The organism is Streptococcus sp. AS14, assembly GCF_000286495.1.
GTDB classification, from domain to species: Bacteria; Bacillota; Bacilli; order Lactobacillales; family Streptococcaceae; genus Streptococcus; species Streptococcus sanguinis_P.
The window spans coordinates 114,964-172,634 of the sequence record NZ_ALKI01000017.1; the positions used below are offsets into that span (position 1 = coordinate 114,964).

The window sequence follows — 57,671 nt, forward strand, 5'->3', positions numbered from 1 at the left end:
ACTCCCTCTATGTCAGTGGCTGTATGTTTCACTGTGAGGGCTGCTATAATGCAGCAACCTGGTCTTTTAACGCTGGCATTCCTTATACCCAAGAGTTGGAGGATCAGATTATGAAAGACTTGGCGGAACCCTATGTGCAGGGGTTGACCCTCCTAGGCGGCGAGCCTTTTCTCAATACAGGCATTCTCCTGCCCTTGGTCAAGCGGATTCGGAGAGAGTTGCCGGACAAGGATATCTGGTCTTGGACGGGCTACACCTGGGAGGAGATGATGCTGGAAACGGAGGATAAGCTGGAGCTGCTGAGTTTGATTGACATTCTGGTGGACGGCCGTTTTGACCTTACCAAGAAGAATCTCATGCTACAGTTCCGCGGCTCTTCTAATCAACGCATCATTGATGTGCAGAAGTCCCTTGAGGCAGGCCAGGTAGTCATCTGGGACAAGCTGAATGATGGCCTCCAGGCCTATGAGCAAGTTGACAGAGATAAAATGCTTTAAAAAACAAGCAAAATACTGATATAAAAGAGGGTTCACCTCTTTTTCTGTTGCCAAAAACAGTATAAAATATCGGTTTTTCGAGAAGGGAGAAGGAATTTACTGAAAATTAATACAGACTGTCCTTTTTTGTCAACAAATTTTGGAAAAAACTAAAATATTTTTAAATATTTTAGTGTATCATAATGCATTTATGATATAATAAAATGTATTTATATCTCAGGGGAGAAAAAGGGAGAATTATGAATCAACATAGGAGAAATGTGCCTGCTTCTAAAAAGGGGAAGAAGCTTAGGCTCTTTAATGCAGCTTTACTGACATTGGTAAGCTTGGTTTCAGGTTTGCTTATTTTTTCTATATTTAAAAATAATGTTCTGGCGTTTCATCACCTGAACCTTATTTTGTCTGCTCTTTTGGCGGCTGTTATTTTACTGGCAGCCTTCTTTGTATGGAAAAATAAGTTCAAAGTTCTGACAACCTTACTTTTGCTTGTGACTTTGTTGGTATCCTCAGGAGTCATGTATGGGGTCAAGGAGCTGATGGACTTGTCTAGAGGTGTGAACTCCACTTCAAATTACTCTGAAATTGAAATGGCGGTTTATGTCCGGGCAGACAGCGATAAATCAGATGTGACGCAACTGAAGAAGCTGACAGCTCCGACTGAAAATGGGGATAAGGACAATGTGACAGCTCTTCTGGAGCACATCAAGAAGACTAAAAAGACAGAACTCACTGTAGAAAACAGCTCGTCTTATATCGCAGCCTACAAGGCCCTCATCAATCAAGAGACCGAAGCCATTGCCCTCAACAGCTCATTTGGAGATATGCTGGCCTCTCACGATGCTGACTATGCTTCAAAGATAAAGAAAATCTATACTTATAAAATCACCCGTCAAGTAGAGACAGGCAAGCGCAGGGATGATGCCAATGCAGATGTCTTCAATATCTATGTCAGCGGTATTGACACTTATGGCTCTATTTCATCTGTCTCTCGCTCAGATGTCAATATCATCATGACGGTCAATCGCAAGACCAAGAAAGTCCTCTTGACGACAACTCCTCGTGATTCTTATGTGGCGATTGCAGATGGAGGGGCTGGGCAGATGGACAAGCTGACTCATACAGGGATTTATGGCGTGGATGCTTCTGTCCACACGCTGGAAAATCTTTACGGTATTCGCATTGACTACTATGTTCGTCTGAACTTCTCTTCTTTCCTCAAGCTGGTAGACCTGTTGGGAGGGATTGATGTTGAAAATGACCAAGAATTTACCAGCCGACATGGTAATCATCATTTCCCATTAGGGAAAGTTCATATGAACTCAGATCAGGCACTAGGCTTTGTTCGCGAGCGTTACTCCCTTCAGGGTGGCGACAATGACCGCGGAAAAAATCAAGAAAAAGTTATCGAAGCAGTCATTAAAAAGCTGACTTCAACTAGTGCTTTGAAGAACTACAACGAGATTATTTCCGGCTTGCAGGACTCTATCCAGACCAATATGGAGCTGCCTGTTCTTATGAATCTGGTCAATACCCAGCTGGAGTCAGGTGGAAGCTATCAAGTTCAGTCACAAGCCATCAGCGGAAACGGTCGTATGGATCTACCATCCTATGCTATGCCAGATTCCAATCTCTACATGATGGAAATCCAACCGGAAAGCCTTGATAATGCTAAGGCAGCGATTCAGCAGGTAATGGAAGGGAAAACACCATGATTGATATCCATTCTCATATTATCTTTGATGTGGACGATGGCCCTAAGAATTTTGAGGATTCCAAAAAACTGCTGGAAGAAAGCTATCGACAGGGAGTTCGGACTATTATCTCTACCTCTCATCGCAGAAAGGGCATGTTTGAAACGCCTGAAGAGACCATAAGCGCTAACTTTAAAATGGTAAAAGAACTAGCAGAGCTTGTAGCGCCTGACTTAACGGTTCTCTATGGGGCAGAGGTTTACTACACCAGTGATGTAGCGGATAAGTTGGAAAAAGGGATTTTCCCCAGTCTAGCTGGCACACGCTATGTGCTGATTGAGTTTAGCATGGCAACGCCTTATAAAGACATCCATAAAGGTTTGGCTCAGATTCTGCGCTTAGGTCTAACACCGGTCCTTGCTCATATTGAGCGCTATCACTGCTTGGAAAATGATGAAAAGAAGGTGCAGGAACTCATTAATATGGGCTGCTATACTCAAATTAACAGCTCCAGTGTTCTGAAGCCTAAGTTGCTTAGAGACTCGCATAAATTTATGAAAAAACGGGCTCAGTTCTTTTTGGAGAAGGACTTGGTCCACTTTGTTGCCAGCGACATGCACAATCTAAGTCAGAGACCGCCCTTTATGAAGGAGGCCTTTGACATCGTCGCTAAGAAATACGGTTCCCGCCGGGCAGAGGCCCTCTTTGGCGGCAACCAAGCATTATTATTGAAAAATGAATTGATTTAGGGGAAAAATGGAAAAACAAGAAAAGCAAATCGTAGAAATCGATATTCTGTCCTTGCTGAGAGCCTTATGGCTGAAGAAATTTACCATCGTATTGGGAGCGGTGCTCTTTTCTTTGCTGGCTTTTGGCTACAGCGTCTTTATTGCTAAGAAAATGTATCAGAGTACCACACGCATCTATGTGGTCAGTCGTCAGAACGAAACGCAGGCAGCTTTGACCAATCAGGACCTGCAGGCAGGGTCTTACCTCGTTAAGGACTTTAAGGAAATCATTCTGTCACAGGCGGTTCTGTCACAGGCAATTAGTGAGTTGAAACTGCAAACGTCACCAAGAGAGCTGACGCGTCACATCACCGTTTCCGTTCCGGCGGATACTCGTATCGTTTCGATTACAGTTAAGGATGACAATCCAGAGGAAGCGGCTCGCATTGCCAATGCCTTCCGTAATATCGCTGCTGAGAAAATCATCGAAGTGACAAAAGTTTCTGATGTGACAACTTTGGAAGAAGCAACAGTCCCAGCAGAGCCTTCTTCACCAAATATTCGGCGTAATGTTATCTTAGGATTTTTAGGGGGCAGTGTCCTGATGTCGATCTTTATCATCGCGGTAGAAATCTTGGATGATCGGGTGAAGAAGCCAGAGGACATTGAAGAAGTCATGGGCTTGACGCTATTGGGCGTTATCCCAGATATGAACAGAATGTAAGGGAGAGAAAATGGCAACCTTAGAATTAGTTAGGAAAAAAAGGAACCTTGTCAAACTAACCGAGGAATACTACAATGCTCTAAGTACTAATGTACAGCTGAGCGGCGCCAATATCAAGATGGTCGAAATAAGCTCGGTGACGGCAAATGAAGGAAAGTCTACAACCTCAGTGAATCTCGCGGCCGCCTTTGCCAGAGCTGGTCATAAGACCTTGATGATCGATGCGGATATCCGCAACTCAGTCATGTCCGGTGTGTTTAGTAGTCAGAGAAAAGTATCAGGACTGACGGACTATCTGTCAGGACAGGCTGCCCTGCATGAAGTCATCAACGATACAGATATGGACAACCTGGATGTGATCTTATCTGGTCCAGTATCACCTAATCCGACGGGGCTTTTGCAAAGCAAGCAGTTTGAAGCGCTTTTGACTGACCTGCGTGTCCGCTATGACTACATCATTGTGGATACTTCACCGATCGGTCTGGTCATTGATGCGGCTATCATCGCTCAGAAATGCGATGCCAGCTTCTTGGTGACACAAGCAGGCCATATCAAACGAAAAGCAGTGATGAAAGCTAAAGAGCAGTTGGAACAAACGGGAACTCCTTTTTTGGGTGTTGTCCTCAATAAATATAACATTGATTTGGAACGCTATGGTGCCTACGGAACTTATGGGGGATACGGCAGCTATGGCAATTATGGGAAATAATAGGGATTAAAGAGTTTTAGGATAATTGGGAGATTAGGAACATGACAAGAGCGAGAAAAAGAGTCATCTTAATTATTGTTGATATTATTTTGCTCAGTATAAGTCAGGGGATTTCAAAATTCTTCTTAGCAAAATATGTCGGGATAACGGATTTATCTTTTGTCTCTATTTTAATGGGGATTATTGTACTGTATTTGACATTTGCAACACTGTCGAATGTCTTTTCTACCATTACAAGGTATACAGATTACAAAACAATGTTTCGAGTGGGAGGCTCAATTTTGGGAGCTTATTCGATTGTATACATTGCAGAGAAAATTTTTTATGAATCCACAAACAGTAGATATATTGTCCTTTCTATGCTGCTATCTTTTTTATTGGTTATTGCTTCAAGGCTGACTTGGCGGGAGATTCATGAATTCGTGCAGCACCCTTCAGCCTTACTGGGTAAGAAAGTAGATGGGACAAAGACCCTTGTTGTTGGTTCAGGGGATGGTGCTAGTCTTTTTATCAAGACAGCCCAGCAAAAATCAAAAGATTTAAAGATAGTCGCGATTGTAGATGACGATAAGAATAAGCAAAATACCTATCTTCATGGAGTAAAAGTTGTAGGAACAACCGAGCAGATACCTGAAATTGTGGGAAATTATGAAGTCGAACAAATTGTCATTGCCATTCCTTCGTTGGCTCCGGATGATTACGAGCGAATCGTAGAGTACTGCCAACAGACGGAGGTCAAGGTCAATGCCATGCCTAAGTATGAACAGGTGATCACGGGGAAACTATCTGTCAGCAAACTTCAGGAAATTGATATTGCAGATCTGTTGGGACGTAAAGAAGTTAAGCTGGATCAGCAAAGTTTGAAATCCAATATTAAATGCAAGACAGTGCTAGTTACGGGGGCCGGTGGGTCTATCGGCTCGGAACTTTGCCGTCAGATTGCTCAATTCTGCCCAGCAAGGCTCCTGCTTCTAGGTCATGGAGAAAATTCAATTTATTTGATTCACAAGGAGCTGTCAAGCCGATATAAAGATGATATTGAGTTGATTCCAATCATTGCAGATATTCAAGATAGAGAGAGAATTTTCCATATTATGGAAACCTATCGCCCTGATCGAGTGTATCATGCAGCAGCTCACAAGCATGTTCCTTTGATGGAGTACAATCCGACAGAAGCAGTCAAAAACAATATCTACGGGACACGAAATGTAGCAGAAGCAGCAAAGGCAGCTGGTGTCGCGAAATTTGTCATGATTTCTACAGATAAGGCGGTTAACCCGCCTAATGTTATGGGGGCAACAAAGCGTGTGGCAGAAATGGTCGTGACCAGTTTAAATGAAGAAGGAAAGACTCTTTTCTCAGCTGTCCGCTTTGGGAATGTTTTGGGCAGCCGAGGTAGTGTTGTTCCTTTGTTCAAGGAGCAGATTGCCAAGGGAGGTCCTATCACCGTGACGGACTTTCGAATGACACGCTATTTCATGACGATACCAGAAGCCAGTCGCTTGGTAATTCAGGCTGGGGCCTTGATGCAAGGGGGAGAGGTTTTTGTCTTGGATATGGGCGAGCCTGTGAAAATTTTGGACTTGGCTAAAAAGATGATCACACTCAGTGGCCATACTGAAGAGGAGATTCAGATTCAGGAAGCAGGCATTCGACCGGGAGAAAAGCTTTATGAAGAGCTCTTGTCCGCCAAGGAAAAGGTCAATGATCAAGTCTATGAAAAGATTTTTGTAGGGAATGTTCAGTCGCTGCCCAAGATAGAGGTGGATTCCTATGTGGACTCTCTTCTGTCTCTTGGTGCAAATGACCTCAAGGACAGCTTGGTAAAGTTTGCACAGCAATAAGTTTTTAGGATAATCATGTATAAATTTTTTAAACGAACATTAGATATAGTCTTGTCATTCATAGGAATGATTGCCTTATCACCGTTTTTTCTGCTTCTAGTACTCGCTATTAAATTGGATTCAAAAGGACCAGTTTTGTTCAAACAGAAGCGGATTGGTCTGCATAAGAAACACTTCTATATTTTGAAATTCAGAACGATGCGAATTGACACACCTAAGGATACCCCAACTCATTTACTGGAAAATCCTGAGCAATGGATTACAAAGGTTGGGAAGTTTCTTAGGAAGACGTCTCTGGATGAGTTGCCTCAGATTTGGAATATTTTTGTCGGCGATATGAGTATCATAGGTCCAAGACCAGCTCTTTGGAATCAGTATGATTTGATTGAAGAGCGAGACCGCTATGGGGCAAATGATGTTTTGCCAGGTCTGACAGGATGGGCTCAGATTCACGGGCGAGATGAGTTGCCGATTGCTAAGAAAGCTGAATTGGACGGCTACTACGTCCAGCATTTGTCTTTTGGATTGGATGTCCGCTGTTTTTTTGGCACCATTAAGAGTGTTGCTAAGAGCGAAGGCGTTGTCGAAGGCGGCACGGGAAATATGGAAAAGAAAGATTAAAGGCTGATGAAAAGAATATTAATTACAGGAGAGGGTAGCTATATCGGCCAGAGCTTTAAGAAGTATGTTTCTTCACGGGAGGATGTTCAGGTTGATGAGTTGGACGTCCGCGAAGAAACCTGGAAGGAGAAAGATTTTTCGTCTTTTGATGTAATTTTGCATTTGGCGGCGATTGTCCATATCTCTAACCCATCAAAAGAGATGGAGTCGGAATATAATCAAGTCAATACTCAGCTACCGTATGAATTGGCTCAAAAGGCTAAAGGCGAAGGTGTCAAACAGTTTATCTTTATGAGCAGTATGAGTGTCTATGGCGAAGTTTTGGGAGATCGGGTTATCACAAAAGACACGCAAGAGCGTCCTGATTCTTTTTATGGCAAAAGCAAACTAGCTGCTGAGCAACTTCTGGCGGAATTGGAAAGCGAAGATTTTAAATTGGCAATTTTACGGCCGCCCATGGTTTATGGTCATCAAGCTAAGGGAAATTATAAGCGATTGTCAAAGTTGGCTCAGAAACTACCAGTTTTCCCTTTGGTCCAGAACGAACGTAGTATGATTTATATCGACAACCTTTGTGAGTTTATCAGACTGATTGTTCAGAATCAAGACAGTGGTGTCTTCTATCCTCAAAATCAGGACTATGTCAATACCTCTCAGCTAGTCAAAGAAATAAAAAGGACTCATGGCCAGAGAGTAGCATTGCTGCCTGCATTTAACTGGATTTTAAAAGGACTGTCTCACCATGTTTCGACTCTGAATAAGCTGTTTTCGGATTTAACTTATGAAAAAGAGATGTCTAGCTATCCTCAGTCTTATGAGGTAGCAAATTTTAGGAGGTCTATTGAGAAGACGGAGAAGGGAAACTAGTTTAGGATGATTGGGGGGGATTGTAAGTGAAGTTTTCGGTATTGATGTCTGTCTATCAGAAGGAGAGTCCAGATTTCTTAAGAAAGAGCCTAAATAGCGTTCTTATAGAGCAGAGCCGCAAGCCAGATGAGCTTGTCCTTGTAGAGGATGGGCCGCTGACAGAAGAGCTTTATCAGACGATTCAAGATTTCAAGGAAACATTTCCAGAGATGAAAGTTCTACCCTTAAAGGAAAATGTCGGATTGGGAGAAGCTTTGCATCGAGGAGTTGAGGCTTGTTCTTATGATTGGATTGCTAGAATGGATACAGATGACATTGCGACACCGGACCGTTTCCAGCAACAAGTGGACTATATTGAGCAGCATCCGCAGTTAGATGTTCTTGGTGGCAATATCATAGAATTTGATTCGGAACCAGATCAAATAGTGGCAGAGAAACAAATGCCGCTTTCCCATGAAGAGATTATCAAAAGGTTGCAGCGGAGAAATCCTTTCTGTCACATGACGGTATTTTTCAAGAAATCATCTGTTTTAAAAGCAGGCAATTACAAGCCCCTGCCTTTAGTGGAAGACTATTATCTTTGGTCGAGAATGGCTGCTCAGGGATGTCGTTTCGCTAATCTTAATCGGGTCTTAGTTTATGCTCGTGTCGGAAACGGCATGCATACGAGAAGAAGCCAGACAGAGCAGATTGCCAGTTGGAAAGTAGTCAATACTTTTTTGCTGTCACAAGGTATGTTGAACCTAGGGCAATATTATCAAAATATGTTGATGATTCGTGCTTTTGTGGGAACGCCTATTTGGATAAAAGCGTTCATTTATAAGTATCTGCTTAGAAGAAAGTAATGACTTTACAGACAGAGCAGTCTAACTTAGACAGGGAGAAAGCTAGAAGTTAGGGGGATATAGAATGAAAAGTTTAGGAAGGAGGGAGAAATGATTTCTGTCGTGATGGCGACCTATAATGGGGCGGATTTTATTTTGGAGCAACTAGACTCTATCCGCACTCAAAAGCTGAAGCCTGATCAGGTCATTATCTGTGATGACTGTTCGACAGATCAGACAGCGGTGTTAATCAGGGATTACATCATCAAGCATCAACTGACGGATTGGCAGCTGATTGAAAATCAGGAAAATTTGGGTCATTATCGAACTTTTATAAAATTAGCGAGTCTGGCTGAGCATGATATTGTTTTTTTCGCTGATCAGGATGATAAATGGCTGCCTGATAAAACAGCTGCCTTGCAGAAAGTACTGTTAGAAACAGACGTTGCTATGGTGTATGGCCAGTCTTACTTGATTGATCAAAATGGTCAGGTCATCAAGGAGCCCAAGGTTTCAGGAGAAAGTCAAGAAAGAGATCTAGCTTGGCTTCTAAAAAAATGGCCGTCAGGTTATCAGACAGCTTTTAGAAAGTCGGTACTGACGGATATTTTAGAGCAACAGTATACGGATTATCCTGGATTTGATTATCATGATGTTTTATTTGGTATGCTGGCTCCATTGTATGGAAAAGTTGTTTGCTTGGACCAGCTACTAGATCAGCATCGCATTCATCAGGCAAATGTAACCCAGTCTGCGTCGTCGCTCAGTTTTAATAAAACAAGGTTATCTAGGATTAACTATTTACAGAAGGTCATCAGTCGCTATGAGTCCGTGCAAAAAATCGCAGAAGAGCGTCAGATTTCTGAGGCGGCTCATCGCCAGCTTGCTAGGGCTTTGGCCTTGACCAATCTTAGACTGAAATTATTACAGTCTAGAAATCCATTTTGGGCTTTGGGCCTAATGTTTCAAATAAGGGAGTATCGAACAATAAAAGATTTCATCAGTGATTTGGTATACACCTATTCACTGAATGGACTTGCTAGGAGATTATTGAAAAAGTTTGGGAGGTAAGAAAAATGAGAGGAACCAGTAAGATTGAATGGGAGTTGGCTTTGGGAGAACGCTTCAGCCCCATGTATCAGAAAATTACGGATGATAAATTAAAGGTTTTACAAAAAGCCTATTTACAAATGTATAAAAAATTTGATGCAGAATGTCGTCGGCATCATATTCATTCCTACATGGTTGCAGGGACCTTGATTGGTTCTTTGCGACATGGGGGCTACATCCCTTGGGACGATGATATCGACTTGGTGATGTTCCGAGAGGACTACAATCGTCTGCAGGAAATCTTTGCGGACAGCGAGGACTTCGAGCTGATCTCTCCTGCGGATGCGACAGACAGTGTCTTTAAGGTTCTAAAGCTGCAGAGCAAGTCACTGACTTACTATGATGTTTTAGGAGAGGGTTTCAGTAAAAAGAAACATCTTTATCTTGATATGCTGCCAATTGACTTTGTCCCAGAGAATAACATGCTTCGCAAGCTCAAGGGTCTTCTATTCAGAGCCTTGGATTTGTCACACAATAGCTCACGCTGCTATACGAAGTTTACTCCGCATCTGACCTATATGGCTAAAGAATCCAAAGAACTCAGACAAAATCTTTGGATTAGAAGACTGATAGGCTTCCCTTCTTTTATCATGGGGCCGGCTAATATGTATAAGTTGATGGAAAAACTCATCCAGTCTAATAAGAAGACTTCAAAAATAACAATTGCTTATGGTGTAAAAGGCTATCTGGGAGAGACAATCGACTATGAAAGTTTCTATCCAGCTAAGAAGTATTCCTTTGAAGGCTATGAGTTCGATGGACCTAATGATGCGGACAAGTATCTGACCAATCGCTACGGTGATTACATGACACCGCCTGAAAGAAAAGAACAGACAGAACGTCATGTCAGACTGAGAGATAATTGGGTTGAATTAATAGAAGGAAGATAATGGTTTTTTTACTAATTTTGGGTGGCCTTTTCCTATTGTTTTTGACAATCAAAACAGTAGGAAGAGACTATGCTAACCCGGCTTTTATATATCTGGCAATATGGATGATAGCAAGCATTTTTACTGCATTTTATTCATCCAAATGGGGAGAGGGACTTTCTCTGATAACGGTCACTGTTATCTTTGTTGGAAATACCATTTTTTTAATGGGAGTCCTCTTGTCATCGAATTTGTTTGCTGAGAAAAAGTTGGACGCCAAACCTAGTCAAATAAAGGTGAGTACTTTTTTCATTATTTTAGTTCTCTTATTTTTGGCTTATGCGGTCAGGTTTATTTATTCCGATTTGCTTTACTTGGCGGCACAGAGCAAGCAGGTACCTGGGGGATTGTTTAAAACCATTGAATTGGCTCGGCATATGACCACAAATTATGATTTCTCTCTTAGTCGTCTTAGCCTCAATTTGTTGCGGGTTAACTTTTCCTTAGGAATTGTTTTCTTCTACTTTTTCTGTGAATCTCTTTTTTCAGGAAAAGATGGCATTTTTTACAAGGGCAAGTTACTGCTGGTTAGTCTGATTTCTTTAGGTATTTCTCTCTTGTCTACTGGACGTACGGAGTTGCTGGGCTTGGTTGCAGGCTATGCTATTGTGTATATGCTGTTTTTCTCGAAGTATTATTCGTGGAGAGACAGTAGGTATGGTGTCAAGCTTTTTCGCTCTTTGCTGATAATTGGATTTGTATTCCTTGTCTTATTTATGGCGGTTGGAACCTTTGTTCTCAATCGAGTGGATAGTCGGGCAGAGTTCGGAATTTTGGATAATTTGGTTAAATATATGGGTTCACCCATTCAGGCTTTAGACTATTATCTAAAAAATCCTACTCTTTATAGCGATAATCAAGTCTTTGGAGAAAATACTCTTATTGCTATCTATGGAACATTGAAATCCCTTGGTCTGTCTAGTCATGAGCTGACACCTTTCCTGCCTGTTGTTCATTTTAACGACGATAAAACCAATGTTTACACAATTTATTACTACTTTATCAAGGATTTTGGCTATTTCTCAGTCCCTATCTTTCAGCTTTTATATGGCTTCTTTTACGGAAGTTTCTACTATTCTATCAAAAAACGCTATTTCACCCCGCTAAAGGTTATTGTTTTCGCTTTATTTGCGTATCCTTTGGTCATTTCATTCTTTCAGGAAACGTTGCTGTCATTGCTGACAACCCATATTAATCGGATTATCTATGCTTTTGTGATTTATATGGCAGCTGATTTACTGAGTAGAGTACGATTTACAACGAGAGGAAGGAAAGTATCGGTATGACGACATCAGCTCTGATATTCGCAGGCGGCACAGGCAGCCGCATGAATACCAAGACCTTGCCCAAGCAGTTTTTAGAGTTGCACGGTAAGCCTATTATTATTCATACGATTGAGCATTTTGAAGACCATCCGGCAGTATCGGACATTGTGGTTGTCTGTGTAGACGGCTGGCTGGATTATTGCAGAGATTTATTAGCTCGATTCAATATTAAAAAAGTCAGTCAAGTGGTTCCTGGTGGAGAGACTGGCCAAATGTCTATTTTTAATGGTCTATCTGTCTTACGGGAAAAGTACAAGAACGATGACGACTATGTGTTGATTCATGATGGTGTTCGCCCCTTGATTGACGGGGGAATCATTTCTAAAAATATTGAGGCGGCCAAAAAGTATGGGGCAGCTATTACGGTTAAGCCGGTTATCGAAACGGTTATTCAGGTCGATGAGGCGGATGTTATTAATCAGGTTATCGAGCGTTCCACTTGTCAGACAGCTGTCGCCCCTCAAACCTTTGCACTTTCAAAGATTCACTCCCTGCATTTAAAAGCTCAGGCAGAGAATCAGTTTGATATGACGGATTCTGCGACACTGGCTCGTTATTTTGGACTCCCTCTGCATACAGTCATGGGGGGCAGCGAAAATATCAAAATTACGACTCCCTCTGATTTTTATATTTTTAGAGCGATTTACGAAGCGCGCGAGAATGCACAAATTTTTGGTTGATATGGGAAAAAATACAATTTTACAAAAGGATATGGAAGACCTAGCTACTGTCAGTCCTATTCTTAGAGAACTGAGAAATGTTACAGTCTTGGTAACCGGAGCAACAGGACTTATAGGCAGACACTGTATTTCCGCTTTGATGGCTTTAAACGATTTGTACGATGCCAATATCAGAGTAGTGGCCTTGGCCCGAAATCAGGAAAAAGCGGAAGATCTATTTCAAGATTTTTTACATAGTGAGAATCTGCAGCTAGTGTATGCTGACTTGCTGTCAGATTGGCAGATAGAGGAGGATTTGGATTATATTATCCATGGAGCCAGTGCGACGGACTCCTCTTTTTTCGTTGAGCATCCTGTGGAGACAATTGATCTAGCCGTAAATGGAACGAAAAAACTGCTGGAGATGGCTAAAAATAAGCAGGTTCGCAGTATGGTCTATCTCTCTTCTCTGGAAGTCTATGGGACGACAAATCCAGATGCTTCCAGCATTAGCGAGAAAGATTACGGTTATTTGGATCCAACCAGTGTCCGCAGCAGTTATTCGGAAAGCAAGCGCATGGCAGAGTCCTTGTGTGTAGGCTATCGTCATCAGTATCAGGTGCCAGTGAAAATGGCTCGTTTATCACAAACTTTTGGCCCAGGTGTGAGCTATGAAGACAACAGAGTTTTTGCACAGTTTGCGCGTGCTGTCCTTGAAAAGAGTGATATTATCCTCCGAACTAAAGGGGAGACTTTTCGGAACTACTGCTATACCAAAGATGCTATTGAAGCCATATTTTACATTCTGCTGAAAGGCCAAGCAGGGCAAGCTTATAATGTTGCCAATAAAGAAACGGCTATTTCCATTTGTGAGATGGCGGAAATGGTTATTGAGCTAAGTGGTAGCAATGAAACGAAGTTAGTTTTTGATTTGGCAGAAGATGTGGAAAAGCTAGGCTATAATCCGACAGTTAAGATTCGTCTTAATACGGACAAGCTTGAGAATTTAGGCTGGCAAGCTCATACTGATTTAGAAACCATGTTTTTACGGTTAATTGAGAGCATGGCAGCAGATAGGAAGGAATAGGAGGGCAAATTTGTCTGGTGGATTTAAAAAAATAATAGCTAATTTTTCCTATGTTGTCTTGTCCAATTTGCTGACAGTGATAGTTTCTTCTCTGGTTGTCTTGATTTTGCCTAAGATTATGGGTGTAGAGGAGTATGGCTACTGGCAACTCTATATTTTTTACTTATCTTATGCCGGTTTTGTTCATCTGGGCTGGGTGGACGGAATCTACCTTCGCTACGGTGGTTTGGAGTATGATGATCTGGATAAAGAAAAGTTTTTCTCTCAGTTTATCATGCTTTTGATCTATCTGACAGGGATTGGAATTTTATTTTTCTTAGGAACTTCTGCCTTTATTAGAGATGAGAGCAGTCGGTTTGTTTTTATACTTTTGGTTTATACTATGTTGGTCACCAATCTGCGCTTTCTCTTTGTGTACGTTTTGCAGATGACTAATCGACTAAAGGAAAGTTCTTATGTTGTCAGTGGAGACCGACTCCTCTATTTACTGCTCTTACTGGTCTTTATTTTCATGGGTTTCCGAGACTTCAAAATTATGGTCTATGCAGATTTGATTGGTAGAGTTGTTTCTCTTTTTTATGCCATGTATCTATGCCGAGATATGGCCCTGCGACCTCTCAATCAGTTTAAGCTTGATATACGGGAAACAGTTCGCAATATTGCTGTCGGTATCAATCTGATGCTATCAAATGTAGCCAGTATGCTCATTATCGGAACGGTTCGAATGGGGATTCAAAAGGTATGGAACATTGCTACATTTGGGAAAGTATCCTTGACCTTGAGCATTTCCAATCTGCTGATGACCTTTATCAACGCTATCGGTTTGGTCATCTTTCCGATTTTGAAACGGACGGACGAAAGCAAGTTGCCTAAGATTTACAATCAGTTGCGGAATATCCTTATGGTTCTTATGTTTGGAGTGCTTTTGCTGTATTATCCCCTGAAAATAGCTTTGGACAGCTGGCTACCGGCTTACAGAGAGTCCTTGATATTTATGGCTCTGGTCTTTCCTATGTCTGTCTACGAGGGCAAGATGGCTCTGCTTATCAATACCTACTTAAAAGCCTTACGAATGGAGAGGCAGATTTTTAAAGTAAATGTAATTGCCATGCTCTTAAGCTTTGCTACTACCTTGATTTTTGCAGTTTTTCTGCGCAATCTGAATGCTACGGTTCTGTCTATCGTGCTGTTGCTGGCGACTAGGAGTATACTGGCAGAGCTAATCTTAGCCAAGAGGATGCAGATCGAGGTTGTCAAAGATATCTGGGTTGAGTTGCTAATGACACTTGTATTTATTGCTTCGAATTGGTTTTTATCAGTTTATCTAGCTGCAGCAGCCTACGGATTTGTCTATCTGACCTATAGCATTTACAAATACAAAAGTTTGAAAGGTCTGCTCCAACAATTGCGGGCTCGTTGATGCTCGAGAAATTATAAATAGTTTAACAATCTAAACGCTAAGCCCTGTCTGGGCTTTTTAGGTTTGTAATGTAGCATTAGTATACAAAGCTACTTATAAAGTTACTCTGGCTACAATCAGTTTGCTGAACTATACATTGTATATAGTGGAAATGAAAGACAATTTTTCCAGTAACTTATTGCGGATTATGGTATTTTTGAGGATAACTAGAAATTAGCTAAAATAATTCCGTTCTTTATGCCTGGGAATATAAATGGTTTTGCAAGTGATTCTACCATGAAGAGATTTCAAAAGACATCTGGAGAGCAGAGCTGCTAGGATAGCAAATTGGGCTAGTTTTTGGTATTTTAAGTAAGTGCAGAATTCGGCGGTCAACTATAGAAAGAGAAATACCTGTTAGTTGCAATAGTAAAATTAAAGAGAACTTTAGGATTGGCAAGAAGAGGTGTCCTATGAAAAAAATTTTAGTTACAGGTGGAGCGGGATATATAGGCAGTCACACAGTGGTTGAACTAGCCGCAGCGGGCTATGAAGCTATTATCGTGGATAACTTTTCGAATAGCTCACCAGAAGTGCTAGAGCGCTTAGAAACTATCACTGGTGTGAACATCCCGTTTTACAAGGGTTCGATTTCTGATAAAGATCTGATGAACCAGATTTTCGAAGACAATCACATTGACGCAGTCATTCATTTAGCGGCCTATAAATCAGTAGAAGAATCGGTGCGGGAACCACTTAAATATTACGAAAATAATGTCAGTGCTGGTATTGCTCTTCTTGAAGTTATGAAAGAGCACAAGGTAGAACATATCATCTTTAGCTCCAGTGCCACGGTCTATAGAATGAATCATGGTCTATCCTTGACAGGAGATTTATCTACTTCAGCAATCAATCCCTACGGCTATACTAAGCTGATGATGGAGCAGATTTTGACGGATCTTGCTCTTGCACATTCAGATTGGTCTGTGACTAATCTTCGTTACTTCAATCCAATTGGTGCTCATGAGTCTGGTCTGATTGGTGAGGCACCAAATGGAATTCCTCATAACCTCATGCCTTATATTACTCAGGTTGCGGTCGGTAAATTGCAAGAGCTTAGCATTTTCGGAAATGATTATGATACGCATGATGGTACAGGAGTGCGAGATTATATCCATGTAGTCGACTTAGCCAAGGGCCATGTTTTGTCTTTGAAACATAATTTAGAAAACAAGGGCGTCGCTGTTTTCAATCTTGGTACAGGAACTAGTTATAGTGTACTGGATATGGTTAAGGCCTTTGAAAATGTCAATGGTGTGAAAATTCCTTATGTTATCAAGAATAGACGACCTGGAGATGTGGCGACTTGCTATGCTGATGCAAGCAAAGCGCATGACATTTTGGGCTGGAAAGCTGAGAAAACTCTCCAAGATATGATGCGAGATTCTTGGAGATGGCAAAGCTCAAATCCTAATGGCTATGAAAGCTAACATAGAATATCAGTCAGGTGAATAAAACTCTCATGTAATAGTGCAGAAGAGTTTTTCTATATAAGAGCTGTCTTCTCCTGCAGATGCAAAACTTTTTAAAGAATGTCATCAATTGATATGTTTTTTAATGGGCGTGTAATCTGGTCTTGATGAGCTGTAATAATAAACATGCTATAATGTCTGCATGAAGACTGAAAACACAACTTTGCACGCTTTTAAGGCCCTAGCTTGCTTTAGTATTGTTTCCTTACACTTTCTGCTGCCGGGGCAATTTGGCGTTTTTTATCAAATTGTGGCCCGCTTTGCAGTTCCCTTTTTCATGATGCTGTCGGGCTATTTTTCCTTTAATATTTCCAGGGATAAGGTCAAGTATCGTCTCAAGCAGATGCTCCTTTTGACAGCTGCCAGTCTCCTATTTTACACAATCGTGCATTTTGTCAACCTAGTGCTGACCAGAGAACTAACAGAAAAGATGGCATCTATAGACCTGTCTGATTTTGCAGACTTTTTCCTCTTTAACAGTCCCAGAGACTTGATTGGTTCAGCTGCTACACCGACTTGGTATTTGCTGGCTATCTCCTATATCTACACGCTTTATCTGGTTTTTTATAATCATTTCCACCGTTTAACTAGCTTTGGTGTGTCCTTATTCTTGTTAGTTTTGGCCTTTTGTATCGAGTTCAATACAGACAGTGAATTTTACTATCGCAACTTCCTGTTTATGGGGCTTCCCTTTTTCATTTTAGGCATGCAGTTTGCCAAGCATCGGGACCGGATTTTAGCCTACGACTTGTCTTCTGTCAGGAAATGGGCGATTGGCTTGGGAATAGCGGCTTTGATTTTGCTTGAGTACTGTTTCATGGGTACGGAGTACGACCTCTATCCCAGTACCCTTTTGTCTTCCAGTGCAATTTTCCTCTATGCGGTCAGAAACGGGACCAATATTGATATTCCGATTTTGAATAATATTGCCAAAAAGTACGCCACCATGATTTATATCATCCATCCTTTTATTATCTTCATTTTCAGGTCGATAATGCCTCGGAATACCATTTATAGTTTTGGCTTTTTTATCATTTTCTTACTGTCTTACTTGCTGAGCATAGTTTTTCAGAAAGCCATCCGGCCCAGACTTATCAGTGCACTTCCGGCTCAGTGATGTAAGCTGTCATAGCTTATCCTCGCTTTGACTCCAAACTAAAAGCAACAGACCATACTGTTGCTTTTCTTAGTCTATCTTGCGTTCAGACTGCTCAATACTTTTTCAAAACTGTCAGAGTGGGCTTCGACGGTGATTTTTTCCAGCGTAAAAGGGTGGGTGAAGGTCAGCCGATGGGCGTGAAGCATAAGCCGCCCTTGGGGCTGCGGATGATAAAGGGGGTCACCGATAAGTGGGTGTCCGTGGTGAGCTAGATGAACACGGATCTGATGGGTGCGTCCAGTCTTGAGTTGGCATTTGACCAAGGCAGCCTGCCCAAATTGCTTGACCCTAGTCACATGGGTCTCTGCATAGAGTCCTTTTCGGGGGTCAACCAGCCGTTTCCTGCGGTCATGGCGGTCGCGGCCAATCTTGTCTTTATAGATAAGCTTTTTGCTTGGGAACTTGCCTTGGACCAGAGCCCAATATTCGCGGCTGATTTCTCGCTTTTCCAGCAGCCGATTGAGGATGGGCAGGACAAAGGGATTCTTGGCAAAGAGGACAGCACCGCTGGTTTCTTTATCCAGCCGGTGAATGACATAGCAAGTCTCACCGACATAGGCAGAAACATGATTAAGCAGGGCTAGCTCTGTTGGTTCATTAGCATGGGTTTTCATACCCTCAGGTTTATTGACGATAATGAGGTTCTGGTCCTGATAGAGCTCTTCTACGAGTTCGCCATTTCCAAACAAGATTGTCTTTTGAGGATAATCCTCTTCATCAAATATCAGGCGGATATCATCTCCAGGTTTGACTACAGTCTGCCAATTGATACTTAGACCGTTGACAGACACATGCTTCTTGGTCCGCAGAAAGTGCCGAATTTTTCGTGGAATGAGAAATTGTTCTTCCAGCAGCTCTTTGACTGTCATGGCAGGCAGTCCATCTGGGATAGTCAGTGTAAATTTCATACATTTATTGTAGCAGAAAGCTAGAACTTTGGAAATAGGCAGTGTCGGATAAGACTTGCTGCAGAGGCTTTTAAAAGGCTATTTAATATACTCTTTTTCTTAAAAATAACTAAAAATCATACAGGAAATAGGGTACTTTCTTGTCTGCACCTAAATAAGGTGATAAAATAAGGTTTATGAAGAATTTAAAAGATTTGTTTGAAAAGTTAGTAGATTATTTTACTATACAGAAACCTCAAAAAGAAGCAGCAGAGGAGGTAGAGCTGACAGAAGAGCAGGCTGAGTCTGGTCTCAGCCGTTCGGGCAAGACCAAGAAGAAACCTCTCTCTCAGCATCCTATCCGTCGTTTTTGGCGCAGGTTTCATCTGACCAAGATATTCCTGATTCTCGGCTTGACCTTTGGTCTGGTGGTCGGCGGCTATCTCTTTTATGTGGCTAAGACGACCAATGTCAAGGATTTGCAGAATGCCCTCAAAGCTACCACGCTCATCTTTGACAAGGATGGTAATGAAGCGGGAAGTCTGTCTGGTCAGAAAGGAACTTATGTTGAGCTGACCGAGATTAGTCAAGACCTGCAGAATGCTGTCATCGCGACAGAGGACCGGACTTTCTATGAGAATGGCGGGATTAACTACAGTCGTTTTATCTTGGCCATTTTGACAGCTGGTCGCTCTGGTGGGGGTTCTACCATTACCCAGCAGTTGGCCAAAAATGCTTATCTGTCTCAGGACCAGACCATCGAACGGAAAGCCAAGGAATTTTTCCTGGCTCTGGAAATTAATAAGAAATACAGCAAGCAGGAAATCCTGACCATGTACCTCAATAATTCCTATTTTGGAAATGGGGTCTGGGGTGTGGAGGATGCCTCTAAGAAATATTTCGGAGTTTCGGCTAGTCAGCTCAGTCTGGACCAGTCGGCTGTTCTGGCTGGTATGCTCAAGGGACCAGAGATTTATAATCCCCTGTACTCGGTTGAAAATGCGACCAATCGCCGCGATACGGTGCTGCAAAATATGGTTGCTGCAGGCTTTATTGATCAGGGGACGGCCGATCAGGCTGCCGCTGTAGGAATCGGTGGCCAGCTGGTTGATGCTTATGCCGGTAAGTCAGAAGACTATCGCTATCCATCCTATTTCGATGCGGTTATCAATGAAGCAGTCAATGACTACGGCTTGACAGAAGAAGAGATTGTTAATAATGGCTATCGCATTTATACTGAATTGGATCAGAACTACCAAGCCAGCATGCAGGTTATTTACAGCAATGTCTCTCTCTTTCCTGTAGCAGAAGATGGCACTATGGCTGAATCGGGCAGTGTTGCCTTGGATCCAAAAACTGGCGGTGTGCGGGCATTAGTTGGACGAGTCAATAGTGCAGAAGGCTCGACCTTCAGAAGCTTTAACTATGCAACCCAGTCCTCTCGTAGCCCGGGTTCTACAATCAAGCCTTTGGTTGCTTACAGTCCGGCCGTAGCTGCTGGTTGGCCGACAGATAAGGAGCTGGATAATACCAGAACCACCTTTGGCGACTATACCATTAACAACTACGGCAATATCCAAAGCTCACCTAAAGTTCCAATGTATCAAGCCTTGGCAGAATCTCTGAACATTCCAGCTGTTTCAACTGTAGATGAGTTAGGCATTAACAAGGCTTTTGAGTACGGGAAAAAGTTTGGTCTGAATATGGACAAGGTTGATAAGACTTTGGGAGTAGCGCTAGGAAGCGGAGTTACAACCAATCCAATGCAGATGGCGCAGGCATATTCAGTCTTTGCCAACGGCGGTGTGATGAATGATGCCCATCTCATTACAAAAATTGAAAATGCCAGCGGTCAGGTTGTCAAGACCCATCGCCAAACCTCTACCCGAGTTCTCAATAGCTCAACGACTGACAAGATGAACAGCATGATGCTGGGGACTTTCTCGAACGGTACAGGTATCTATGCGGCTCCGTATGGCTATACTATGGCTGGTAAGACCGGTACGACTGAAACGGACTTTAACCCAGATCTATCTGGTGATCAATGGGTTATTGGTTATACGCCGGATGTGGTTATCAGCCAGTGGCTAGGCTTTCCAAAAACTGATGAAACCCACTATCTAACTGGGACCAGTGCGAATGAAGCCTCGGCGGTTTTCCGAAATGTTGCCAATAGCATCCTGCCATATACAGACGGAACTTCCTTTGAAGGGCAGAAGAATGCCTATGCTGCCAACGGCATTGCCCCTGTGGACACCTATGGTACCGAAGAAACGGGAACTACAACTGAAAACAAAGACTTCCTGCAGGACGTTCAGGACCGAGCTCAAAATCTGGTGGATGAAGCCAAGAAAGCCATTGATGACACTGGTATTCCTGAGAAAGCGAAAAACCTTTGGGATACTGTTACCAGCTGGTTTCAATAGGATTTAAAAGAGCTGAACGGCTTGTCAAAAGTATAGAATCCTGCTATAATAAGAAAGATGGAGGCGTTATGGCATTAAAAAAAGCGAGTCTAGCGTGTACAGTCTGTGGTTCTAGGAACTACTCGGTTAAGCTCAGTAGCACTCCAAAACCAACGCGTTTAGAAGTTAATAAATTTTGTAAGCATTGCAGTAAATACACCCTGCATAAAGAAACTAGATAGGAGATTGTTGTGAAATTCTTTAAAGATGTTTTTAAACTATTGAAAGATACAACTTGGCCTACCCGAAAAGAAAGATGGACAGATTTTATCTCTGTCATGGAATACACTGCATTCTTTGTAGTGATCATCTATATCTTTGACAAAGTAGTGGCAAGCGGTCTATTCCAGATTCTGAATATTTTCTCTTAACAACTGAAGTAGAAATAGAGAAGAATCTTGCGGCAGCCATATCATTCAAAGTCCCACCTATTGTGAGTAGGTGGGATTTTTGGCGTATGTCCTTATTTACGCGCCGACAATTTCAAAAAAATCAAATCTATCTATAATTCATCGTTTGAAATAAAAATTTCTCATACTAGACAACGCTGATTCAAGAATTTTTGGGCAGAATTGCAAGACTTTGATTTGTCAGGAAAATAGTTATTAAATTCCTTTGCATTTGAGGAAATTATGGTATAATAGGGCTAGAAAGAAGCAGAAGCCCGCAGGCTTTTTTATTTAGGAAAGGATGAACTCATGGATAGTTTTGACAAAGGTTGGTTTGTACTGCAGACCTATTCAGGCTATGAAAACAAGGTAAAAGAAAATCTTTTGCAGCGCGCTCAGACTTATAATATGCTGGAAAATATCTTGCGCGTGGAAATCCCTACTCAGACCGTGCAAGTAGAGAAAAATGGCAAGACCAAGGAAATCGAAGAAAATCGCTTCCCTGGTTATGTTTTGGTGGAAATGGTCATGACAGATGAAGCTTGGTTTGTCGTGCGGAACACTCCGAATGTAACAGGATTTGTCGGGTCACACGGAAACCGCTCTAAACCAACGCCGCTCTTGGAAGAAGAGATTCGCAACATTCTCATCTCCATGGGTCAAACAGTGCAGGAATTTGACTTGGATGTCAAGGTTGGGGATACCGTTCGAATCATCGATGGTGCCTTTACTGACTATACAGGTAAGATTACGGAGATTGATAATAACAAAGTCAAGATGATTATTTCCATGTTTGGTAATGACACCGTGGCCGAAGTTAATCTTAGCCAAATTGCAGAGCTTTAATTGACGAAGCCGCTATCCTCGTCAAAAATAAAATCCAAGACTTTTTCAGTCTTGGATTTTTGTGTTTTTGGAACGAAGTGTGAGATTACTTATCCTTAATGACGGAGTCAATAATGTCTTTAGTTTGTTTCATTTGATAGGTAGACATTACCCCAACGATTTGATTGTTCTGGGTAGAGAAATTAATAGAGTTCTATAAAATCTAAAGTTTAAAATAGCAAATTTACATTTTACGGTTCAACAATCTGATAGACTTTATCTTGATCGAACATGACGCTGTAATCTTTGCCATCTTGACCTTTCCATCCAAAAACAGTTGAGTGGCCAAAGACTGCGATTGTTTCTGGGCGTCCATGTTTAGCAACGACCTCCTGCGCGGACATCCCAGGTTGCACATCCTTGAGATTGTTGATTTTCTTAGGATTAGGTAGGCTGGCTGTCTTGGTAGTTACTGCTCCCTGGTCACTAAAACTTATCAAGATGCTGTAATCAGTTCCTCGCCAAAAGCCGCCACTTCCCATATCTGAGTCAGCGGGTCCCATTTTGCTGACAACCTCATCTTTGGTGCTGGGAGTAGGACCAGCAGATCCTATAAGGGACTCAACTTTTATGGTTTTAAATTCAGCCCATTTTGGAATTTCAGGGATATCCCCAAGAGCTTCCAGAGCCTCTCCCTGATCAATTAGGCTGATTTGAGCATTAGGGTCCTTGCGAGTATTAGAGCTAGAAGAAGTAGAGTAGTCTTCATCATCTTCACTAGAAGAGGAACTTTTTTTGCTAGATTCCTTTGTTGAGGTTGAACTTTTCGAAGCTTTGAGGGAGCTAGGCGTCTTTTTTCTTTGCTGCGTCTGCTTGGCAGGCATGCAGGCTGAGAGAGCTAGCAGAGAGAGAAGGCTGAGGGCATAGAAGCTAACTTTTTTCATAATCAATCTTTTTTCCTTTCGCTGATGATGAATGATATTTTTATAATATTATATCAGCAAAGTTTGCTAGAAACAATAGGAAATGCAATAAAAAAGCCCTTTGGTGGGCTTCTGGAAATATATCTATGAAGGCGGTAGACGGATTTGAACCGACGATCAAGCTTTTGCAGAGCCGTGCCTTACCACTTGGCTATACCGCCGCAACTCTTATTATTCTATCGTAAATACTTGTTTTCGTCAAGAGTCTTTCATAGTCAAAGCAGAAAATATTAGATGTTCCTATTCTGAACAATTTGGAGAATAAATGTTCTGCTGAGAAGTGGGAATAGTGGCTAGCGGAAGAAAATCTGGTAAATGCCTTGTCAAAGAGCTGCGCTTTTGTTATAATAGAGGTCGCCGTGTAAATGGCAAAATACTCATTTTAGATGAATTGTGGGACTGTTGCCCTCGGGTGGTCCTGCGAGCTGAAATCTAAAAGAGGAAAAAAACAAAAAGGAGAATTTACTCATGGCAGTAATTTCAATGAAACAACTTCTTGAGGCTGGTGTTCACTTTGGTCACCAAACTCGTCGCTGGAACCCTAAGATGGCTAAGTACATCTTCACTGAGCGTAACGGTATCCACGTAATCGACTTGCAGCAAACTGTAAAGTATGCTGACCAAGCTTACGACTTTATGCGTGATGCTGCTGCTAACGATGCAGTTATCCTCTTCGTTGGTACTAAAAAGCAAGCTGCTGACGCTGTGAAAGAAGAAGCAGAACGTTCAGGTCAATATTTCATCAACCACCGTTGGTTGGGTGGAACTCTTACAAACTGGTCTACTATCCAAAAACGTGTAGCTCGTTTGAAAGAAATCAAACGCATGGAAGAAGACGGAACTTTCGAAGTTCTTCCTAAGAAAGAAGTCGCTCTTCTCAACAAACAACGTGCTCGTCTTGAAAAATTCTTGGGCGGTATCGAAGATATGCCTCGCATCCCAGACGTCATGTACGTAGTTGACCCTCATAAAGAGCAAATCGCTGTTAAGGAAGCTAAGAAATTAGGTATCCCAGTGGTTGCCATGGTTGATACTAACACTGATCCTGATGATATCGATGTGATTATCCCAGCGAACGACGATGCAATCCGTGCGGTTAAATTGATCACTGCGAAAATGGCTGATGCTGTTATCGAAGGCCGTCAAGGTGAAGATAGCGTTGAATCAGTAGAAGCAGAATTGGCTGAAACTGAAACTCAAGCAGATTCTATCGAAGAAATCGTTGAAGTTGTTGAAGGTTCAAACGAATAATCAGTAAACTAACCTAAAGGGGCAGGGCTCAGCCCAGCTCCTTTATTTACATTAAAAAATAGGAGAAGAAAAATGGCAGAAATTACAGCTAAGCTTGTCAAAGAATTGCGTGAAAAATCTGGTGCTGGTGTCATGGACGCTAAGAAAGCACTTGTTGAAACAGATGGTGACATCGAAAAAGCGATTGAATTGCTTCGTGAAAAAGGTATGGCAAAAGCAGCTAAGAAAGCTGACCGTGTTGCCGCTGAAGGTCTGACAGGTGTTTACGTAAACGGTAATGTTGCAGCTGTTGTTGAAGTGAATGCTGAAACTGACTTCGTTGCGAAAAACGCTCAATTTGTTGACTTGGTAAACGCAACAGCTAAAGTAATCGCTGAAGGCAAACCAGCTAACAACGAAGAAGCTCTTGCTTTGACAATGCCTTCAGGTGAAACTCTTGAAGCTGCATATGTATCCGCAACTGCAACTATTGGAGAAAAAATCTCCTTCCGTCGCTTTGCTTTGATTGAAAAGACAGATGCTCAACACTTTGGTGCTTACCAACACAACGGTGGCCGTATCGGAGTTATCTCAGTTGTTGACGGTGGAGACGATGCTCTTGCTAAGCAAATCTCTATGCACATCGCTGCGATGAAACCAACTGTTCTTTCATACAAAGAATTGGATGAGCAATTTGTTAAAGATGAATTGGCTCAATTGAACCATGTCATCGATCAAGACAACGAAAGCCGTGCAATGGTTGGTAAACCAGCTCTTCCACACTTGAAATACGGTTCTAAAGCTCAATTGACTGATGCAGTTGTTGCTCAAGCTGAAGAAGACATCAAGGCTGAATTGGCTGCAGAAGGCAAACCAGAAAAGATCTGGGACAAGATCATCCCAGGTAAAATGGATCGCTTCATGCTTGACAACACTAAAGTTGACCAAGCTTACACACTTCTTGCACAAGTCTATATCATGGACGACAGCAAGACAGTTGAAGCTTACCTTGAATCAGTAAATGCTTCAGTAGTTGAGTTCGCTCGCTTTGAAGTTGGTGAAGGTATCGAGAAAGCTGCTAACGACTTTGAAAACGAAGTAGCTGCAACAATGGCTGCTGCTCTTGGTCAAAACTAATCGTTTTTAGCTTAGAAATAGAATGATAAAAAGGTCTGAGAATTTGCCTCAGGCCTTTTGTTTGTAGCATTTTGAAACATCAAGTTTAGAATGGTGAGCAGCATCACTTAGCTGCTTTTTCTCTTTCTTCCTTATGAGCAATCAAGCCATTGGTAAAAATCAAGACTACCAATATGAAGAGAAGAGCTGTTGTTTGGGGGTAAGTTAGGCTAAACTGATAGACTTTGGTAATAAACAGAAGGGGAAGAGTAACCATCATCATGATTAGAAAGCTATACCATTTGACTCGGTTGCTGATCAGCTCCTGTTCGAAGAGCAGGGGAGCATAAAGACAGGCGATGAGAGCTCCGATAGGAATATCAACATAGTCAGCAGAAAAGATGGTGAAAATACTCAGAGCTGCAAAGAGCCATTTGAGTACATGACGAGAATAGTTGAGCCAATCCATTTTCATTGGATTATCCTCCTTGTTTAGATGATAGTTGGCAGGCAGGAGTTTCTGCCTGTCTTTTCCTTGTGGATTTCCACCTATATTATAACGCTTTAAAAGCAAAAAGCAAGCGGTTACACAAGCCTGACAAAGCTTTTTCACTAGTTTGAATTGTCAGACCTTTCAGTCATCCCTTTTTCTTTTAAAATAGAGATTTTTCCGGTATAATATTAGTCAAAGATAGTCAATGTTAGAGAAACAAGGAAAAAAGAAATTTATTCTGAAATTCTCAACTGGAAAGGGAAGTCATGGGTGCAAAAAACACATCGGACAGTATTGAAGCATATATCAAGTCTATTCTGGCTCAGGCTGGGATGGTTGAATTGAAACGCAGTGAACTGGCTGATGTTTTTCAGGTGGTTCCCAGTCAGATTAACTATGTGATTAAGACGCGTTTTACGGAAAGTCGGGGCTATATCGTTGAGAGTAAGCGTGGCGGTGGCGGCTATATTCGAATTGGAAAGATTGAATTTTCCGACCGGCATCAGATGCTTTGCGGCCTGTACGACAGTGTGGGAGAGCGTGTCAGCCAGCAGGTTTTCACAGATGTTATTCAGCTTCTTTTTGATGAGAAGATTATGACTGAACGTGAGGGCAATCTAATCTTGTCAACAGCATCGGACTCGATTTTGGGCGATGGAGCTGCGGTGATTCGTGCCCGGATATTAAAAAAGATTTTACAACAACTAGACAGAAAAGGAATGGAATCATAAATGAAATACTCAAAAGCCTTAATAGAAAGCTTGGAAGCAGCCCAGCTCTTGGCCGGCCATTTTACAACAGATTATCTGGAATCATGGCATCTGCTGATTGCTCTGGCTAATAATCCCTACAGCGTTGCTGGCTCAGTCCTCAATGAGTTTCCTGTGGAAGTGGATGGATTTGAAGAAGCGGCTTTTCAGATTACTGGTCAGGCTTATCAGAAAGACGGTCACTTTGAGCTGCTGCCTTTTTCTTATCGCTTAGAGGAGTTGTTTGAGGAGGCGGGGCAGATTGCAGAAGCTGTTCGGGCTAAGCATGTAGGTACTGAGCATGTGCTGCTGGCCATGCTATTTGACCGGGGGACCTTGGCCTCTCGTATTCTGGAATTTACCGGCTTTAGCTACGATGATAAGGAGCAGGGACCGAAAATCAGTGATTTGCGAAAGGTCTTGGAGCAGCGAGCTGGCTGGGGCAAGGAAGATATCAAGGCTATTCGCAGTCTGAATAAGGGAGTAATGGCAGCCAAGCAGACCATGGCTAATATGATGGGGATGCCAGCTTCTACCAGCGGGGGGCTAGAAGACTACACTCGTGATTTGACGGAGCTGGCTAGAGATGGCCGATTGGAGCCCGTCATTGGCCGCGATCAAGAAATTTCACGGATAGTTCAGATTCTTAGTCGCAAGACTAAAAACAATCCAGTGCTAGTTGGAGATGCTGGGGTTGGTAAGACAGCTCTGGCTTTAGGTCTGGCCCAGCGTGTAGCAGCTGGTCAGGTTCCTGCTGAACTTTCCAAGATGCGGGTTTTGGAGCTGGACTTGATGAATGTAGTCGCTGGCACTCGCTTTCGCGGAGATTTCGAGGAGCGAATGAATAACATCATCAATGACATTGAAGAAGATGGTCATGTTATTCTTTTCATCGATGAGTTGCATACTATCATGGGCTCTGGCAGCGGTATTGACTCGACCTTGGATGCGGCCAATATCCTGAAACCGGCTCTGGCTCGCGGAACTCTGCGGACAGTTGGTGCTACGACGCAGGAAGAGTATCAGAAACATATTGAAAAAGATGCTGCTCTTTCTAGGCGTTTTGCCAAGGTCAGCATAGAAGAGCCTAATGTAGCTGATAGCATTGCTATTTTACAAGGTCTGAGAAAGAGCTATGAGGACCATCACAAGGTGCAGATTAGTGATCAGGCTATTGAGACGGCGGTGAAATATGCCCATCGCTATCTGACTAGCAAGCATCTGCCAGACTCTGCCATTGATCTTTTGGACGAGGCTAGTGCGACAGTCCAGAACAGAGGACCGCAGAATTACGAGCAGTCGGATTTGACTCCAGTGGATCAAGCCTTGATGGCAGCGGATTTCAAAAAAGTCTCGAAGTTGCTTGAGCAAGAGCAGCAACCCAAGCTTTATAAGCTGAAAGTGGAAGAAGACGATGTCTTGGCGACCCTTAGCGGTTTGTCTGGTATTCCAGTGCAGAAGCTGACTCAGACAGATGCGAAGAAATACCTCAATTTGGAAACAGAACTGCATAAACGCGTGATTGGGCAGGACGAGGCGATTTCAGCTATCAGCCGAGCTATCCGACGCAATCAGTCTGGTATCCGCAGCAGCAAGCGGCCAATTGGGTCCTTTATGTTCCTAGGTCCGACAGGAGTCGGGAAGACAGAGCTAGCCAAGGCCTTGGCCGAAAGTCTCTTTGATGACGAATCTGCCCTCATCCGCTTTGATATGAGTGAGTACATGGAGAAATTCGCGGCTAGCCGCCTCAACGGAGCTCCTCCAGGTTATGTAGGCTATGAAGAGGGAGGAGAGCTGACGGAGAAGGTGCGCAACAGACCTTATTCTGTCCTACTCTTTGACGAGGTGGAAAAGGCGCATCCGGATATTTTCAATGTTCTCCTGCAGGTTTTGGATGATGGTCAGTTGACTGACAGTAAGGGCCGCAAGGTGGACTTCTCCAACACGATTATTATCATGACCAGCAATCTGGGGGCGACCAGTTTGCGGGATGATAAGATGGTGGGCTTTGGGGCGCGGGATATTCGCTTGGACCATGCCAATATGGAAAAACGGATGCTGGAAGAACTCAAGAAAGCATATAGACCAGAGTTTATCAACCGTATCGATGAGAAGGTAGTCTTCCACAGCTTATCTGCAGAAGATATGCAGGAGGTGGTCAAGGTTATGGTCAAACCGCTCATTGCCAGTCTTGCTGAGAAGGGAATTGAGCTGAAGTTTCAGGCTAGTGCTCTTAAGCTGCTGGCTCAGGAAGGCTACGATGTGGAAATGGGTGCACGGCCATTGCGCCGAACTCTGCAGACCCAGGTAGAGGACAAGCTGTCTGAGCTCCTCTTGACAGGAGATTTGACGAATGGTCAGACTCTTAAGGTCGGGGTCAAAGCTGGCCAACTCAAGTTCGAAGTCGCATAAAAAGCGAAACCTTGCAATGGGAAATTGTATGCTCGAGATTAATCACGTATGGCAAGCATACCTATAGATACCGAACAGTTATTTCATCATTCAATAAAACTGGAAATTGAAGGATTGGAGGCTGAGATGTCGTTTTTTAAAGATTTGTTTGCTGGCAAGAAAGCCAAATTGAAAACACCAGAAGAGCGCAAGGCGGCTAGTATCCAGCGGTTGAAAAAGGAAGGTATTCCTTACATTGAGCATTTGCCGGTCATCGAAAGTGCTGAGCAGGTGCGGCCGCGCTCGCTAGAAGAAATTGCGCGTCGAGCTATTACCAGCCTCTTGATTATTCAGGCGGCCTTGGATATCGAAAATAATAATTATAATGAGGAGAGCCGCCAGTGGCTGCAGGATAAACTGCAGCAATACGGGGTGCAGGAAGAGTTGACGCCCAAAGAAAGGGCAGTCTTGGAAGATCGTGCCGACCCGGCAGCTATCATCAATATGGTTTGGAAATACGAGGCCTATTGGTCCTTGATTTGGTACTTGGGTCTAGTAGATGCTTTGCCGTTTCCAGATAAGATTTGTGATTGTGATGCTGCTATTGACGCAGTCGCTAGTGCGGTTGACTTTCAGGAATTTCTGGGAAAATGCCAACCGCGCAGCTTAGAAGAGTTACTGAATGAGGATGATTTGATTTATCGTTATCACTGGGCCTGTGTCGATGCTCGGATTCATGACCAGCCAGCACCGGCAGGCCTTGATGAAAGTGTTGTTCTGGAGAGACGGTCTGGCCTTGACTGGCTGTTGGGGCTGGATACGGCCCAAGACTGGGATGCTGTTGAGCTGCATACCTAGTCCAACTTCTCTTATTCACTCAATTAGAAAGGAGGTACCTTTGTCCGCTCGTAAAATGGCTAAAATTGCCATCCTATCGGCTCTATGTGTGGCCTTTCGCTATGCATTTTCCTTTTTACCCAATGTGCAGCCTATCTCAGCTATCTTTTTCCTGATAGTTATCTTTGAGGATTTGCAGACTTCACTTCTAGTGATGGCTGTGACGATGTTTACATCAGCCTTTCTTTTGGGAATGAGTCCGATCGTCCTCTTTCAGTTGCTGTCCTTTGGACTGATTCTTTGCCTTTGGCGGCTGCTCTATCCTCGGTTAAATCTAGTGGGACAGGGAATAGCAGCAGCTCTCCTATCCTTTGGCTATGGCATTACCATCGATACACTGACAGCCTTGCTGTACAACTATCACTGGTGGTCTTATGCGATTATCAACGCTTTGACCTTCAATATAGCGCATGGGCTGTCCACTTTGTTTTTTTACCCACTCTTGTACCCTATTTTAAGGAGGCTCTATAATGAAAAAAATCTTTAGTTTGCTCACACTTGCTTTGGCCCTTCTCCTTGTTGGTTGCGGCAGCAGCCAGACCAATACTGACAAAAGCTCTAGCTCAGCTGATTCTTCTGTCAAAAAGGAACTGAAAATCAGCATCAGTATTGCACCAGAAGGTCAGGAGAAGAGCGAGAAAACGGTGGCTGTTGCAGAAGGAAAGACAGCTATGGATGCTTTGAAGAAGGCCTATAAGGTCGAAGAAAAAGATGGTTTTATCACTTCTATTGACGGTCATGCTCAGGATGAAGCAAAGGGCCTCTACTGGATGTTTAAGGTCAACGGAGAAATGGCTCCTAAGGCAGCCAATCAAATCACTGTCAAGGATGGAGACAAGCTGGAATTCTACCAAGAAGTCTATCAGCAATAAATCTTTTATAAAAAGAATCTGATGCTCAAGGCATTAGGTTCTTTTTTGTGCCCTTGATACAGTTTTAAAGTGCCTGAAAATATTTTTATAAAATTTTATAAAAAAGTATTGACAAAATAAAAATATAGTTTATAATAAAAACATAGAAAGAGCAAAAATATAAAAAACAATAAAAAGGATAGACCTATGAAAGAAAAAATTGCAATCGTATTTGGAACCTTTGCTCCCTTGCATCAAGGGCATATTGATTTGATTCAGAAGGCTAAGCGTTCTTATGATAAGGTGCGCGTGGTGGTTTCTGGTTATCAGGGAGACCGTGGGCAGGAAGTGGGTCTGTCTCTGCAGAAGCGTTTTCGATATACGCGGGAGACTTTCGCAGATGATGAATTGACCCAGGTTTACAAACTGGACGAAACTTCTTTTCCTCGCTATCCTCTGGGTTGGGACAAGTGGCTGCCGGCTTTATTGGAGTTGGTGGGCTATGATTCAGAACGCGAGGAACTGATTTTCTTTGTCGGAGAGGCTGACTATCAGGAGGAGTTAGAAAAGCGTGACTTCAAAACTTCTTTGCAGGAGCGCCAGTTTGGTATCTCAGCTACCATGATTCGGGAAAATTCTAGTCGTTATTGGAAATATATCGCCCAACCTTTCCGCCGTCACTTTACCAAGAAAGTGCTGATTATGGGTAGCGCCAGCAATGGTAAAACGACCTTGGCTAAGGATTTGGCTCGCTACTATGATGCTCCGGTTAGTCTAGAATATGCTCGGGAATACCAGATTCAAAACAATGTGCGAGACGATGAGCTGACTCCCAAAGACTACTATTATCTGCTCTTAGGACAATATGCTCAGACCTCCCGCTTGATTGACAGCAGCGCCAATCGAGGTCTGGTCGTGGCTGATACAAATTCGCTGGTAACCAAGGCTTACTATGATTACTATCTGAAAGAAAGTCCGGTTCAAGACGGGGAAACAGATACTTTTGACAATCTCTTTGCCAGCATTTTGTCCAAGGAAAAATGGGATTTGATTCTCTTTGCTGAGCCGGTTGGGGCCTATGTCAACGATGGCTTTCGCGATATGAGTATGGCAGACGAGGCTATACGCAGTGATTTTTCAAGCTATCTGAAAAAGCTGAAAGAGCAGTGCTTGGCTCATATTCCGACGGTCTATCTGGCTGGCAGTTATTTGGACAATTATCAGGCGGCCAAAGAAGCGATCAACATGATTTATCAAGCAGATTAAAAAAGAAAGTGGTAAAATAGAATGGTAGTAAAAAATCAAAAACTCTCTCCTGCGACTCTCTACGCAGGACTGAAACAAAAATCTCAAACCTTTGTTCAGAATTTCCGCAATGTCTGTGTCGCAGCTAAAAAACAAGGTTTTAGCGGCATAGCGAAATTGTTCTGGCAGGATTTATTTGGCGGGCGTAGCTTGACTCAATGGCTCTACTTGCTTGCTCTTTCCAGTCTGCCTTTCATTCTGGAGTTTACCAGTGGTCAGAAGCAGCATGACTGGCTGGGACTCTTTGCTTCCTGGACAGGCATCGTTTGCGTTATTCTAGTAGCCGAGGGACGGGCCAGCAATTACCTCTTTGGAGCGGTTAATTCGGCAATTTACCTTATATTGTCCTTCAATGCTAGTTTTTATGGAGAAGTGCTGACTACAGTCTACTTCTTTATCATGCAGCCGATTGGCCTTTATACTTGGCTGTCCAACCGGGTCAATGAACAAGATAAGGAAGAGCCATCTCATTTTGAAGCTAAGAAGTTAGACTGGCGTGGCTGGCTTAAATATTTGGCCTTGACTGCCTTGATTTGGATTGGTATGGGCTTCGCCTATAAGAGCATTCACAGTCACCGGCCTTTCCGTGATAGTGTGACAGATGCGACCAATGGTATCGGTCAGCTTCTTATGACTGGTCTCTATCGCGAGCAATGGCTTTTCTGGATTGCGACCAATCTCTTCAGTATTTATCTCTGGTGGGGTAGCAACCTTCATATCCAGGCTATGTACTGGGTTTATACCCTCAATAGTATCGTCGGATGGTATCAGTGGACCAAGGCGGTGAAGAAAGCTTAGACCAAGGCTTGAGATTTTTGATAGAAAAAGATAGCTTAGGAAAGGAAGAAACTCATGACCAAACAGGATATCCCAGCGGGAATGTCGGAAAAAGAGTACTATGAAACCATGGCGGATGAGTCCGCCTTTTTGGCATGGTACAAGACACAGGATTTGCCAAAGTACGAGACGCCCAGCGTAACAGCAGATATGGTGGCATACTGCTTCGTAGAAGGTCAGATAAAACTCTTGGTCATCAAGCGCAAGGCCCACCCTTATCAAAATAAATATGCTTTGGTCGGAGGTTTTGTAGACAAGCATGAGGATGCCTATCAGGCCTGCATTCGGGAAGTCAAGGAAGAGGTGGGGCTGGAGATACCGCTGGAAAAGGTGGAGCAGCTGATGACGGTATCTACTCCTGGGCGTGATCCGCGAGGTTGGGTCATCACTATTGCCCATCTGGTCTATCTGCCGGCCATAGCAGTAGACCAAGTACAAGCTGGCGATGATGCCAAGGAAGTCACCTTTCTTGATGTAGATTTTAAGACAAGGAGTTTTAGAGACGGTGAGCGGCTCCTGACAGCAGAGGATTTTGCCTTTGACCACTACCAAATCCTGCTGGAATCTATCAAGCGGATTCAGGGACGACTGGACTGGAATCCAACTTTTCTCCATCTGCTGGAATCACCGTTTACTGTTTATGAAGGGACTGAGTTGGTCAATCTCATCACGCCTAAACGACCTATTGTCAGCAATAATTTTCTAGTGAAATTTGGAGAATACCTAGAGGAGGCAGGCGTTAAGCGCGTGCCAAAGAAGAAGCCGAGAAAAGTGTATCGGCTGAAGGTAGAAAAATCAGATTAAAGAAAGTTGATTATATATTTCTCTTGCAGGACAGATTTGTCCTGTTTTTTCGTTTTTAATTACGAATAGATATGTAGGAGCGAGTTTCTCATGACAAAAGAAACAGATTGAGAAACAGAACTTCGCTTGAGTAAAAAAATTTTTTAAGAATTTTGCATAAATGATTGACATAGAAAAATTACAGTGTTACAATAATGTTACAAAAAGATTTCTTAATGTTACAAGGAGACAAAAGATGAAAACACGTACTTATACAAAAATGATGGCGGCTGCAGTTCTGGCTTCTAGTTTGCTTTTAGGGGCATGTGGTAAGAAAGAAGAAAGTGCAACAAGTGCTAGTTCTAGCAAGACTGTTCAAGCTTCTTCTAGCTCAAAAGCTGCGTCATCCAGTAAGGTCAGCGCTTCTCCTAAGGTTAGCAATAGCGCTTCTTCAGAAGGAGCAGTTAGCCAGCCTGGACAAGCCCAAGCTCCTGCCAGTCAGCAACAGTCTACTGTCGAAGCTCCTCAAGTCCAACAAACGCAGCCACAGCAAGCCTCAGGTCGACAAAACACTCAGAATCAAGCAACTCAACCAGCCCAAGCACCCGAAAGCAATCGCCAGCTTCAGAATAAACAGGCAGCCAGCAATGCTCGCTATAAAGGTGTCTTGACTATGGTGGATGGGGATTTCTCAGCGGCTGCTGGTACTTGGAAGGATGCCAATGGAAATACTGTGACTGTATCAGGTAATGGTCAATTCACAGTCCAGTCTGCAGATGGAAAGACAGATAATTATTCCATTGCTTCCTACTCTTATACACTGGATGATGGCAAATACAATGCGCAGTTAAGCGGGCAAGGCAATGCCAATCTGCAGATTACAACAGGAGCAGACGGCTCAGTAACAAGCGTTGTAGTGACTCAACCCTAAACAGAACAAAAAAGGAAGTCCAATTGGCTTCCTTTTGTTTTTATTTTTGAATTTGTAAGAGTTCTTCAATTTCAGCCAGACTTTCAGCTTGTGAAATAGCACCGCGGAGCTTGGCTGCTCCGGCAGTACCGCGCAGATAGTGCGGAGCTAGGCCCCGGAATTCGCGGATAGCTACATATTCTCCTTTGAGATTTACCAAGCGGGAGAGGTGGTCATGGGCGACTTTCATCTTATCTTCAAAGCTGAGGTCTGGTAGGACTTCGCCGGTTTCAAAATAATGGTTGATTTGATTAAAGAGGTAGGGATTTCCCATAGCAGCTCGGCCTACCATGACAGCATCGGCGCCGACTTCCTCGATACGCTGTTTAGCATCTTGGACACTGCGGATATCACCGTTAGCGATAAAAGGAATCTTAGTCAGAGCATGGGCTACATCGTGCAGGGTCTCAAGGTCGGCATGACCAGTATACATTTGCTCACGGGTGCGACCGTGCATAGCCAGGGCAGAGACTCCAGCGGCTTCAGCTGCCAGAGCATTTTCTACAGCTAGTGAGCTGTCGGACCAACCCGTCCGCATCTTGACTGTCAGAGGAATATCCAGAACGGACTGGACCTTGTTGATGATTTTATAGATTTTCTCAGGATCCTTGAGCCATTTAGCCCCAGCTTCGTTTTTGACAATTTTATTGACCGGGCAGCCCATATTGATATCGACAATATCCGTCTTGGTGTTTTCTTGGATAAATTCCGCTGCGCGTGCTAAACTATCTTCGTCGCTACCAAAAAGCTGGATAGAAACGGGATTTTCTCCCTCATCAATGTGGAGCATGTGGAGGGTTTTTTCGTTGTTATACTGTATGCCCTTGTCAGAGACCATTTCCATGACGACCAGGCCTGCTCCTAGCTCTTTGGCAATGGTACGGAAAGCAGAGTTGGTTACGCCGGCCATAGGCGCCAGAACTGTGCGGTTGGGGATTTCAACATTCCCAATCATAAAAGGGGTATTAAGATTTGTCACGAATCAGTTCCTCCAGGTCATTTTGGTCAAAGTGATAGGCTGTCTGGCAGAATTGACAGATAATTTCAGCTCCTTGGTCTTGGTCACGCATCTCTTCTAAGTCAGCCTTTGGCAGGGTAGCCAAGGCATTCATGAAGCGCTCTTTGCTACAGTCGCACTGGAAGCGGATTTCCTCTTCAGACAGGCGTTTGTATGGCTCATCACCATAGATGGCAGCCAGCAGAGCTTCGATATGGTCATCGGATTCCAGCAGTTTTGAGATAGCGGGCATTTCTTGGATTCGTTTCTCAAAGCGGGCGATTTCAGCTTCCTTGGCACCAGGCAGAACTTGTACCAAGAAACCGCCAGCAACCTTGACTTTATCATTCTCATCCAAGAGGACATTGAGGCCAACTGCGGAAGGTGTTTGCTGGCTTTCGGTCAGGTAGAAGGCTAGATCTTCGCCGATTTCTCCAGAGATGAGAGGGGTCATGGAGTTGTAAGGATTGCCTGTACCGTAGTCCGTGATGACGAGGAATTCTCCTTGGCCGACAAAAGGACCAACTAGAACCTCACCGGTGGCAGTCTTTTTGATATCTACACCGGGATTTTGCACATAGCCTTTGACATTGCCCTCGGTATCTGCCACTGTGATAATCGCGCCTAGTGAGCTGGTCCCGAGAATCTTGACGGTAATCTTAGTCTGGCCTTTTTCATTTGCAGCTAAAATCTGACTGGCAATCAGTGTGCGGCCAAGTGCAACGGTAGAGCTTGCTTGAGTTTGATGTTTTTCTTGAGCGGTCCGAACCGTCTCTGTGCTATCCAGCACATAAGCTCGGAAAGAACCATTTTCTGAGATAGTTTTGATAATTTTGTCCATACCTTTTATTTTAACACAAAATAGAAAAACAAGCGCATGACTGTGCTTGTCTTTTGGGGTTAGGAAGAATTTTAAGATCAAAAATAGTATAATAAAACAAAGGAGGCTGACATGAACCAATCTTTGAAATCGGCAGTCTATGGTCTGGCAGTAGCTGATGCATTAGGCGTTCCGTATGAATTTTTAACCCGAGGCAGTTTTAAAGCGATTGAGATGGTGGGCTATGGCAGCCATCAGCAGCCGGCTGGTACTTGGTCAGATGATACTAGCCTTGTTTTGGCGACCTGTGATTCTATCAGGGAAAAAGGTAAGATTGACCCTGCCGATATGCAGCAGAGGTTTAAAAATTGGCTCTTCGAGGGAGCATACACACCAGATGGTTTGACCTTCGATGTAGGAAATGCGACTCGCGAAGCATTGACAAGGGGACACGGTCTATCTGATGAATATTCCAATGGAAATGGTTCTTTGATGCGGATTCTGCCCCTAGCCTTTACGGCAGCTAGTCGGTCTGATATTGAAGCTGTTTCCAGTATTACACATGCCCATGCGACTTCCGTAGAGGCCTGCCAGCTTTATGTGGATATTGCTCGTAGGCTCTTAAAAGGCCAGCAACTAGAGGAAATACTATCAGGCTTAGAGACTAGTACGACCTATGCTCGTTTGCAAACTTTAGCAGAGTTAGCAGAAGACGACATTCGCTCTAGTGGCTATGTGGTGGATACCTTGGAAGCAGCACTGTGGTGTCTGCTGACTAGCACTTCTTATCCGGAAACCGTCCTGAAAGCTGTTAATCTAGGCGATGACACTGATACAGTAGCAGCAGTTGCTGGCGGTCTGGCTGGTATCATCTATGGTTTGGAAGGGATTCCTGACAACTGGTTAGCCCAGCTGCGCAATAAAGAACTACTGGAAAGCTGCTTGTTTTAAAGGGATAATCGGAAGACAGGACTGTATTGATCATTTAAAAAGTAAAACAGTAAAAGAGCCACCTAGGCTCTTCTACTTATTCTGTAGTTAATTCTTTCTGGGCTTCCTTGCCTTGGTCCAACAGGGCTTGGATAATCTTTTGATCACGTAGTTTGACAGAGTTGTTGATGGTCTCTGCAGACTGGATAACAGTGGCTTCTAGCAGAGCGCGTTTTTCCCGCCCTTTATCAATAGCTTCGATAATGCCTTGGTTTTGTGCGACAAGGCTTTCTGCCAGCTTAGTGACAGACTCAACAGCGATAGTAGGACTTTGAGAAATCCGCTCCAGCTGAGGAATGACTTCCTTGCTCGTTTCGGCGAGCATTTGCAGGGCAGCGTTATTCGCATTAGAAATGGCGTCAGCTACCTGACCAGACTTCATGGATTGCTGGAGAATGCCTAACTGGGCGATAGACAGTTTCATAGTTGGAATGGTATTGCGACGGAGCATTCCAAGTTTTTGGCGCATATCAGAGGAAACCTTGACCAGATTACGCATCTGAGGCGTTGTCGCCCAAGCTACATAGAGACGGCTGACATATTCAGTATGTTGCTGCTCTAAGGTATTGACCACCTCTGTCATTCGGGCTAATTCTTGCGATTTGACTTGGTAGTCAACGGTTGTCATATCTAACTGAGCAACTTCAGCCTGCAGTTTGAGCGCTCGATTGCCAGATTCTTGCTGAGCAGCTTCGATAAAGGAAATAACTCCGACTAGGTTTTCAATCGATTTGGTATTATCCTCAATCAGCATTTCAGCAGAAACAATATTGCGAGCCAGAACATCTTCTTGTTTGACGACTGTTGCAGCCATGCCGTCCATTTTCTGCTCAATATTTTGTGAGTCAAAATAGAATTCTTGAAGAGTATTTTTGCTCTGTTTGAAGAGTTTTTCCAAGAAATTAGGCTTTTTGTCCAGTTCTGCTACTTGAGCATCCTTATATTTTGCGACAAAGCCATTGAGTTCCTTATTGGTATTTTTTAAAAGCTCATCTACCTGGGGAATCTGTAATTTTTTCTGCTCGGCTAAGATACGATTGACAGTACCGTTGACCTCTTCTACAGCAGATTGGCCAAAGTCTAGCAAGGCATTTTGGTCCGATACGAAATTATCCACAAGCTGAGGGGCTTTAGCCGTAATCGCACTCTGTTGCTCAGGAGTCAGCTTTTCCAGAAAAGTTAGCTGGCCATTTTCTTGAGTCGTATTGGCCTCGATGATTTCTGTTGTTTTATCACTTTTGCTGATGGCATTGTTGGCAATTTTATCAATGTCAAAATTAAATTCTTGGCTCATAGTTTCTCCTTTGGTTTATATAGATTAAAGGCCAGTTTCTGTTTGCTTTTCCTTGTCTAAGATGCGCAGGCTAATGTCAAAGTCCCTCAAATCAGCTTCATTTAACTGGCGCAGCGCTTCGTCTAGGTCTAAGTCAAACTGCTCGATAGCAGCTTTGGCCTTGGCTAGCCGCTCCTCTGCATTGTAAAAATCTTTGGGAGAAGCTTTGATTTTGAGGTAGCCTTCTAAAATATCTTCGTAGTGCTCCATCTGGGACTGATGAATGGCAGTCAGCTCTTCCTTGTTGTTGCTTTCGGATTGAGAGATTTTTTGAAGAATGGCTTCATGGTCAATCTGAATATTGTGAACTGTAGCGACCAATTCTGGGGCTAGCTCTTCTAGACTAGTTTTCTTAGGCTGAGCCTCTTTTCGTTTTTTCTCTCGTTCAATCTTTTTCAGTTGTTCATCGATTTCATCGGTGACAGTACGAATTTTGGTCTGGATTCGCTGGTAGACCGAAGTAGGAATTTCTCCCCGTAGGTCGTTAGCAGCATTTTTGATATAGGTTAGCTGGGGAAGAATTTCTAGTGCTAAATTCTGATAGCTTTCTTGGTCCCCATCTTCTTGGTAGCCTTCCAATTCTTTAATGCGGCGGTCAGCATGACCAATCTCTGATTTTAAATCTTCAATACGGCCAATGCTGGCTTGCTTTGCTTCAATCCGAACTTTTTTCTGGCTTTGGTGGCGATAGAGTCCGTATCCAATAGCCCCCAGAATAGCTATGGGAATTAGATAGCTGGCTACAGCTCCAGAACCAAATACAAATACAAGTATCCAAATCCAGCTAAACCATTCTGGTTGCTGGTTGGAATCATCATTTCTCCTAGACATGGACGTTTCTCTTTCTTCTCAATGTGATATCTCTATTTTAACATAAAAGCTGGTTTTTGAAGGATAAAGATTGAAATGATTTTATATATTGAGACCATTTTTTATATTTGCTTAATTCAGGAAGGCATTTGCTTCCTCTCAATAAAGCAAGCGTTGTTTCTAGAACGAAAGCTTCTTCGTTTCTCTCAAGTATTCATATTCAAACAAAAATCGCAAGGAATACCCTGCGATTCGTGTTTTATCAGTCCATTTCTGGGAAAAGTTTGGCTAGTATTTTAGGGGTGATGCTTTGTCCCGGTCCCTCAGCACAATAGGTGTGCATATACATAGAGGGATTGAAGTTGAGCTCGATGCAGGTACAGTTGGGATTTTCCTCTGTGGAAATAGCAGAGCTGTCAGGGATGATTAGGTCAACGCCACAAGCCCAAGCTCCCATAGCCTTTGCCATGTCCGCAGCAAGTTCCTTATAAGACTGGTGCATGCTGTCTGTGACATCGATCGAGTCTCCGCCGGTAGAGATGTTAGAATTGCGCCGCAAGTCAACCTTGACTCCAGCAGGCAGGATATCGTCGGGTCCATAGCCTTGCTGGTCCAGCATAAGGAGTTCAATGTCGCCCAGTTCAATGATTTCAAGTGGTGAACGATGATCTCGGCCCCGCAGCGGATTGTCATTTTTGATGGCAACCAATTCTCTCACAGTATGCTGACCGTCTCCGACGACATTGGCTGCTACTCGCAAGAGGACTGCCTCACACTGACCGTCTAAGACAAAAAAGCGGTACTCTGTTCCAGCGATAAATTCTTCGACTAAGACAGCAGTGTCTTCTGAAAAAGCAATCTCCAAAGCCTTGCGATAAGATTCCAGACTAGCTGGTTCTTGGAAGATAGAGATGCCCAGTCCGAAGTTGGTTGACTTGGGTTTGACGACAATTTGTCGGTCCTTAATCAAAGGGTAGTAGGCCAGTCCATCCTCTAGGGAAGAAAACTCTGCTCCAGCCGGAACAGGAAAGTCAGCTGCAGCCAAAATCTTTTTGGTGACTGTTTTATTGGCCATGGCCAGAGGGATGACATAGTTATCCTTGGAGGTCATATTGCTGTTCTTGACATATTCCACATGGTGACCATGCCAAAGCTTGAGAAATTGGTCGTTTTCATCTAAGATGTCGACATTCAGCCCCTTCTGAATAGCATCAAAGAGCAGCATCTGGGTGGACAGTTCCATATTTTCGTAGCCTTTGAGGGCATAAGGAGCAGTCCAAGCATAGCGGTGATACTCCTCTGCTTTGTCTAGTCCAAAGGCCATTAAGGAATCTTGCTGGATATGAGGCAGGAGCTGGCCAGATAGGGTTAGCTGAGGATTTAGTAGTACTTCCTTAAGCTGCTGAAGCAAGCTTTGGTAGTAAGTTGGCAGTTCAAAATGCTGGATGAGCTCTTCCATGGCTTGGAGCAGGGCTGAGCTGTCTGCCTCATCTGGCAGGGCAGTCAGTGGGTGGCTACAAGCAATTTTTTGGTTCAAGTCGTGGGCAGCTTTTAATGCCGTATCTACATTTTCTACATCATCTAACCAGAGCAGGCTTAGTAAAAAAAGATGCACAGTATCTAAGGTTTCCTGGCTGATGCCTAGATGGTCAAAAGGATTGAGATCGAAGCAGCGGAATTCCAGATAGGTGATACCCTGCTCCAGATAGGCGTGATTGTGCTTCTGTCCTCGGAAGCGAACGGCTGAGTAAAATTCTTTTTCAGCGCTGAGCTCGCCTGACTGAACGTAGTTTTCAATATCAGTTATATATTGTTCCAAAGAAGCGTAGGATACCTGAATATTCTCGTCATTGACATAGCCATAGTCGCTGTTACGAAAAGAGCGGATAGGCTGGGAAATTTCCTGACTGTAGAAACCGGCTTCTGCCCAAGGGGCAGCCCCGTAGAGATAGGTTAAAATCCAGCGGAAACGCAGAAAGTTTCGAGCCAGCTTGAGATAGAGGTCATTTTTAAAGTCCTTGAGTGAATGGTAGGAGCTGACTTGAAAGAGAGAAGTGACCAGATCTTTTCCTAGCTCCATGTTGTAGTGGATGCCAGAGATGGCCTGTAGTTTTTTGCCATATTTTTTCGCTAAACCCTCTCGGTAGTGGCGTTCGTAGTCGTTTTCCAGATGAGCGATGGCAATCTCTTCTTCCGTCAGCTGTGGTGGCATGGACATGGGCCAGAGGCGTTCATTCTGGTCAATCGAGCGGCCAGCCACATCGCTGATAGCTCCCAGCAAGCGTCGTGCTTCCTTAGTCGAGTGAGCGATAGGTGTAATTAGTTCCAGTTGTTGCTCGCTGAAGTCTGTTTGGATGGTCGGGTGGAAATTGCGGGAACCCAGCTGACTCGGATGGGCAGTTTGAGCTAAGTGTCCGTCAGTTGTTACCCGCAGATTTTCTCTCTCCAGACCAAAGGTCGCTTGGAGAATGGGGCTTGCTGTATCCAGTTTCTGCAATAATTGATTAATCGTCATCATTTCACCGTCCTATGGTAGTAATTTTAGTCTATTACAAACGGAAAAAGAAAACAAATTTCCGCTACGATTTTACAAAAATTCCGAACTTTTATTTTTAATAAACTAACAAATTTCAGAAAATACAGATTTTTTGAAAATTTAATTCGTTTTCAAAAGGGAAAAAGCAAATCAAGAATGGATCCCATCTTGAAAAATTGTTAAATTTTTCATATAATGAGGTATAAAACATAATCGCAGGTGAGATTCCTGCCTGCTTTTCAAGAAAGGACGAGCTGCTTCAGCTCAGACAAAATTATGACATCAGTAGTTGTTGTAGGAACCCAGTGGGGAGATGAAGGAAAAGGGAAGATTACAGACTTCCTTTCAGCCAATGCCGAAGTGATTGCCCGCTATCAGGGTGGTGACAATGCCGGCCATACTATCGTGATTGACGGCAAGAAGTACAAGCTGCACCTGATTCCGTCAGGGATTTTCTTCCCAGAAAAAATCTCTGTCATTGGAAATGGAATGGTGGTCAATCCTAAATCTCTGGTCAAAGAATTGAACTACCTGCATGAGGAAGGTGTGACGACAGATAACCTTCGTATCTCTGATCGAGCGCATGTCATCCTGCCTTACCATATCGAGCTGGATCGCCTGCAGGAAGAAGCAAAAGGTGACAATAAAATCGGGACGACAATCAAGGGAATCGGTCCTGCCTATATGGACAAGGCTGCTCGTGTCGGTATCCGCATCGCTGACCTTTTGGATAAAGATATTTTCAGAGAGCGCTTGGAGCGGAATTTAACTGAGAAAAACCGCCTCTTTGAGAAATTGTACGATAGTACAGCAATCAGCTTTGATGATATTTTTGAAGAATACTATGAATATGGTCAGCAAATTAAGCAGTATGTGACGGACACTTCTGTTATCCTCAACGATGCGCTGGATCAAGGCAAGAGAGTTCTCTTTGAAGGGGCTCAAGGGGTTATGCTGGATATTGACCAAGGTACTTATCCATTTGTAACTTCATCTAACCCAGTTGCGGGGGGAGTGACTATTGGTTCCGGTGTTGGTCCGAGCAAGATTGACAAGGTAGTTGGTGTCTGCAAGGCCTACACCAGTCGGGTCGGAGATGGACCATTCCCAACAGAGCTTTTCGATGAAGTAGGCAATCGGATTCGTGATATCGGCCACGAATATGGCACTACCACTGGCCGTCCGCGTCGGGTAGGCTGGTTTGACTCTGTTGTCATGCGTCATAGCCGCCGTGTCTCAGGGATTACCAATCTTTCGCTTAACTCCATCGATGTTTTGAGCGGTCTGGATACAGTCAAGATTTGTGTAGCCTATGATTTGGATGGTCAGCGCATTGACCATTACCCAGCTAGTCTGGAACAGCTCAAGCGTTGCAAGCCGATTTACGAAGAGCTGCCAGGCTGGTCAGAGGACATCACAGGTGTTCGCAGTCTGGAAGACTTGCCAGAAAATGCCCGCAACTATGTTCGTAGAGTGAGTGAGTTGGTTGGCGTTCGCATTTCTACCTTCTCAGTCGGTCCTGGCCGCGAGCAGACCAATATCTTGGAAAGCGTCTGGTCTAATTTGTAAAAAAAGTCAGCACAAGGAAATTGCTTCTTGTGCTTTTTTGTAGGAAAATTCCATCTTAAGATTCATTTAAGATATATATTTTATACTAACAGCATAAACAAAGACCTCCTAACTTTGTTTAAAAATCCTAAACTTTTTTCATAATAATCTCCTGAAAGTCACCCAAGTGGTGGCTTTTACTTTTTCTGAGAAGTGCAGCAGGCTTGTGGTATAATGAGATAGACGACTATAGATTTAGAAAGGCAATGATGAATTACACGATTGAAGAAAAAGAAGCATTTATGAGGGAAGCTTTGAAGGAGGCGGAGACTGCCCTAGCTCATGATGAAATTCCCATCGGCTGTGTCTTGGTTAAAGAAGGTAAGATTATTGGCCGCGGTCACAATGCACGTGAGGAGCTGCAGCGGGCTGTTATGCATGCGGAGATTATGGCTATCGAAGAGGCAAATCAGCATGAAAATAGCTGGCGTTTGCTGGACACAACGCTTTTTGTGACTATTGAGCCATGTGTCATGTGCAGCGGAGCAATCGGTCTGGCACGCATTCCTCATGTGATTTACGGAGCAGCAAATCAAAAGTTTGGAGCAGCTGGCAGCCTTTATGATATTTTGACAGATGAGCGCCTTAACCACCGAGTAGAGGTGGAGACAGGTGTTCTCCAAGAAGAATGCGCTCAAATCATGCAGGAATTTTTCAGACAGAGAAGGAAAAAATAAAATTAGCCAAAATCAAAAGTTTGTGTTATACTAATTAGTGGAGCAACAGTTTTGCGTGAAGCGGGTCAGGGGAGGAATCCAGCAGCCCTAAGCGAAGTAAGCTGTGTGCTCTTTTTCTATGCCTCTTAACGAATCAACTCCGAAGGAGGAAGATGAGTTTAGAGACATTGACGCAGTTTGAGCGAAGCGAAAACTAGGTTCCAATATTTAATCAATCAAGCCTGAAAGGCGCAGATGAATATTGGAGCAGTGAATCTAGTTCGAACGGACCTGAAATAAATTCAGCCGCCATCCAATTTTAACTAGAATATTGAGCTCTTTGTCAATCAAAATTATTCTTCTCAATAGGCCTAAAATTTGTTGACTTACGCAAACGATTGCTTTCAGTTATATCCTAGGATTAGCTTATTTAGAAAAATAGTATAGAATAAAAAATGTAAACGTTTTAAAATAGTAAAAGCACTTGCTTATTTTTTCTTAAAGCGTTATCATAAAAGAAAAGAACAATTGGAGGATAAACATGACACATATTAAATTTGACTATTCAAAGGTACTGGATAAGTTTGTAGCACCACATGAATTAGATTATATGCAGCCTCAAGTGACTGCAGCAGATAATGCTCTACGAAACGGAACAGGTCCTGGAGCAGAAATGACAGGCTGGTTGAATTTGCCTGAAGAATATGATAAAGATGAATTTGCTCGTATTCAAAAGGCGGCTGCTAAAATCCAATCTGATAGTGAAGTGTTAATCGTCATCGGTATTGGAGGATCTTATTTAGGGGCACGTGCAGCTATTGATTTCTTGAATAATTCATTTGTAAACTTGCAAAGCAAAGAAGAACGCAAGGCACCTCAGATCCTCTATGCTGGAAACTCTATCTCTTCAAGCTATTTGGCTGATTTGGTAGACTATGTATCAGACAAGGATTTCTCTGTCAACGTTATTTCTAAGTCAGGAACAACTACAGAGCCTGCTATTGCTTTCCGTGTCTTCAAAGAACTCTTGGTTAAGAAGTATGGTCAGGAAGAAGCAAATAAACGGATTTATGCAACTACAGACCGCGCTAAAGGTGCAGTTAAGGTTGAAGCAGATGCTAATGGCTGGGATACTTTTGTAGTGCCTGATAGTGTTGGTGGTCGTTTTACAGTATTGACAGCAGTGGGACTCTTGCCAATCGCAGCTGCAGGGGCTGATATCAGCAAGTTGATGGAAGGAGCAAATGCTGCTCGCAAGGCTTATGCTTCTGATAAGTTGGCTGAAAATGAAGCATATCAATATGCAGTTGTACGCAATATCTTGTACCGTAAAGGTTATTTGACAGAAGTTCTAGCTAACTACGAACCATCTTTGCAATACTTCTCAGAATGGTGGAAGCAACTGGCTGGTGAGTCAGAAGGTAAAGACCAAAAAGGTATCTACCCAACTTCAGCCAACTTCTCAACAGACCTGCACTCTTTGGGGCAATTTATTCAAGAAGGAACTCGTATCCTCTTTGAAACAGTTATTCGTGTAGATAAGCCTCGCAAAAATGTGTTGATTCCTGAATTAGCAGAAGACTTGGATGGCCTTGGCTATCTGCAAGGAAAAGATGTTGACTTTGTCAATAAGAAAGCAACAGATGGAGTGCTGTTAGCTCACACAGACGGCGGAGTGCCAAATATGTTTGTGACCCTGCCTGAGCAAGATGAGTTCACTTTGGGCTATACTATTTACTTCTTTGAGTTAGCTATTGCTCTTTCTGGCTACCTGAATGGTATCAATCCATTTGACCAGCCAGGAGTTGAGGCTTATAAGAAAAACATGTTTGCTCTTCTTGGGAAACCAGGCTTTGAAGAGCTGGGGGCTGAGTTGAATGCACGTCTTTGATTCTCATATGCTTTGAGTTCATTTAGAATATAAAAAGATCCACAAGTTCATTTCTTGTGGATTTTTTAGTACAAGCCTCTTAATTAGTTTATTATTTTTTTGAACAGTGTAAAAAAGAGTGTCTTAATTCTTTAATGGAAGCGCTGTATAATTGCCTTGTAAATAAAATTTGAGAGGTATCAAAATGAATGATTGGTTAGACATTAAAGGCAAAACAGTTCTTGTGACGGGTGCGTCATCTGGGATCGGTAAGGCAATCGTCGAAGAATTGTTGGAATTAGGAGTCAATGTAGCGAATTTTGATCTTAGCGACAACGATTTGCGTCACCCGAACCTATTATTTGTAAAAGTTGATGTAACTTCTCGCTCTGAAGTAGAAGAGGGTGTTGCCAAAATAGTGGAAAGATTTGGCAATATTGATGCGGTAGTCAATAATGCGGGGATTAATGTCCCTAGATTATTAATCGATGCAGAAAATCCTAAAGGTCCTTACGAGTTGGACGATGAGACGTTCGAAAAAGTAACAATGATTAATCAAAAAGGTTTGTATCTGGTTAGTCAGGCAGTAGGACGTATTTTAGTGAAAAATGGAAAAGGTGTAATTGTGAACATGGCTTCAGAAGCAGGCTTGGAAGGTTCTGAAGGACAAAGTGCCTATGCTGCAACGAAAGCGGCAGTCTATAGTTACACTCGTTCATGGGCGAAAGAGCTTGGTAAACATGGTGTACGTGTGGTTGGAATTGCTCCAGGAATTATGGAAGCTACGGGTCTTCGAACTCTTTCTTACGAGGAAGCTCTTGCTTATACCCGTGGAAAGACGGTAGAAGATATTCGAGCTGGTTATGCTTCAACTTCAACGACTCCATTGGGACGGAGTGGGAAACTACGGGAAGTAGCTGATCTTGTAGCGTTCTATATTTCAGACCGTTCTAGCTATATAACAGGTGTCACTACAAATATTGCCGGAGGTAAAACTCGCGGTTAAAACAATGAAGGTAGGGAAGAGAGTTGACCTTAGTAAATCGGTGGTATAATATTTTAGATAAAATGGTCTCGCAGCCAACTTATTCCTTGTTAGATATGCGCTCAGAACTGGATATTAGCTTGCAAACCTTGCAAAAGAGTATCCAACAATTAAATGATGTTTTGGCTCCTAATATCCAGATTATCGCACAAGATGATCAGTTAATGTTAGAAGTGTATGACTATACAGAGTTGGAAAGGATTTTATCTGGTAGTTTAAAACAGGAGAGTGACTTCAATTCTTCCAGTAAAAGAATTGCCTATTTGCTAAAACGTTTAATTGAGTCAACCTCCCCTCTTCTTATTGACGACTTGGCTGAGGAAGTAGGTGTTAGTAGAAGTACCCTTAATAAGGATTTAAAACAAGTAAAATCTTTGGCAGAGAGTTACTCTATCACTATTTCAGGAAAGCCCAACCGTGGGCTGGAGGTCTTGGGGAGCGAGCTGAATTTGCGCTTGCTATATATTCACCAAGTGGCTCCTTACTTTGAAGGAGGGACACTCACTGAGGCAACATCTTCTTTTCTGGAGACGCTAGTTCAGGACTATAAAATCCCTAAAGAAACACAGGAACTCCTTCGAAAGACCATTTCAATTATGGTGGAGCGTATTCATACATCTAGAGTGTTGAATTGTCCTATTCCTTACTATAGGAATGATTTAACAGAGACACCTTTAGCTGAGAAATTAATCTATCATATTGAAATGACTTATAAGATTTCCCTCAGTCAGTTTGAGATAGACTTTTTGTGTTTTCCGTTTAATGTCCGTTTTATTGACACTTTAAGCAAGACATCTTATCAATCTGAACAGCTTGCAAAGATTTTTCAAGGGATTGTCAAGAAAGTCAAAGAAACAATGTTGGTTCACTTTGATGATGAAGAATTATTTGAAGAAATCAAATCTCATCTAGGCCCCTTAATCAATCGACTGATTTTCCATGTGCAAGCTAATGATATATTTCATGGCGAGGTTCAAACTCAATATCCTTTTGCTTTTGAAATGGCAAAAATAGCTGGAGAAGAACTATCTGCAATTTTTGGTTCTGAATTGGAATTATCTGAAATTGGATATCTGGCTTTGTATTTTGAAATGATTTTAAGAAAGCAAAATTCTGCTGTTAAGGGTTCTCGCAAGCAGATAGCTGTAGTTTGCACAACAGGAAGAGGAACTGCTGCGATGATTATTCAGCAACTCAGACGAGTCCTTGGAAATGATGTAGACATTACTCAGTATTCCGAAGAGGATTTTAATGTGGATTTAAATCAGGACTATTTCGCGATTTTTACGACAGTTCCTCTAAAATATAAAGATTCTAAATCTCCAGTCATTCAAGTTAATCATCTTTTTGATGATCAATGGCTGCAGGAAGAATGGCAGAGGGCCAATGCTTTTCATCAAAAAAATCTAGAAACAGTCAGCTTACGTTTTCTTCGGTTGAGCCCCCAAAAAACCTATCAGCAATACTTGCTAAATATGGTTGCAGAGTTAGAGAAACTTCAGATGATTGATGAAGGTTTTAGAAATCGGATAATTGATAGGGAGAAAAAGCAATCAACCATTTTTGGTGGAGGAATTGCCTTCCCCCATACAATTAACCAGGGTTATGCAAAGACTATTTTAATGTTTGGAAAACTAGAAGAGCCTTATCAAAAAGGAGATGAATGGATTGAATTTATCTTTCTAGTCGCCATACCCTCAGAAATCGAAAGAAAAATGGAAAGTGAATTGCTGGAATTGTATGACGACATTTTTCGAATTGCAGGAGAGCCTTCTCTAAAAGAAGCATTGAGGGCTGTAGAAACAGAGATAGAGTTTCTATCATTTTCTAAGAGCAAAGGAGTATTTTAATGAATTCGCTAATAATTTTCGCTGTATTTGTCATGGCAGCTTATATATTTCAAATGTTCCTCGGCTGGCAGCAACTCAAAGACTTCAATAAGACCTATACGATGCTCCGAAAACTGGGGCGCGTAGCGATTGGCAGGAAGTCCGGAAGAATAAAATCCGGTACGATTGTCATGTTCGCGGTTGATGAAAACGGTCGGGTTCTTAAAGCTAGCAAAATGCAAGGAGTCACAATCTTAGCGCGTTTTCAAAATATGGACGATTATGTTGGAGAAGACATCCATTATTTTGACAAGTATAATCCTCTTGTGAGAAAAGAAAATAAGTTGATGCAATCAGCCATAGAAGATGCTAGAAAAGTCTATCTTTGGCATGAGGCAGGTATTGAGAAAGAGACAAGTTCATCTGATTCTTTTCTGGGATTCGGCTTTTATGCGAATTACTTACAATTATCTATTAAACAGTTATTTAAAAAAAATAAGAAAAGGAGTTCCTTATGAATCACATTACAAAATTTGCAGAGAGTTTTATGAAACTCTTCCAATTAGGTGGAGAAACCTTTATTAGCTGGATGACAAATATTGTACCGCTTGTCTTAATGCTATTGATTGCAATGAATACCCTTATCGCTTTCTTGGGAGAAGAAAAGGTCAATTCCTTGGCTAAGATTTCTGCCAAAAATCCTGTTAGCCGTTATATGATTTTACCTTTCATTTCAGCCTTTATGCTGGGGAATCCGATGGCGATCAGTATGGGACGCTTCTTGCCAGAATATTATAAACCTAGTTTTGTAGCAGCTCAGATGCAGTTCTGCCATACTTCAAATGGTGTATTCCCACATATCAATCCTGGGGAATTGTTTGTATGGATGGGAATTGCGACAGGAATTCAAACTTTAGGTTTAAGTCAGATGGACCTGGCAATCCGTTACATGCTTGTAGGAATTATCATGAACTTTGTTGGTGGATGGGTAACAGATTTTACGACTGCCTATGTTGCAAAACAGCAAGGTGTTACCTTGAGTAAAACATTTGATTGATAGAAAGAGTGAAATTATGTCATATAAGAGTATAAAAGTTGTTAAAGGAAATGGTGGTTTCGGAGGCCCTTTGGTCATTACACCTAGTGAGGCTAAGCATAAATTTATCTATATCACTGGCGGCGGAGAAAAGCCAGATATTGTAGATAAAATTGCTGATTTGACCGGTATGGAAGCTGTTAACGGGTTTAAAACTTCTATCCCTGATGAGGAAATTGCTTTAGCAATCGTGGATTGCGGCGGTACTCTTCGCTGCGGTATTTATCCTAAAAAGGGGATCCCTACAATCAATATTGTCGCTACAGGGAAAAGTGGCCCTCTAGCACAATATATCACCGAGGAAATCTATGTGTCAGCAGTTGGCCTTAATCAAATTTCTGCTGCTAATGAAGACGAAAAAGCGACAACTGTGGTAACAGAAAAGCCAACTTACGATACTAGTAAAAAAATTACAGAGCAAAAAGCTGAAACAAGTATTGTAGCAAGAATTGGGATGGGCGCTGGGAAGGTCGTTGCGACTTTCAACCAGGCTGCTCGTGAAGCCATCCAAACAATGCTAAACACAATCATTCCTTTCATGGCCTTTGTTTCCTTGCTGATTGGGGTTATTCAAGGTTCAGGTGTTGGAAATTGGCTGGCAAAATTAATGGTTCCCCTAGCGGGGAACATCTGGGGACTCATTTTGATTGGCTTTATCTGTTCCTTGCCATTCCTATCTCCTTTGTTAGGCCCCGGAGCTGTTATCAGTCAGATTATCGGAACCTTAATTGGAGTCGAAATCGGAAAAGGGAATATTCCGCCCCAAATGGCTCTGCCAGCTATATTTGCTATCAACACTCAAAACGGTTGTGATTTCATTCCTGTAGCACTCGGTCTATCTGAAGCCAAGTCTGAAACAGTTGAGGTTGGTGTCCCTTCTGTGCTTTATTCACGCTTTCTCAATGGTGTTCCGCGGGTGCTAGTAGCTTGGATAGCTAGTATTGGTCTTTATCAATAGACCTTTGATAGATGCACGTAAACAGAGCAACTATTATGTTAAACTTATCTATAAGCATAAGTTTAAGACAAATTAGAGAAAGGATAAATAGGAATTAGATGAAGAAAATTTTTGAAGCTAAAGTAATTCAAGTGGGGCCTGAAGCTCAGAATATGATTCAAGATGCCAATATGCTCATTTTATTTGGAGAAGAAGCACCGGAAGATTTAGCAGAGTATTGTTTTAAGATTGATAACAAAAATCTGCTAGGTTCAATACTAGAAGGCGGCAAGCTGGTGGTAGATAATCAGGAATATTCGATTAGTTCCGTGGGAAATGTAGTAGAAAAAAATTTAACTGGACTGGGCCATATCACGATTTCTTTTGATGGTTCAAAAGAGGGGAGCCTTCCTGGTACACTCCATGTCGCAGCAGACCAAGCAGTAGTAATTGAAAAAGGCTCTACCATTCAGATTTTTGAAGTAGCTCAAGTAGGATAAAATATCTAAATAAGAATACTAGAAAAATAAGAGTCTAAAAACTTGATTCAGAGCCTGGGCAAAAGTCCAGGCTTTTGGGTCTAAATTAGAAAAAATAGATGACGCAGTGGTTGATTGGCATCTTCCTTCGCTTTTTAAGCCCCAAAGATTGCCTGATCAACTGTGCGGGGGTGGGAAGACGAACTTTTTAACTTGTTTGAAGTTCTTTCCCACTCCCTTTTTGATTGAAAGAACAATTTATGTTATAATGTTGTAAAATTTGTCATTGTTTTTCAATGTTTTCGCAATATGACAAATCAATGAAATTTATAAGGAGAAAACCATGTCAGATAAAGATGGTCAAGGTCAAGTGCAAGGGGCTTGGCAAGAAAATCAAACTAGCAGCCAGCCATTGCAAGGGAATTTCCAGCAGATTCAGCCGCAAGGATTGCCTGATAAGAAGGGTAATATCGGAAAAGTCATAGGACTTTCAATTTTTGCTCTCATAATTGGTCTTTTGATTGGCAGCGGTTCAGCTTATTTTATCGGCAAGCAGGCGCAGACAAATAAGGATATTCAAAGGATTAAGCGTCTGAGTAAGGCTCAGGAAGAAGCCAAAGACAAGAGTGACAGCTTTACTACAGACGGGCAGTCGGTTCAGTTTAATTGGACATTGAAAGACTTGGGACGGTTGAGCTATACAAATGATGAAGGATTAGGTCTGACGGCTGATCAAATCGTTGAAACTTATGGCTTGGCTAGTTCAGCAGAATATGATCGTAATCGCCTGTTACTCCGATGGGGCCCTTCTGTCAGGGACAAGGAGCAAAATATTTCTTTTCAATTTGATAAAGTTGACCAGAACTACTATCTGAGGCAAGTGGTAGTTGGAGATTCTTTTAAAGAATATAGAAAAGGGAAGGGAACGACAGATTGGAGCGTATTATCTCCCAAAGACCTTGAACGTTTGAAAAAAGGAGACAAGGAAACGGGTGAAGGAGGAACAGCTTTATCAGAGGTTCTGAAGAGGCATCCTGTTCCGTCAGAAATTGTCATCACAACCGAACGTGACGTAGATAATAAGATTATCTCCAACCGTCTGATTGCTGAGGTGACTTATAAAACAGAAGATGGTTATGAATACCTATTGTTTGTAGGCCAGCCAGATGGAAATTTCTTATATATAAAGTCAGAGGAAATGTAAGTTTTTAGTTATTTAGTTTATCTTTTGTGACTGACTGCTTTCAAAGCATTTCGTTATTAAAAGAGAACTGATAAGATTATTGGAAATAAACAAGAAAGAGGAAAGAAGATTGACAGAACAGCAAACACAGCATTCTTTTGAGCCTTCAAGGAATGCTCAGTCGCAAGAGAAATTCCCGCATCATTTTCAACCTCAGCAAGGCCATGTTTCAAGTCCGCAGGGACCAACTCCGCCTTTGACCAAGAATAGATCCTGGAGAGGAATCCTGATAGGCGGAGCCTTGCTCTCTCTTGGTCTTGGACTAATCGGAGGGGGAATCTGGGGATATAGAATGGGAGTAGCGGATGTCATCAAAGGAGAATATCCTGTGCTTCATCCTTTGGCAGATGCTAGGGAATCAAAGAGAGATCAATCAGATCAGTACATTGACCCTGATACTACTGAGTTCAAGTGGGACATTGATAGTTTGTCAGAGTTACGGTTCAATACTATTCAGACAGATACGAATGGTACTTCTGTGGAAGATATTCTAGATAAATATGGCAAGGCTTTAAAAGAAGAAATCTCTCGTGACAGCCTTGATTTAGAGTGGGGAACGCTTCAAGATTCTGATGATGAGGAGGACTGGTCAATTTATTATACAGATCAAACTGCTTCTCTGGATTTTGAGAAGAAAAAAGATGGTTTCTATCTGAATAGCCTTCATATCTATAATATTCGCTTTGAAGGAAGCAAACATAATGCTGAGGACGAAGCGATGGCGGCTGATTACTTTGAAAAATTGAAAAAAGGCGATGCAAAGACTGGTAAGGATGGCATTTCCTATAAGGAAGTTTTTAAGGAATATGGCAGTCCGCGAAGTATCTCTATTCGTGTAGATGAAGATTTCAATGAGGATACTAGTCAAACCATTATGGAGGCGGCTTATGACGCTCCTAATGATGGAACTTATAGGTTGTTATTCGTTCAGCAGGAGGACGGAAACTATCTTTTGTCCACTACTGCCAATAAATAAAACAGAACTCAAATAATAAAAGGAGAAACGATGTCAGAACAAAATAAACCGCAGGAACAATCTTTAGAAGGATTGGCTCCGTACCCGCAGCAAGTCCAGTCATCAGACTCAGGACAATTTGTAGCTAACTCAACAGAGGGGCAGCCTCTCCCAGTAGAAGGGGGCAGTCCTGAAATGCCGAATCCTAATCAAGATTTTGGCGTTCAGCAACCCATTTTTGATGCTCCTCAGCAACAGATGCCTCAGCAGGATAATTGGGGAAATCCCGCTTTTCAAGAAGCAATTCCTCAGGGATTTAATCCAGCTGGTCAGAACTTTGCCGGACCACAGCAAGCTGCAAACTTCGCTGCCCAGCCAAGTCCAGAGCCAAAGAAAAATAGTACGGGCAAGCTGATAGGATTTTTAGGAATAGGTCTGGCAGCAGGACTATTGCTAGGGGGTCTTGGCGGCTATTTCCTAAATGATTTTATGGGTGGGGGAAGTGTGCCAAGTCTGTCTCGAAAGGGACATCAAAGCGATGTTGCTTCTTTTGTGGCTCCGTCAAAAGAGGATGTATATGAGTGGGAAGTGAAAGACCTTGAAAAGCTGAGCATTGTTAGTGCGGATGATGAAGGATTGACCCCTGAACAAGTAGTCAAAGATTTTGGCTTGGCCAGCAGTGTGACGTTTCAAGAAGAAGGGCTCTCATTGTCTTGGTTGCCTGACTCTAGTTATACCACTCTGACCTTTATGAAACACGAGGATGGCAGCTACCATCTTCAGGGTATGAGTATTATGCCCGGTAGTGACGACTATGATAAAAAGGTATCTGGCCAGATTACAGAGAGCTTAAAGACGGGTGATGCGGAAACAGGCGAGGGCGGTTCTTCCTTTAAAGAAGTAATCAAGGAATACCCAGAATATCAACATATCTCAGTTTATGGGGATGGTGAATCAGAGCCGAAGATGCTTGTAAACTATGAAACCTCTTCAAATAAGGAGATAACTTTGACTTTTATCCGTCAGGAAAACGGACAGTATCTATTGAGTAATCTTTCTAAATAGAATAAATGAATAGGAGTTCTTGTCTCATAAGCTGGAAGCTCTGAACGGTACGCAAAAGATCAAAATGACCATTGACGCCAACACTGGAAACATTTTGAACGAAAGAATTAAATAATATCGTTGGTATATAAGTTTGGAATTGCTTTGTTAGGCACGGACGAGAGTTCGTGTCTTTTTACAATCTGTATCTCATGTAGAGAGTCTTATAGGAGTTTTGCAATCCCCTTTTTTGTGTTATAATATTGTCTAATCAAGCTTCTTGGTTTACTTCAATTGTTCTTCAAGTTGTTGGAGATTGAGGAGATAAACAAACTAAAAGGCTAAATCATTCACGAATCGAGGGAAAAATCATGTCTGCTACTAAAATGAACGCTCAAGAAATTATCAAATTTATCGCTGATGCCAAGAAAAAAACTCCGGTCAAGGTGACCTTTGATGGAGAATTGCACGGATCGATTCCTTGGTCTGTTGTGAAGTTAGGCAATGTTCTTTTTGGGGATTGGGAAGAAATCAAGCCACTCCTAGTGAACTTAGAGGAGAATAAGACCTATGTCGTAGAGCAGGATGCCCGCAACTCAGCGGTGCCGCTTTTGGATAAGCGTGACATCAATGCCCGTATTGAGCCGGGTGCTATTATCCGTGACCAAGTTGAAATTGGTGATAATGCTGTCATCATGATGGGGGCGGTTATCAATATCGGTGCGGAGATTGGTGCTGGAACCATGATTGATATGGGGGCCATTCTGGGAGGCCGAGCGATTGTCGGCAAAAACAGTCATGTCGGTGCTGGTGCTGTTCTGGCGGGAGTCATTGAGCCAGCTAGCGCTGAGCCAGTTCGCGTTGGAGACAATGTGATGATTGGTGCTAATGCGGTTGTGATCGAAGGTGTACAAATTGGCAGTGGTTCCGTTGTTGCGGCTGGTGCGATTGTGACCCAGGATGTTCCGGAAAACGTAGTGGTTGCTGGCGTTCCGGCACGAGTTATCAAGACCATTGACGAGAAGACCCAGCAGAAGACAGCTCTGGAAGACGCTCTGCGTACTCTTTAAAGATGGCATAAATTTGAATTGATTGGGTACGGTCCAACACTTTGACTGGTCTGACAAGATTTTAAAGGAAAGAAACAATGCTTGATTACCTGAAAATTCGCCGTGATTTACACCAGATACCAGAAATCGGTCTGGAAGAATATAAGACTCATGCCTACCTGATGCAGGTCATTGATGGACTGACAGCAGGTCTAGACTTTGTGGAAATCCGAACTTGGCGGACTGGTATTTTGGTCTTTATCAAGGGAAGTTCCCCAGATAAGACGATTGGCTGGCGGACAGATATTGATGGTCTGCCGATTGTGGAGGATACAGGACTGGACTTTGCCAGTACTCATGAAGGTCGCATGCATGCCTGCGGACATGATATGCACATGACGGTGGCTCTAGGTCTGCTGGAACAAGCTGTGAGCGCTCAGCCTACCCACAATCTGCTCTTTCTCTTTCAGCCTGCTGAGGAAAATGAAGCTGGCGGAATGCTCATGTATGAAGACGGTGCTTTTGGCGACTGGCTGCCAGATGAATTTTACGGACTTCATGTGCGGCCGGATCTCAAAGTTGGTGATATTGCGACTAACAGAGGAACTCTCTTTGCTGGCACCTGTGAGGTCAAGCTGACTTTTAAGGGGAAGGGAGGCCATGCGGCCTTTCCTCATGAAGCCAATGATGCTTTGGTGGCGGCTAGCTACTTTATCACCCAGGTGCAGACCATTGTCAGTCGCAATGTCGATCCTATCGAGGGGGCGGTTGTAACCTTTGGTTCGCTCCATGCTGGCACGACCAACAATGTCATCGCAGAAACGGCCTTTTTGCATGGCACCATTCGGACTCTGACTCAGGAGATGAACCTCTTGACCCAGAAACGTTTACGGGAAATAGCAGAGGGGATAGCCCAAAGTTTCGGTCTGGAATTGGACTTGGAGCTTAAACAAGGTGGTTATCTGCCTGTAGAAAATCATCCTGATCTGGCAGGTGAACTGATGGACTTTTTCCAGAAGGAAGAAGGAGTGGAGCTGATTGATATTGCGCCGGCGATGACAGGTGAGGATTTTGGCTATCTGCTCAGCAAGGTCAAGGGCGTCATGTTCTGGCTGGGAGTGGATAGTCCCTATGCCCTCCATCATCCCAAGATGACACCGGACGAGGCAGCACTGCCCTTTGCTATTGAAAAGATTGGGAAATTCCTAGATTATAAAATCAACGAAAGATAAGGAAAGGGTGGACGAGCTGCATGAAAAAAGAGCTGAGACAAACTGTACTGAACCAGATGAAGAAACTGTCAGGAAAAGAAAAAGAACAGGCAGATAGCTGGCTGACCCAGCACTTGCTCAGTTCAGCAGCTTATCAAAACGCTCAGGTTATCGCTACCTATCTTTCTATGCCGCATGAAGTCTCAACTGCATCCTTTATCAAGCAGGCTCAGTTGGACGGCAAGCGGGTTTTAGTGCCCAAAACCTATGGCCAGGGTCGGATGATA

Annotated in this window: 56 protein-coding genes, 1 tRNA gene and 1 other RNA gene (2 of these 58 only partly in view); 49 read left to right on the top strand and 9 right to left on the bottom strand. The window is 42.9% G+C overall.

Translation table 11 applies throughout. The annotated features are described in order from the left end of the window. From nrdG to HMPREF1150_RS02305, 17 genes are all read left to right on the top strand, one after another. A protein-coding gene (gene nrdG / locus HMPREF1150_RS02385; protein WP_009660213.1) for an anaerobic ribonucleoside-triphosphate reductase activating protein crosses the window boundary here: on the top strand, positions 1–497 show its 3' portion. 103 nt of this gene lie to the left of the window's left edge; 497 of the gene's 600 nt are visible here — the last part of the coding sequence; its start codon lies off the left edge, out of view; it ends in the stop codon at positions 495–497. A gap of 203 nt (positions 498–700) precedes the next feature. Beyond that, entirely contained in the window at positions 701–2,209 is a 1,509-nt protein-coding gene (locus tag HMPREF1150_RS02380; RefSeq protein WP_032905695.1) for an LCP family protein, read from the top strand. Continuing rightward, positions 2,206–2,937 carry a capsular polysaccharide biosynthesis protein Cps4B gene (cps4B, locus tag HMPREF1150_RS02375; protein WP_009660160.1) on the top strand — a complete coding sequence of 244 codons (732 nt, stop codon included), beginning with the start codon at positions 2,206–2,208 and terminating at the stop codon, positions 2,935–2,937. Before HMPREF1150_RS02380 ends, cps4B begins: the two co-directional genes overlap by 4 nt. A 7-nt stretch (positions 2,938–2,944) precedes the next feature. Continuing rightward, positions 2,945–3,640 (top strand): Wzz/FepE/Etk N-terminal domain-containing protein, encoded by a 696-nt coding sequence (locus HMPREF1150_RS02370; protein ID WP_002894051.1) that lies wholly within the window; start codon positions 2,945–2,947, stop codon positions 3,638–3,640. A gap of 10 nt (positions 3,641–3,650) precedes the next feature. Then, positions 3,651–4,349: a polysaccharide biosynthesis tyrosine autokinase gene (locus HMPREF1150_RS02365; protein WP_009660129.1), complete on the top strand. Its 699-nt coding sequence runs from the start codon at positions 3,651–3,653 to the stop codon at positions 4,347–4,349. Between the two features lie 41 nt (positions 4,350–4,390). Next, positions 4,391–6,193, top strand: a complete 1,803-nt coding sequence (locus tag HMPREF1150_RS02360; protein WP_002911468.1) for a nucleoside-diphosphate sugar epimerase/dehydratase — start codon at positions 4,391–4,393, stop codon at positions 6,191–6,193. A gap of 15 nt (positions 6,194–6,208) precedes the next feature. Further along, positions 6,209–6,814 carry a sugar transferase gene (locus HMPREF1150_RS02355; protein WP_009660137.1) on the top strand — a complete coding sequence of 202 codons (606 nt, stop codon included), beginning with the start codon at positions 6,209–6,211 and terminating at the stop codon, positions 6,812–6,814. A 6-nt stretch (positions 6,815–6,820) separates the two neighbouring features. Beyond that, entirely contained in the window at positions 6,821–7,681 is an 861-nt protein-coding gene (locus tag HMPREF1150_RS02350) for an NAD-dependent epimerase/dehydratase family protein (protein WP_002899250.1), read from the top strand. Between the two features lie 26 nt (positions 7,682–7,707). Continuing rightward, on the top strand, positions 7,708–8,526 hold the full coding sequence (locus tag HMPREF1150_RS02345; protein WP_083842677.1) for a glycosyltransferase: 819 nt from the start codon (positions 7,708–7,710) through the stop codon (positions 8,524–8,526). Positions 8,527–8,616: 90 nt separating this feature from the next. Then, on the top strand, positions 8,617–9,576 hold the full coding sequence (locus HMPREF1150_RS02340) for a glycosyltransferase family 2 protein (protein ID WP_009660244.1): 960 nt from the start codon (positions 8,617–8,619) through the stop codon (positions 9,574–9,576). A 5-nt stretch (positions 9,577–9,581) separates the two neighbouring features. Then, positions 9,582–10,505, top strand: a complete 924-nt coding sequence (locus HMPREF1150_RS02335) for a phosphorylcholine transferase LicD (protein WP_002907804.1) — start codon at positions 9,582–9,584, stop codon at positions 10,503–10,505. Beyond that, positions 10,505–11,830, top strand: a complete 1,326-nt coding sequence (locus tag HMPREF1150_RS02330) for an O-antigen polymerase (protein ID WP_009660131.1) — start codon at positions 10,505–10,507, stop codon at positions 11,828–11,830. Before HMPREF1150_RS02335 ends, HMPREF1150_RS02330 begins: the two co-directional genes overlap by 1 nt. Beyond that, positions 11,827–12,549, top strand: a complete 723-nt coding sequence (gene ispD / locus HMPREF1150_RS02325) for a 2-C-methyl-D-erythritol 4-phosphate cytidylyltransferase (protein WP_002894037.1) — start codon at positions 11,827–11,829, stop codon at positions 12,547–12,549. The genes HMPREF1150_RS02330 and ispD overlap by 4 nt, the downstream gene beginning before the upstream one ends. Beyond that, positions 12,530–13,615, top strand: coding sequence for an NAD(P)-dependent oxidoreductase (locus HMPREF1150_RS02320; RefSeq protein WP_032905699.1), 1,086 nt, complete (start codon positions 12,530–12,532; stop codon positions 13,613–13,615). Before ispD ends, HMPREF1150_RS02320 begins: the two co-directional genes overlap by 20 nt. Positions 13,616–13,625: 10 nt before the next feature. Continuing rightward, positions 13,626–15,035 (top strand): lipopolysaccharide biosynthesis protein, encoded by a 1,410-nt coding sequence (locus HMPREF1150_RS02315; protein ID WP_002908533.1) that lies wholly within the window; start codon positions 13,626–13,628, stop codon positions 15,033–15,035. Positions 15,036–15,487: 452 nt separating this feature from the next. Then, complete coding sequence (galE, locus tag HMPREF1150_RS02310) at positions 15,488–16,504, top strand: UDP-glucose 4-epimerase GalE (protein WP_002908534.1); 1,017 nt, start codon at positions 15,488–15,490, stop codon at positions 16,502–16,504. Positions 16,505–16,688: 184 nt separating this feature from the next. Further along, a complete protein-coding gene (locus tag HMPREF1150_RS02305) occupies positions 16,689–17,663 on the top strand; it encodes an acyltransferase (protein ID WP_002908535.1) in 975 nt (324 codons plus the stop codon). Positions 17,664–17,737: 74 nt separating this feature from the next. Here the strand turns inward: HMPREF1150_RS02305 and HMPREF1150_RS02300 are convergent, their stop codons facing one another. Beyond that, positions 17,738–18,613, bottom strand: coding sequence for an RluA family pseudouridine synthase (locus tag HMPREF1150_RS02300; protein WP_009660186.1), 876 nt, complete (start codon positions 18,611–18,613; stop codon positions 17,738–17,740). 176 nt (positions 18,614–18,789) lie between these two features. Here HMPREF1150_RS02300 and pbp2a point away from each other — a divergent pair, with 176 nt between their 5' ends. The 4 genes from pbp2a to nusG all read left to right on the top strand — a co-directional run bounded on the left by pbp2a (position 18,790) and on the right by nusG (position 22,292). Next, positions 18,790–21,018, top strand: coding sequence for a penicillin-binding protein PBP2A (gene pbp2a / locus HMPREF1150_RS02295; RefSeq protein ID WP_009660207.1), 2,229 nt, complete (start codon positions 18,790–18,792; stop codon positions 21,016–21,018). Positions 21,019–21,086: 68 nt separating this feature from the next. Next, entirely contained in the window at positions 21,087–21,239 is a 153-nt protein-coding gene (rpmG, locus tag HMPREF1150_RS11890) for a 50S ribosomal protein L33 (RefSeq protein WP_002894024.1), read from the top strand. Between the two features lie 9 nt (positions 21,240–21,248). Beyond that, positions 21,249–21,428, top strand: a complete 180-nt coding sequence (gene secE / locus HMPREF1150_RS02290) for a preprotein translocase subunit SecE (RefSeq protein ID WP_002894022.1) — start codon at positions 21,249–21,251, stop codon at positions 21,426–21,428. 327 nt (positions 21,429–21,755) lie between these two features. Continuing rightward, positions 21,756–22,292, top strand: a complete 537-nt coding sequence (gene nusG, locus HMPREF1150_RS02285; protein WP_002894018.1) for a transcription termination/antitermination protein NusG — start codon at positions 21,756–21,758, stop codon at positions 22,290–22,292. Between the two features lie 230 nt (positions 22,293–22,522). On the opposite strand, the gene HMPREF1150_RS02280 is transcribed toward nusG, so the two are convergent. Then, a complete protein-coding gene (locus HMPREF1150_RS02280) occupies positions 22,523–23,215 on the bottom strand; it encodes a hypothetical protein (protein ID WP_002916678.1) in 693 nt (230 codons plus the stop codon). Positions 23,216–23,344: 129 nt separating this feature from the next. Further along, positions 23,345–23,415: transfer RNA gene (locus HMPREF1150_RS02275), tRNA-Cys, on the bottom strand. 307 nt (positions 23,416–23,722) lie between these two features. Between HMPREF1150_RS02275 and rpsB the strand changes: the two genes are divergently transcribed. Next, positions 23,723–24,505, top strand: a complete 783-nt coding sequence (rpsB, locus tag HMPREF1150_RS02270) for a 30S ribosomal protein S2 (protein WP_002902077.1) — start codon at positions 23,723–23,725, stop codon at positions 24,503–24,505. A 72-nt stretch (positions 24,506–24,577) separates the two neighbouring features. After that, complete coding sequence (gene tsf / locus HMPREF1150_RS02265; protein WP_009660251.1) at positions 24,578–25,621, top strand: translation elongation factor Ts; 1,044 nt, start codon at positions 24,578–24,580, stop codon at positions 25,619–25,621. A 103-nt stretch (positions 25,622–25,724) separates the two neighbouring features. On the opposite strand, the gene HMPREF1150_RS02260 is transcribed toward tsf, so the two are convergent. After that, positions 25,725–26,213 (bottom strand): hypothetical protein, encoded by a 489-nt coding sequence (locus HMPREF1150_RS02260; RefSeq protein ID WP_198002704.1) that lies wholly within the window; start codon positions 26,211–26,213, stop codon positions 25,725–25,727. 146 nt (positions 26,214–26,359) lie between these two features. On the opposite strand from HMPREF1150_RS02260, the gene HMPREF1150_RS02255 reads away from it, so the two are divergent. From HMPREF1150_RS02255 to HMPREF1150_RS02215, 9 genes are all read left to right on the top strand, one after another. Beyond that, positions 26,360–26,824: a CtsR family transcriptional regulator gene (locus tag HMPREF1150_RS02255; RefSeq protein ID WP_002899234.1), complete on the top strand. Its 465-nt coding sequence runs from the start codon at positions 26,360–26,362 to the stop codon at positions 26,822–26,824. Beyond that, positions 26,825–29,254 (top strand): ATP-dependent Clp protease ATP-binding subunit, encoded by a 2,430-nt coding sequence (locus HMPREF1150_RS02250; protein ID WP_009660142.1) that lies wholly within the window; start codon positions 26,825–26,827, stop codon positions 29,252–29,254. 93 nt (positions 29,255–29,347) lie between these two features. Continuing rightward, the gene (locus HMPREF1150_RS02245) at positions 29,348–30,091 is read left to right on the top strand and encodes a DUF4272 domain-containing protein (RefSeq protein WP_083842682.1); all 744 of its coding nucleotides are present in this window, start codon (positions 29,348–29,350) and stop codon (positions 30,089–30,091) included. Positions 30,092–30,131: 40 nt separating this feature from the next. Beyond that, positions 30,132–30,617: a hypothetical protein gene (locus tag HMPREF1150_RS02240; protein WP_009660144.1), complete on the top strand. Its 486-nt coding sequence runs from the start codon at positions 30,132–30,134 to the stop codon at positions 30,615–30,617. Beyond that, positions 30,601–31,002, top strand: a complete 402-nt coding sequence (locus HMPREF1150_RS02235; RefSeq protein WP_009660206.1) for a DUF4430 domain-containing protein — start codon at positions 30,601–30,603, stop codon at positions 31,000–31,002. The genes HMPREF1150_RS02240 and HMPREF1150_RS02235 overlap by 17 nt, the downstream gene beginning before the upstream one ends. Before the next feature lie 186 nt (positions 31,003–31,188). Next, positions 31,189–32,247, top strand: coding sequence for an AAA family ATPase (locus HMPREF1150_RS02230; RefSeq protein WP_009660168.1), 1,059 nt, complete (start codon positions 31,189–31,191; stop codon positions 32,245–32,247). A 21-nt stretch (positions 32,248–32,268) separates the two neighbouring features. Next, positions 32,269–33,084, top strand: coding sequence for a nicotinamide riboside transporter PnuC (gene pnuC, locus HMPREF1150_RS02225; protein ID WP_009660237.1), 816 nt, complete (start codon positions 32,269–32,271; stop codon positions 33,082–33,084). Between the two features lie 54 nt (positions 33,085–33,138). Next, positions 33,139–33,927, top strand: a complete 789-nt coding sequence (locus HMPREF1150_RS02220; RefSeq protein WP_009660146.1) for an NUDIX hydrolase — start codon at positions 33,139–33,141, stop codon at positions 33,925–33,927. A 160-nt stretch (positions 33,928–34,087) separates the two neighbouring features. Then, complete coding sequence (locus HMPREF1150_RS02215; protein ID WP_082730211.1) at positions 34,088–34,837, top strand: DUF6287 domain-containing protein; 750 nt, start codon at positions 34,088–34,090, stop codon at positions 34,835–34,837. Positions 34,838–34,877: 40 nt separating this feature from the next. Here HMPREF1150_RS02215 and dusB read toward each other — a convergent pair whose 3' ends face one another. Then, positions 34,878–35,855, bottom strand: a complete 978-nt coding sequence (gene dusB / locus HMPREF1150_RS02210) for a tRNA dihydrouridine synthase DusB (protein WP_009660226.1) — start codon at positions 35,853–35,855, stop codon at positions 34,878–34,880. Next, positions 35,842–36,714 carry an Hsp33 family molecular chaperone HslO gene (gene hslO / locus HMPREF1150_RS02205; RefSeq protein ID WP_009660165.1) on the bottom strand — a complete coding sequence of 291 codons (873 nt, stop codon included), beginning with the start codon at positions 36,712–36,714 and terminating at the stop codon, positions 35,842–35,844. The genes dusB and hslO overlap by 14 nt, the downstream gene beginning before the upstream one ends. A gap of 111 nt (positions 36,715–36,825) precedes the next feature. On the opposite strand from hslO, the gene HMPREF1150_RS02200 reads away from it, so the two are divergent. After that, complete coding sequence (locus tag HMPREF1150_RS02200) at positions 36,826–37,644, top strand: ADP-ribosylglycohydrolase family protein (RefSeq protein WP_009660149.1); 819 nt, start codon at positions 36,826–36,828, stop codon at positions 37,642–37,644. A gap of 76 nt (positions 37,645–37,720) precedes the next feature. Here HMPREF1150_RS02200 and HMPREF1150_RS02195 read toward each other — a convergent pair whose 3' ends face one another. The 3 genes from HMPREF1150_RS02195 to gshAB form a co-directional block, all read right to left on the bottom strand. Next, positions 37,721–38,977 (bottom strand): toxic anion resistance protein, encoded by a 1,257-nt coding sequence (locus HMPREF1150_RS02195; protein WP_002907849.1) that lies wholly within the window; start codon positions 38,975–38,977, stop codon positions 37,721–37,723. Between the two features lie 24 nt (positions 38,978–39,001). Next, a complete protein-coding gene (locus tag HMPREF1150_RS02190; protein WP_009660218.1) occupies positions 39,002–39,847 on the bottom strand; it encodes a membrane protein in 846 nt (281 codons plus the stop codon). A 241-nt stretch (positions 39,848–40,088) separates the two neighbouring features. Further along, entirely contained in the window at positions 40,089–42,341 is a 2,253-nt protein-coding gene (gene gshAB / locus HMPREF1150_RS02185) for a bifunctional glutamate--cysteine ligase GshA/glutathione synthetase GshB (RefSeq protein WP_032905726.1), read from the bottom strand. Between the two features lie 297 nt (positions 42,342–42,638). Here gshAB and HMPREF1150_RS02180 point away from each other — a divergent pair, with 297 nt between their 5' ends. The 16 genes from HMPREF1150_RS02180 to HMPREF1150_RS02110 all read left to right on the top strand — a co-directional run. Further along, positions 42,639–43,931 carry an adenylosuccinate synthase gene (locus HMPREF1150_RS02180; RefSeq protein ID WP_009660170.1) on the top strand — a complete coding sequence of 431 codons (1,293 nt, stop codon included), beginning with the start codon at positions 42,639–42,641 and terminating at the stop codon, positions 43,929–43,931. Positions 43,932–44,176: 245 nt separating this feature from the next. After that, on the top strand, positions 44,177–44,647 hold the full coding sequence (tadA, locus tag HMPREF1150_RS02175) for a tRNA adenosine(34) deaminase TadA (protein ID WP_032905702.1): 471 nt from the start codon (positions 44,177–44,179) through the stop codon (positions 44,645–44,647). A gap of 34 nt (positions 44,648–44,681) precedes the next feature. Next, positions 44,682–44,767: signal recognition particle sRNA small type (ffs, locus tag HMPREF1150_RS11895), an RNA gene on the top strand. 400 nt (positions 44,768–45,167) lie between these two features. After that, the gene (locus HMPREF1150_RS02170) at positions 45,168–46,517 is read left to right on the top strand and encodes a glucose-6-phosphate isomerase (protein WP_002917809.1); all 1,350 of its coding nucleotides are present in this window, start codon (positions 45,168–45,170) and stop codon (positions 46,515–46,517) included. Between the two features lie 184 nt (positions 46,518–46,701). Beyond that, positions 46,702–47,502, top strand: a complete 801-nt coding sequence (locus HMPREF1150_RS02165) for an SDR family oxidoreductase (protein WP_002902100.1) — start codon at positions 46,702–46,704, stop codon at positions 47,500–47,502. Between the two features lie 62 nt (positions 47,503–47,564). Then, positions 47,565–49,391 carry a PTS sugar transporter subunit IIA gene (locus HMPREF1150_RS02160; RefSeq protein ID WP_009660254.1) on the top strand — a complete coding sequence of 609 codons (1,827 nt, stop codon included), beginning with the start codon at positions 47,565–47,567 and terminating at the stop codon, positions 49,389–49,391. Then, positions 49,391–49,888 carry a transcriptional regulator GutM gene (locus HMPREF1150_RS02155; RefSeq protein WP_002893984.1) on the top strand — a complete coding sequence of 166 codons (498 nt, stop codon included), beginning with the start codon at positions 49,391–49,393 and terminating at the stop codon, positions 49,886–49,888. Before HMPREF1150_RS02160 ends, HMPREF1150_RS02155 begins: the two co-directional genes overlap by 1 nt. Beyond that, positions 49,885–50,427: a PTS glucitol/sorbitol transporter subunit IIC gene (locus tag HMPREF1150_RS02150; RefSeq protein WP_002893982.1), complete on the top strand. Its 543-nt coding sequence runs from the start codon at positions 49,885–49,887 to the stop codon at positions 50,425–50,427. The genes HMPREF1150_RS02155 and HMPREF1150_RS02150 overlap by 4 nt, the downstream gene beginning before the upstream one ends. A gap of 16 nt (positions 50,428–50,443) precedes the next feature. Then, the gene (locus tag HMPREF1150_RS02145; protein WP_009660130.1) at positions 50,444–51,424 is read left to right on the top strand and encodes a PTS glucitol/sorbitol transporter subunit IIB; all 981 of its coding nucleotides are present in this window, start codon (positions 50,444–50,446) and stop codon (positions 51,422–51,424) included. Positions 51,425–51,522: 98 nt separating this feature from the next. After that, on the top strand, positions 51,523–51,903 hold the full coding sequence (locus HMPREF1150_RS02140; protein ID WP_002902105.1) for a PTS glucitol/sorbitol transporter subunit IIA: 381 nt from the start codon (positions 51,523–51,525) through the stop codon (positions 51,901–51,903). Positions 51,904–52,225: 322 nt separating this feature from the next. After that, positions 52,226–53,086, top strand: coding sequence for a hypothetical protein (locus HMPREF1150_RS02135; protein ID WP_009660150.1), 861 nt, complete (start codon positions 52,226–52,228; stop codon positions 53,084–53,086). Positions 53,087–53,165: 79 nt separating this feature from the next. Then, the gene (locus HMPREF1150_RS02130; protein WP_032905708.1) at positions 53,166–54,101 is read left to right on the top strand and encodes a hypothetical protein; all 936 of its coding nucleotides are present in this window, start codon (positions 53,166–53,168) and stop codon (positions 54,099–54,101) included. Positions 54,102–54,131: 30 nt separating this feature from the next. Further along, positions 54,132–55,145, top strand: coding sequence for a hypothetical protein (locus HMPREF1150_RS02125; RefSeq protein WP_009660258.1), 1,014 nt, complete (start codon positions 54,132–54,134; stop codon positions 55,143–55,145). A gap of 350 nt (positions 55,146–55,495) precedes the next feature. After that, positions 55,496–56,194 carry a 2,3,4,5-tetrahydropyridine-2,6-dicarboxylate N-acetyltransferase gene (gene dapD / locus HMPREF1150_RS02120; protein ID WP_009660162.1) on the top strand — a complete coding sequence of 233 codons (699 nt, stop codon included), beginning with the start codon at positions 55,496–55,498 and terminating at the stop codon, positions 56,192–56,194. Positions 56,195–56,271: 77 nt separating this feature from the next. Further along, positions 56,272–57,405 carry an N-acetyldiaminopimelate deacetylase gene (locus HMPREF1150_RS02115; protein WP_002902113.1) on the top strand — a complete coding sequence of 378 codons (1,134 nt, stop codon included), beginning with the start codon at positions 56,272–56,274 and terminating at the stop codon, positions 57,403–57,405. Between the two features lie 20 nt (positions 57,406–57,425). Beyond that, on the top strand, positions 57,426–57,671 hold the beginning of the coding sequence (locus tag HMPREF1150_RS02110) for a 5-formyltetrahydrofolate cyclo-ligase (protein WP_009660217.1). Its footprint extends 294 nt past the window's final position; 246 of the gene's 540 nt are visible here — the first part of the coding sequence; the start codon lies at positions 57,426–57,428; its stop codon lies off the right edge, out of view.

Excerpts from the sequence above, each read along its gene's own strand:
- tsf (WP_009660251.1), top strand. The coding sequence starts at position 24,578 with ATGGCAGAAATTACAGCTAAGCTTGTCAAAGAATTGCGTGAAAAATCT.
- galE (WP_002908534.1), top strand. The coding sequence starts at position 15,488 with ATGAAAAAAATTTTAGTTACAGGTGGAGCGGGATATATAGGCAGTCAC.
- HMPREF1150_RS02355 (WP_009660137.1), top strand. The coding sequence starts at position 6,209 with ATGTATAAATTTTTTAAACGAACATTAGATATAGTCTTGTCATTCATA.
- HMPREF1150_RS02280 (WP_002916678.1), bottom strand. The coding sequence starts at position 23,215 with ATGAAAAAAGTTAGCTTCTATGCCCTCAGCCTTCTCTCTCTGCTAGCT.
- HMPREF1150_RS02250 (WP_009660142.1), top strand. The coding sequence starts at position 26,825 with ATGAAATACTCAAAAGCCTTAATAGAAAGCTTGGAAGCAGCCCAGCTC.
- HMPREF1150_RS02145 (WP_009660130.1), top strand. The coding sequence starts at position 50,444 with ATGTCATATAAGAGTATAAAAGTTGTTAAAGGAAATGGTGGTTTCGGA.
- HMPREF1150_RS02195 (WP_002907849.1), bottom strand. The coding sequence starts at position 38,977 with ATGAGCCAAGAATTTAATTTTGACATTGATAAAATTGCCAACAATGCC.
- tadA (WP_032905702.1), top strand. The coding sequence starts at position 44,177 with ATGATGAATTACACGATTGAAGAAAAAGAAGCATTTATGAGGGAAGCT.
- HMPREF1150_RS02305 (WP_002908535.1), top strand. The coding sequence starts at position 16,689 with ATGAAGACTGAAAACACAACTTTGCACGCTTTTAAGGCCCTAGCTTGC.
- HMPREF1150_RS02200 (WP_009660149.1), top strand. The coding sequence starts at position 36,826 with ATGAACCAATCTTTGAAATCGGCAGTCTATGGTCTGGCAGTAGCTGAT.
- nusG (WP_002894018.1), top strand. The coding sequence starts at position 21,756 with ATGGATAGTTTTGACAAAGGTTGGTTTGTACTGCAGACCTATTCAGGC.
- pnuC (WP_009660237.1), top strand. The coding sequence starts at position 32,269 with ATGGTAGTAAAAAATCAAAAACTCTCTCCTGCGACTCTCTACGCAGGA.
- HMPREF1150_RS02230 (WP_009660168.1), top strand. The coding sequence starts at position 31,189 with ATGAAAGAAAAAATTGCAATCGTATTTGGAACCTTTGCTCCCTTGCAT.
- HMPREF1150_RS02125 (WP_009660258.1), top strand. The coding sequence starts at position 54,132 with ATGTCAGAACAAAATAAACCGCAGGAACAATCTTTAGAAGGATTGGCT.
- HMPREF1150_RS02350 (WP_002899250.1), top strand. The coding sequence starts at position 6,821 with ATGAAAAGAATATTAATTACAGGAGAGGGTAGCTATATCGGCCAGAGC.
- rpsB (WP_002902077.1), top strand. The coding sequence starts at position 23,723 with ATGGCAGTAATTTCAATGAAACAACTTCTTGAGGCTGGTGTTCACTTT.
- dapD (WP_009660162.1), top strand. The coding sequence starts at position 55,496 with ATGTCTGCTACTAAAATGAACGCTCAAGAAATTATCAAATTTATCGCT.
- HMPREF1150_RS02220 (WP_009660146.1), top strand. The coding sequence starts at position 33,139 with ATGACCAAACAGGATATCCCAGCGGGAATGTCGGAAAAAGAGTACTAT.
- HMPREF1150_RS02330 (WP_009660131.1), top strand. The coding sequence starts at position 10,505 with ATGGTTTTTTTACTAATTTTGGGTGGCCTTTTCCTATTGTTTTTGACA.
- HMPREF1150_RS02190 (WP_009660218.1), bottom strand. The coding sequence starts at position 39,847 with ATGTCTAGGAGAAATGATGATTCCAACCAGCAACCAGAATGGTTTAGC.
- HMPREF1150_RS02370 (WP_002894051.1), top strand. The coding sequence starts at position 2,945 with ATGGAAAAACAAGAAAAGCAAATCGTAGAAATCGATATTCTGTCCTTG.
- HMPREF1150_RS02140 (WP_002902105.1), top strand. The coding sequence starts at position 51,523 with ATGAAGAAAATTTTTGAAGCTAAAGTAATTCAAGTGGGGCCTGAAGCT.
- ispD (WP_002894037.1), top strand. The coding sequence starts at position 11,827 with ATGACGACATCAGCTCTGATATTCGCAGGCGGCACAGGCAGCCGCATG.
- HMPREF1150_RS02215 (WP_082730211.1), top strand. The coding sequence starts at position 34,088 with ATGATTGACATAGAAAAATTACAGTGTTACAATAATGTTACAAAAAGA.
- HMPREF1150_RS02360 (WP_002911468.1), top strand. The coding sequence starts at position 4,391 with ATGACAAGAGCGAGAAAAAGAGTCATCTTAATTATTGTTGATATTATT.
- HMPREF1150_RS02155 (WP_002893984.1), top strand. The coding sequence starts at position 49,391 with ATGAATTCGCTAATAATTTTCGCTGTATTTGTCATGGCAGCTTATATA.
- HMPREF1150_RS02160 (WP_009660254.1), top strand. The coding sequence starts at position 47,565 with ATGGTCTCGCAGCCAACTTATTCCTTGTTAGATATGCGCTCAGAACTG.
- rpmG (WP_002894024.1), top strand. The coding sequence starts at position 21,087 with ATGGCATTAAAAAAAGCGAGTCTAGCGTGTACAGTCTGTGGTTCTAGG.
- HMPREF1150_RS02150 (WP_002893982.1), top strand. The coding sequence starts at position 49,885 with ATGAATCACATTACAAAATTTGCAGAGAGTTTTATGAAACTCTTCCAA.
- HMPREF1150_RS02115 (WP_002902113.1), top strand. The coding sequence starts at position 56,272 with ATGCTTGATTACCTGAAAATTCGCCGTGATTTACACCAGATACCAGAA.
- cps4B (WP_009660160.1), top strand. The coding sequence starts at position 2,206 with ATGATTGATATCCATTCTCATATTATCTTTGATGTGGACGATGGCCCT.
- HMPREF1150_RS02235 (WP_009660206.1), top strand. The coding sequence starts at position 30,601 with ATGAAAAAAATCTTTAGTTTGCTCACACTTGCTTTGGCCCTTCTCCTT.
- HMPREF1150_RS02300 (WP_009660186.1), bottom strand. The coding sequence starts at position 18,613 with ATGAAATTTACACTGACTATCCCAGATGGACTGCCTGCCATGACAGTC.
- HMPREF1150_RS02135 (WP_009660150.1), top strand. The coding sequence starts at position 52,226 with ATGTCAGATAAAGATGGTCAAGGTCAAGTGCAAGGGGCTTGGCAAGAA.
- hslO (WP_009660165.1), bottom strand. The coding sequence starts at position 36,714 with ATGGACAAAATTATCAAAACTATCTCAGAAAATGGTTCTTTCCGAGCT.
- HMPREF1150_RS02180 (WP_009660170.1), top strand. The coding sequence starts at position 42,639 with ATGACATCAGTAGTTGTTGTAGGAACCCAGTGGGGAGATGAAGGAAAA.
- pbp2a (WP_009660207.1), top strand. The coding sequence starts at position 18,790 with ATGAAGAATTTAAAAGATTTGTTTGAAAAGTTAGTAGATTATTTTACT.
- HMPREF1150_RS02165 (WP_002902100.1), top strand. The coding sequence starts at position 46,702 with ATGAATGATTGGTTAGACATTAAAGGCAAAACAGTTCTTGTGACGGGT.
- HMPREF1150_RS02365 (WP_009660129.1), top strand. The coding sequence starts at position 3,651 with ATGGCAACCTTAGAATTAGTTAGGAAAAAAAGGAACCTTGTCAAACTA.
- gshAB (WP_032905726.1), bottom strand. The coding sequence starts at position 42,341 with ATGACGATTAATCAATTATTGCAGAAACTGGATACAGCAAGCCCCATT.
- HMPREF1150_RS02340 (WP_009660244.1), top strand. The coding sequence starts at position 8,617 with ATGATTTCTGTCGTGATGGCGACCTATAATGGGGCGGATTTTATTTTG.
- HMPREF1150_RS02380 (WP_032905695.1), top strand. The coding sequence starts at position 701 with ATGTATTTATATCTCAGGGGAGAAAAAGGGAGAATTATGAATCAACAT.
- HMPREF1150_RS02335 (WP_002907804.1), top strand. The coding sequence starts at position 9,582 with ATGAGAGGAACCAGTAAGATTGAATGGGAGTTGGCTTTGGGAGAACGC.
- HMPREF1150_RS02170 (WP_002917809.1), top strand. The coding sequence starts at position 45,168 with ATGACACATATTAAATTTGACTATTCAAAGGTACTGGATAAGTTTGTA.
- HMPREF1150_RS02320 (WP_032905699.1), top strand. The coding sequence starts at position 12,530 with ATGCACAAATTTTTGGTTGATATGGGAAAAAATACAATTTTACAAAAG.
- HMPREF1150_RS02255 (WP_002899234.1), top strand. The coding sequence starts at position 26,360 with ATGGGTGCAAAAAACACATCGGACAGTATTGAAGCATATATCAAGTCT.